This window comes from Fodinicola feengrottensis (genome assembly GCF_039530045.1).
Classification (GTDB): Bacteria; Actinomycetota; Actinomycetes; order Mycobacteriales; family HKI-0501; genus Fodinicola; species Fodinicola feengrottensis.
In genome coordinates this window covers 1-57671 of record NZ_BAAANY010000037.1, presented here as the reverse complement: position 1 = coordinate 57671, position 57671 = coordinate 1, and the positions used below count along the sequence as shown (strand labels likewise).

The following is a 57671-nucleotide window of genomic DNA, read 5'->3' as shown; positions in this document are numbered from 1 at the left end:
GTTGACGATCTTCTTCGGCACGACCTTGTCGGTCTCGGGGTCGTACGACAGGACCTCGACCGGCATCTTCTGGTTGACGATCTTTCCGATCTTTTCCTGTGTGCCGTCCGCGAGGCTGATTCGGGTGCCGTAGGAAAGACAACCGAACATGACGCCGATCTTCTCGCGCAACTGGTTGATGAAAATCGCGGTGGTGCCCGTGTTGCTCAGCGCACCGGTCATCTTGCGCAGCGCCTGGCTCATCAGCCGAGCCTGCAGGCCGACGTGGCTGTCGCCCATCTCGCCCTCGATCTCGGCTCGCGGCACCAGCGCGGCCACCGAGTCGATCACCAGGATGTCCAGCGCGCCGGAGCGGACCAGCATGTCGGCGATCTCCAGGGCCTGCTCACCGGTGTCCGGCTGGGAGACCAGCAGCGCGTCGGTGTCCACCCCGAGCACCTTGGCGTAGTCCGGGTCGAGCGCGTGCTCGGCGTCGATGAAGGCCGCGATGCCGCCAGCTGCCTGCGCGTTCGCCACCGCGTGCAGTGCGACGGTCGTCTTACCGCTGGACTCCGGGCCGTAGATCTCCACCACCCGACCACGCGGCAGGCCGCCGATGCCCAGCGCCACGTCCAGCGCGATCGAGCCGGTCGGGATCACCGAGATCGGCACGTGGCCTTTCTCGCCGAGCCGCATGACCGAGCCTTTGCCGAACTGCTTGTCGATCTGCGCGAGGGCCAAGTCGAGGGACTTGTCGCGATCTGCTGCCATGAGGTGCCCCACCTGTTGGTCGTCGGTGCTGGTTCGTCCCGACCGTACGGCCACGGTCGGACATTTTCGGGTCGACCTCGCCGAACTGTGGACAGAAACTCGACCTGTGGAAAGCGTACCGAACACCTGTTCGACGGTGTACGCCGACACGCCGGTTCAGATTCAGCGCATCTTGGCCGGGATGTCGAAGGCCTGACAAACCGCCCGCCACACCCACTTGGTGTCCTCGCCGTCCGCCAACGCCTGCTGGATCGTCCGCCCGCCGAGCTGCGGGATCACCTGGTCAGCCGCCACCGACGTGGCGTACCCGGCGCCGAACTGCAGCTCCATCCGCTCCCAGAACTCACTCAATCGCACGCGGAGAGCTTAGGCCCTGTCCCCCGACAACCTGGCCAGCGCGTCACTGTACCTACTAGTATGTACGACCATGACAGTCTCCCACTCCCCCGCCCGCTACGGCCGCCATGCCATCAATCGCCTCGCCGCGGCCACCACTCCAGGCATCCCCGGAGCCCGGGCCGCTCTCGAGTCCTTCTACTACGCCCTCAACCAGCGCGACATCGATGCATTAAGGGAGGTCTGGACCACACATCCACTGGCCCAGCTCAACAACCCACTCGGCGGAATCCTGCGCGGCGGCGACGCGATCACCAACCTCTACTCCCACATCTTCACCGGCCCAGTACGACTAACCGTCGAATTCGGCGACATCGTCGAATACGCCGGCACCGACCACGCCGTCTTCGCCGGCCGAGAAACCGGCGAGTACGTCATTGACGGCACAGCCACCCCGCTATCCATTCGTACGACCCGATATTTTCTTTACGAGTCGGGAAAATGGACACAGTTCCACCACCACGGGAGTATTGACGACCCGGTTGCTTTAGAGGCATACCAACACGCCGTAGGCAAATGAGACCAGCCCCGAACGTAACGATACGGCGAAGTTACCATCGGACATACCCTGCTCCGTACCAAGTCACCCACAGTCAAAACCGCACCCCTCCGCAGCCCTTTCCGCACATCCAGGCGCATCCAACTCCCCATCCAGACCGAAGTGGGAAATTGTCGTACTATCCTGAAAATCAGACCCAGGTGACCAGCAGGGCGTGAACTCCGTAGATATTCATGTCAGTCTTGAGTTTCACCTCACTGGCCGAGACGGCGAGCCGCATAGTCGGGAAGCGACGCAGCAGCCCTTCGAAACCGGCGCGCATTTCGATGCGGGCCAGTTGTTGACCGAGGCATTGGTGTACGCCGTGACCAAACGACAGGTGACCGCGGGCCTTGCGGTGGATGTCCAGGGTGTCGGGGTTGTCGAAACGTTTCGGGTCGTGGTTCGCGGCCAGCAGCGAAACGACGACCGTTGATCCCTTGCCGATCGTTTCACCGCCGAGTTCGATGTCTTCGGTGGCGTACCGGTAAAAGATGTCGCCGATCGACAGGTAGCGCAGCAATTCCTCAGTCGCATCGGGCAGCAGCTCCGAATGGGCGCGCAGTTCGGCCAGCTGCTCGGGGTTTTCCAGCAGCGCGAAGGTGCCCAGCGCCAGCATGTTCGCGGTGGTCTCGTGGCCGGCGAGCAGCAGCAGGAAGGCGACGCCGGTCAGCTCCTCAATGGTGAGGTCGTGCTGGCTGGCGAGGTCGGACAGGATGTCGTCGACGGGCTCGGCGCGCTTGGCCATGACCAGGCCGGCGAGAAAGGTGTTCAGTGCGACGAGGGCGCCCATCTTCTCCTCGAGCGTCTGGTCCTTGACCAGGAACTGGGCGGAGTTGGCCTGGAAGGTCTCCCGGTCGTCGTACGGGACGCCGAGCAGTTCGCAGATCACCAGCGACGGCACCGGCAGCGCGAACTCCTTGACCAGGTCGACTGGCGGAGTCAGCTGTGCCAGGTGATCCAGTTGCCGCTCGGCGATCTCGCCGATGTGCTCTTCGAGCTGCTTCATGCGTTTGACGGTGAACGCGCTGATCAGCCGCTTCCGCAGCCGGCCGTGGTCCGGCGGGTCCATCGCGATGAACAGGCCCGGCATCGGCGGGGACGGTTCGGTGGCGACGGGCATGCCAGGGGTCTCGAACGGTACGTGGATGAGGTCGAGGTCCAGCCGGGAGCTGAACCGGGTGTCGGCCATCAGCTGGCGTACGGCGTCATAGCCGGTCACGAGCCAGCCCTGGTGCCCGTCGGGCATCACGATGGGACTGACCGGGCGAGCGTCGCGCAGCCGGGTGATCGCGCGGGGCGGGTTGAAAGGGCCGGCGTCGCGGTCCACCGGAAGGCCGTGCGGGATGGCGACTGTCTGACTCATGTGAGGTTCCTTTCGGGTCGCCACCACCCTCGCCGGCAGCCCAGACACGCGTCTGACACGGCCCTGACACCGCTCCACGGTCAAGAAGCGAGCGTGACCTTGACCAGTTCACTCAAGGTGGCCTGTGCGCCTTCCAAGGTCGCCTCGGCGAACCGGGTGTCACCGAGTCGATCCCGCGCGGCCCGCTCGATGCGGGCCGCGTCCGGCTGGGAACGGTCCGGCAGTCCACGTACTCCGGTGCTCGCCGCCAGCAGCCGCGCGGCCTGTTCGTACTGCTGATCACGCAACGCCAGATCCGCGATCCCGATGACGACCTGGGCGATCAGGGCAGGACTGCGCCCCTCGGTCGCCGACTGGAACGCGGAGGCTCGGTGTTCGCGGGCCTCGGCCAGATCCTCGGCCAGATAGCCGAGAAGGTCATGTGTCATCGCGTGGAAGGATTCCCGTGCGACGGCGTCACCCAGCATTTCGGTCGCGACGCCGAGCTGCCGGTACGCCTGCTCGGCGTCGCCGCGCCAATGAGCCAGCTCCGCTTTCGCGATGGCCAGCTCAGCCAGCGCGTTCGGCCAGGCGACCCGGACGGCATACCGTTGCGCCTCGGCCATCGCGGCCGCGCTGGACTCCTCATCGCCGGACAACCAATACAACTGGGCCTGCCGCGATCGCATCGGCACCACATCCTCGATGGCGCCGACCTCGGTGACGACCGCGATCGCCTGCTCGTAAAGCTCGCACGCGCCGCCGAACTCGCCCCGCATGGCGATGCGATTCGCCAGTTCCGTCAGGGCGAACGCCATTCCCCACCGCTCGCCCAGCGTCCGGAACTCGGTCAGGGCCAACTCCAGATACGGCTCCGCGTTCTGAACGTCCTGACCCAGCAGGATCCGCATCCTGCCCAGTTGCAGCCGAGCCAGGGCGCGCACCCAGGCGTCCTGGTCGTCCAGCAGCGATTCCCACGTGGTCAGGTACGCATCGGGCCCCTGCAGCGTGTATTGCAGCGCCGCGACCAGCCGTACGACCGGGTGATCGACCCGCACCCGATGACTGATCTCGTGCACCTTGCCAATCCACTCCGCCGCCCGCCGTTCGTCCGCCCGACCCGAGGTCAGGACCGCCGCGACCAGTCCGTACGCGATGGCCCGAATCTCGTCGCCGACCTCGCCGGGCGTGCTGGTGGCGGCCAGCAGCAGCTCGTTGCCCTCCGCCTTGTGGCCAGCCAGCCACCAGTACCAGCCAGCGGCGGCGACGAGCCGCATCGCGCCGGCTCCGTCGCCGGCCGCGACCGCGGCCCGTACCGCGGCGGCGATGTTGTCGTGCTCGACCTCCAGGGCGGCGAGCCATTCCAGCTGCTCGGCGCGGCGCAGGTGCGGCTCAGCGGTTTCCGCGAGCTCAGTGCAATACCCGAGGTGAGCGCGCCGCGCCGAGTCCGACTCACCGGCCTCGGTCAACCGCTGGCTCGCGTATTCCTTGATGGTGCCCAGCAAGCGATACCGCGGAGCGCCCTCGCCCGCGGTGACCACCAGCGATTTCTCGGTCAACGCGGTGAGCAGCTCAAGCACCTCCCCCGCTCCAGCGCAGACCCGCTCGGCCGCCTCCAGGCTCGCGCCACCGGAGAACACCGCGAGCCGGCGCAGGACGACCCGCTCCGCGTCGGTGAGCAGCTCCCAACTCCAGTCGACCATCGCGCGCAGGGTCCGATGCCGCGGCAGCGCCGTACGGCTGCCGCCGGTCAGCAGTCGAAACCGGTCGGCGAGGCGGTGCGCGAGCTGGTCGAGGGACATGGTGCGCAACCTGGCCGCGGCCAACTCGATGGCCAGCGGCATCCCGTCCAGCGCCCGGCAAACACGCGCCAAGGTCGACAACGTTTCCTCGTCGGTAGCGAGATCGTTGCGGATGGCACTGGCCCGGTCCAGCAGCAGTCGTACGGCCGGCGCGGCCGCGATCTGCGTGGGGTCGGCGTCCTGCGCTGGTACGACCAAGGGCGCGACCGGCCACAATGCCTCGCCGGTAATGCCGAGGGGTTCTCGGCTCGTCGCGAGGATCCGCAGCCTTGGGCACTCTCCGAGCACTCGATGGGCGAAAGCCGCCGCGGATTCGATCACATGCTCGCAGTTGTCCAGGACCAGCACCAACGCCCGCTCGTGGAGCGCGGCGATGACCCGTTCGATCGGCTCCGCGTCGGACGGATCGCCCAGCAGCGCCTCGCGCAGCTTGAGCGCGTCGAGCGTCGCCTGGGCCACGTCTCCGCCGGCACCGATGGCCGCGAGCTCGACCAGCCAGGCCCCATCGGGTGAGTCGCCCAGCCGGGTACGCGCGGTTTCGGTGGCCAGCCTGGTCTTTCCGGAGCCGCCCGGCCCGATCAAAGTGGTGAGCCGGTGGTCGGCGACGAGGTCGCGGACCGCCCGGATGTCAGCGTCTTTGCCGACGAAACTGGTCAGCTCGGCGCGCAGGTTGGTTTTCCAGGTTTGCGCTGGCCGTGCCAGCTCACCGCGCAGCAACGCGACATGCAGTTCGGAAAGCTCCGGTGACGGGTCGACACCCAGCGTGTCGGCCAGGCTTTCCCTCGTACGCTGGTAAATCTCCAGCGCCTCATTGTCGCGACCAGCGGCGGCGAGGGCCCGCATCAAAGCGCCAACCAGGCGTTCCCGGGCCGGATGCGCGGCCACCAGGTCGATGAGCTCGGCGACCAGCTCGACACCTTGACCAAGGCCGATCTCCGCGTCGAACCGGTCCTCGATGGCGGTCAGGCGGAGCCTGTCGAGCCGGGTGACCGCCGCGTCGAAAGGTGCGCTTTCCAGCAGGCCGATGTCCTGCATAGCCGCCCCGCGCCACAACGCGAGAGCCTCGCGCAGCCGCCGTGGATCCTGGTCCTCGCGCGCCTGGCCGACGAGGCGTTCGAACCGTACGGCATCGACGGCGTCGGGTTCCACGGTCAACCGGTAGCCATTCGACTGTCCCTCTATCACCGCGTCCGGCAGTGCCTTGCGCAGCCGGGAAACCAGGCGTTGCAAGGCATTCGCCGCATCGGCGGGCGGGTGCTCGCCCCAAATCCAGTCGACCAGCCTCGCCTTGGGGACGACGTGACCGGGCTCCAGCGCGAGGGCGACCAACAGCCCGCGCAACCGGGCGCCCGGCACGTCGGCGAAGACGCCGTCGCCAGTACGAACCTCGAACGGCCCCAGCATCCCGATGTGCACCCGTGAAACTTTAGGCCGTGTCCTAGGCCACGCCGAATCCGTACGTCGTCTTCGTCGCGTAAACCTGCCCGGGCCGCAGCACGGTGCTGGGGAACGAGGGCTGGTTGGGCGAGTCCGGGTAGTGCTGCGTTTCCAGCGTGAACGCGTCACCCTGGCGGTAGGTCCGTCCGGTGAGACCGGTGAACGCGCCATTGAGGAAATTGCCGGAGTAGATCTGCACGCCCGGCTGATCGGTGGTGCAGGTCAGCCACCGCCCGGATGCCGGGTCGTACGCGCGAACGACCTGACGGGAGGTTTTTCCGCCGTGGTAGCCGTTGAGCACCCAGTTGTGGTCGTAGCCGGGGCCGATCAGGATCTGCGGGTGGCCGACGCGTACGTCCTTGCCGATCGGCTTGGCCTGCCGGAAGTCGAAAGGCGTGCCGCCGACCGTGGGCAGGTCGCCGGTGGGGATCAGGTTGACGTCGACCGGGGTGAAAGCGTTGGCGTTCACCTCCAGGATCTGGCCTTCGACGGTGCCCGAGCCCTCGCCCGCGAGGTTGAAATACGCGTGGTTGGTGAGGTTGACGATCGTCGGCTTGTCGGTCGTCGCGTGGTACCCGATGGTCAGCTCGTTGGCCGAGTTCAGCGTGTATTCGACCGTGGTGTCCAGGTTTCCGGGGAAACCCATCTCGCCATCGACGCTGACGTAGTGAAAACTCACGCCGACCCGGGAGGTTTCCTTGATGACGGTGGCTTTCCAGACCTTCTTGTCGAACCCGATCGGGCCACCGTGCAACGCGTTTTCGCCATTGTTGATGGGAATCTGGTACGACTTGCCGTCGATGCTGAACTTGCCCTTGGCGATCCGGTTGCCGTAACGACCAATGGTGGCGCCGAAGTACGGGCTTTCGGCGATGTAGTTGGCGAGCGTGGGCAGGCCGAGCAGGATGCTCTGTCGGTGGCCGTGCCGATCCCCGAAAGTGATCGTCTGCAGGGTCGCGCCGTACGTGAGCATCTGCACCTGGACACCATGCGCGGAGCCAAAGGTGTAGCGCTCGACCGCCACCCCGTCGGTAGTGCTGCCAAAAGGCTCGGAGCTGATCGACAGCTTTCCGCCCGTTGGCAGCGCGGACGACGACGGGATGGCGGTCGCCGCGGCGGCCGGTGTCGACCCCATCATGGCTGCCACTCCTCCCACTCCGAGGGCACCGGCTCCCAGCATCACGGCACGACGCGACACGTCAGTCATGGACGTCTTCCCATCTGAAGATTGGTGGCCGGCCCCGCCGGGGTCAGCCCTTGATGCCCGTCTGGGCCACGCCCTCGACGAGATAGCGCTGCAGGAAAAGGAAAACCAGCACGAGCGGCAGAATAGAGACGGCCGCGCCGAGGAACACCTCGTGCAGGTTGATGGTCTGGGCGGTGATGAAGCTGGAAAGCGCCACCTGCACCGTCCACGAAGATGGGTCCTGGCCGATCACCAGCGGCCACAGGAAGGAGTTCCAGGCGGCGATAAACGTGATGACCGCGATCGCCGCGTAGAACTGCAGCGAGTTCGGGAACACGATCCGCCAGAACGTCCCCCAGTAGCTCAGCCCGTCCACTCGGGCCGCGTCCTCCAACTCCACCGGGAAATTCAGGAAAAACTGGCGGAACAGGAAAGCCACGAACCCGGAGAACAGCCCCGGGATGATCAGGCCACGCAGGTCCGACACCCACCCGAGCGACGACACCAGCACGAAACTGGGCACGAACGTGACCGCGCTGGGAATCATCAGGGTGACCAGCACAGAATAGAAGACTTTGTTCGCGTGCTTGTACGGAATCCGGGCCAGGCCGTAACCGGCCATCGAGCCGAGCAGCAACTGCCCAGCGGTCTGTACGACCGCGATCAGCCCGGAGTTGAGCAGCGCGTGCCCCATCGGCACCGACGGGTCGGAGAACAGCTCTCCCAGGTTTTCCCAGTGCAGGCTGGACGGGAAGAACGTCCAGTTGGGCGACGTGATGTCGTGCTCGGAAGACAGCCCGTTGCGCAGGATCAAATAGTACGGCAGCAGGAAAAGCACGGCCGCGATCACCAGCACGGTGTAACGCAGCACCGTGCCCAGCACGCCCCGGACACTGCCGCTCTGGCCGACCGCGCCGACCGGTTTGGGCGCCAGCAGAGAAAAGGCCATTAGTCCGACGCCCTTCCGAATCCAAGGACACGCGCCTGGAAAATGGTGACCACCGCGATCAGGACGGCCAGGATCAGCGCGCCGGCGCTGCCGTGCCCGTAGTCCTGGCTGGCCCCCAGCGCCGTGTAATAGAGATAAACCAGTGGCGGTCGCGCGTACGGCACATTGCCGAGCAGGTTGTAGAACTCGTCAAATGCCTGGTATGCGTTGATAAGGTTCAAGATCAGCACAGCGACGGTGGCCGTACGCAACCCCGGCAATGTCACGTTGACGAAGGTCTGCCAGCCCGGCTTGGCTCCATCGACGTAAGCGGCCTCGTAGAGGTTGCTCGGGATCTGCTGCAGACCGGCCAGCAGCAGGATCATGTAGAAACCGACCTGCAGCCACAGCCGGGCGGTCACGATCACCGGCCAATACCAGGGAAAGCCACCGGTCGCGGACAACCACGGAATCGGGTCGGCGCCGAAGGTGGCGATCAGCGTGTTCGCCAACCCGAACCGAACCCCGTTGAAAATCGACAGCTTCCAGACCAGCGAGCCGACCACGTACGAACAGGCCGCCGGAATGAAGATGACGGACCGGAAGAACGTACGCGCGAACCGGGCCCGGTTGATCAGCACCGCGAGCCCGAGCGCCAGCAAATACGTGGTGGGCACGATGAAAATCGCGAACAGCGTGAAAGTCCCCAGGCTGGACAGGAAAGCGCTGTCCGTGAGCATGTCGACATAGTTCTTGATGCCCACGAAGACATCCGGCACGACGGTGTTCTGGGCCCGGAAGAAGCTCAGGACCAGGCTCCACACGATCGGCACGTAAATGAAGATCGCGAGGCCCACCAGGAACGGTCCGACGAACAGCCAGAACGCGCCCGTACGCCCGCGCACCTGCCGGTTCTTGCGGCGCACCGGCGCCTTCCGAGCGGCAGACCGGGCCGCTGGCGCGACTGTCGAGGTCTGCGTTTCACTCACCCGAAGAGCCTCTTCAGCTCCGACTGGACGATCCCGTCGGCAGTTCCGAGGGCGGCCTTGGGGTCGGCGCCGGACCGCAGGATCTTGTTGCCGGCGTCGGACACCGCGGTGGCCATTTTCGGGGTGAAGGCGATGTCATCGACGATGCCGAACTGGCCGGCCAGCTTCACCGCGTCGGCGGCCTGACCCGTCTGAAGCTTGGTCGCCTTCGTCGCCACACTCTTGCGCGGCGGGATGTGGAAGCCGTAGTCCAGCGACCACTCCTCCTGGTATTGGGTCTGGTCGATCCACAGCCACTTCACGAACTTCTTCGCCGCGTCAACGTTTTTACCCTTGGCGTTGACGAAAGTCGACCAACCGCCGTTGTAGACGACCTGCTTGCCCTGGGCGCCGATGGACGGGATGGCCATCACCCCGAAGTCGTCGCCAAAGGCCTGCTTGATCTGCGGCAGGGCCCACAGGCCGCACCATTGAATGGCGACCAGTTCCTGGATGAACGCGCTCGGGTCGGTCCACTCGGTCGGCGCGCTCTGCAGCACGGAGCCGCTGGTGTAGAGCTCCCGCAGCTTGGTGAAGGCGGCAATGACCTCCGGGGTGAGCAGATTCGACTTGTGGTCCGCCGAAACGACTGAGGTCCCCGCCGCGGCGAGATACGGCGCGATGTGATCGACCACGAAGTTCTGGCTGCCGAAATAGACACCCTTGGTCTTGCTGTTGGTGAGTTTCTTCGCGCCCGCGATCAGCTCGTCGAAGGTGGTCGGCGGCTGCACGCCGGCCTTTTGGAACATGCTCTTGCGGTAGTAAAGGAACTGCGGGTCATCAATCATCTTGATGCCGTAGATCTTGCCTTCGTACGTGTTGAGCTTGACATCCGCGTCAGTGAAATCATCCTTGACCGAGGCGAAAATATCGTCCAGCGGCGCGAGCTGACCAGTCTTGATCAGCTCGATGTTGAGCTGGTCCTCGAAAACATCGGGCGCACTGCTGGAAAGCAGGCCACTGGCGAGCTTGCTCCCATAGTCGCCCGGAACCCACTGCACGGTGACGGCCGCGTCCTTGTACGCCTTGGCGAACTTCAGCGCGGCCTGCTGCGTGCCCTTTTCACCGTACTGGTGATACCACTGCTGGAGGCTGCCGGCGCCACTGCTCGCGCGGCCCGAGTTCGAACCGCAGGCGGCCATCGAGGCGCCGGCCGCGCCGGCGACGGCCATCCCGCCGACGGCCCGCAGGAAGGACCGGCGACTGAAGCCGCCCAGCGGCGTTGAGTCTGACATTTTGCGATGACCTCCGTGGGTGATGCAGGGGCTTGGCGTACGGGAAGCCAGCTGGCAGCGAGCCGGCGTCGGTGAAGTTGGCTGTCGGATGCTATCCGGGGGTGGGCGCGACGGCCCACGGATGTCGGCGTCTTCGCCGGCGCGTGCGAGAGCGGCAGGACTCTTCACTCGCCGATCGCCGCACCCTCACCGCCTCGCCACCGGAACACGTACTGAGATCGGCATCACTCTGACGTATGGCGACAACGTTGTAAAGAGTTTGCTTCTGGTGTCTTGACTACCGTGAGAGTCACCAACCCCGCAAGGACCGACAATTATCGGCGGAAACCGACAAAAATCAACATCACCGCTCGGTGATCTCAGCCAGCTCCGGCTCGTCCACCGATTCCTGCCCCGGCCGGCCCAGCATGAACCACGCCGCCACCGCCGCTACCAGCAACAACACCGCGCCGAACCCGGCCGCCAACTGCAACCCGCTGACGAACGCCGTACGAGCGGAGGCGGCCAACGCCGCGCCCATCGCGGCTGGCAGGTGCGCGGCCTCTGACAACGCTCCGCCGACCGAGTCACCGGCGGTGATCGGGTCAGCACCAGCCGGTACGACGATTTGTGCGCGGTAAACAGCCGTGAGGATCGTTCCCAACAGGGCGATCCCCAGAGCCGTACCCAGCTCGTACGCCATCTCCGAGACCGCCGACGCGGCGCCGGCCTTCTCCTTGCGAACACTGCTCAGGATCAGGTCCGCGGTCACTGTGGTGGACACGCCAGCGCCCAGCCCGAGCACCACCATGATCACAGCGATCTGCAGGTAAGGCGTGTTGGCGGTGAGTACGACGATGCCAGCGAGGCCCAGCCCGACCATCGCCAGCGCGGCCGGCACCACGACCCGTGGGGACAGCGCGGCAGCCAGCCGGCCGGCGCACAGCGCTCCCACCGCGGCGGCCGCCACCGCCGGGATTTCCCGCAGGCCCGCCTGCAGTGGCGAATATCCCTGGACCAGCTGGAAAAACTGGGACACGAAGAACGCCACCGCGGTCAGGCCGACGATGGTCAGCAGGTCGGCGAGCACCGCGCCGGAGAACCGCGCGTTCGCGAAGAGCCGCAGGTCCACCAGCGGCGACTCGAGCTGTTTCTGTCGCCGGCCGAACAAGACCAAGGCGACCGCTCCGGCGACTCCAGCGATCCACGCGAACGGCTGCGCCGGCCCGTACGCGGCGATTTCCTTGATCGCGTAAACGACACCGACCACGCCGACCATGGACAGCCCGACGCTGGGCAGGTCCCACCGGCCCGGATGCGGGTCGCGGGACTCCGGCAGCACCTTCGCGCCGATCACCACCAGCAGCACCATCACCGGGATGTTGATCAGGAACACCGAGCCCCACCAGAAGTGGTCGAGCAGCAGCCCACCCACCAGCGGGCCGACGGCCGCGCCGGCCGAGGCCGCCGAGCCCCAGATGCCAATCGCCAGCGACCGCTGCTTCGGGTCGGTAAAGATGTTGCGTATCAACGAAAGCGTCGACGGCATCAGGGTCGCACCGGCCACCCCGAGCAGCACCCGGGCGGCGATGAGAACGCCGGCGGTCGGTGCGTACGCGGCCGGGATGGATGCGAGGCCGAAGCCGACGGCCCCGATCAGCAGCAGCTTCTTGCGGCCGATCCGGTCGCCGAGGGTGCCCATCGTGACCAGCAGACCGGCGAGCACGAAGGAATACGCGTCGCCAATCCACAGCACCTCGGTGGCGGTAGGGCGCAGGTCCTCGGTGAGGTGCGGCAGCGCGAGCCCCAGCACAGTCGCGTCGATCGAGATCAGCAGGACCGCGAGCGTGAGCACGCCCAACGCGGTCCAGCGGCGAGCCGCCGTCATCGTTCGTTCTCCCCTACTCCAGCTAACAACGTCTGTTCCGTCACCAGTCCCACGTCCCGGCTGGCCAGCCGGCCCTGCTGCGCGGCCTGCGCGGCACCGCCGAGCAGCGAGTAGAACGCCTCGGTCATCCACATCGCGGACAGATCCACCCGAAACACGCCCTCGCGTTGACCGCGTTGGAAAAGCTCGGTGATCACCTGGTCCAACTCGGCACCCTGCGCATACACCTCATCGATCGACTGCTCGCGATAAAGCAGGTTGAACAGGTCCGCGACCGGTACGAGCTCGACGATCACCCGTTTCAGCGCCTCCCGCGCATCGCCCCGCGCCGGCTCGGCGACCTCCAGCGCCGCCTTGCCGCGGCGAAGGCTCAGCTCCGCCAACTCCCGTACCAACGCCCCGCGCCCGTCCACCAACCGATGCAGGCTCGCCCGACTGATGCCAGCGGCCCGCGCCACCTCCGCCATCGACGCCCCGGCATTGCGTACGAGCAACCCCGCCGCCGCCATCAACACCGCGTCCCGATCAATCGTCACGAGACTTAACACTATCACCTGAGACATTTCTGTCTCGCGAGGGCGCTAGTGCCGATTGCTCTGGCTCTCCAGGAAATGGACGAGTGCGCGGATAGTGGTGCCAGTGGCTCCGGTGGGGATGTGTCCGTACGGAGAGCCGGAGTTGTACGAGGGGCCGGCGATGTCGAGATGTGCCCACGGGATGCTCGGCGGGATGAATCGGGACAGGAACTCGGCGCCGCGGAGCATGCCGCCGGAGGTGTCCGGATTCCAGTTCGCGAGGTCCGCGACAGGTGATTCCAGTTGTGCCGCGATCTCCTCTGGTCTTGGCATCGGCCAGATCGGCTCCCCGGCGTGGCGGCCAGCGGCGGCGAGGGCGTCGGTGACGTGGTGGTGTCCCATCGCGCCGGCGGTGCGTCGACCCAGCGCGATGCGTTGGGCACCGGTCAGGCTCGCGACGGTGAGCACCTGGTCAGGCGCGTCTTCGCAGGCGCGTGCGACGGCGTCGGCCAGCACCAGCCGGCCCTCGGCGTCCGTGTTGCGTACTTCGACGTGGAGGCCGTTGCGCATGGCGAGGATGTCGCCTGGCCGGTAGGAGGCACCGCCGACCATGTTTTCGGCGAGTGGCAGGTATGCGGTGATGTCGAGCGGAAGGCGCAGTGCCGCCGCCACCGTGACGGTCGCGAGGACGGTCGCGGCGCCGACCATGTCCTTTTTCTGCTCCAGCAGGCCGTCCCGCGACTTGAGGGTCAGGCCGCCGGAGTCGTACGTGATCCCTTTGCCGATCAGGGCGATCGACCGGACCGGGTCCGCACCGGACCAGCGGAGCCGCACCAGCCGGGGCGGCCGGGTCGACCCGGCGCCGACCGCGACGATGCCGCCGTACCCGCCGTCGGCGAGGTCGGTCTCGTCGAGGACGCTGCCGGTCAGGCCGGCTTCCTCGGCGGTGGCGAGCGCGAGGTCGGCGAAGGAGCCCGGGTCGAGGTCGTTGGGTGGCGTGTTCACCCAGTCCCTGGCCTGATTCACCGCGGCGGCGAGCAGACTCGCTCGGGCAACCGCCGGTTCGTGGTTACCGGGCACGAGCAGGACGACTTCGCGCACCGGCCGCGACCGGGCCGACGGCTGCCGATAGCGGTCGAATTGGTACGCGCCAAGCAACGCGCCTTCGGCGACCGCCTGCACGTCGTACGCGGTGGCTGACGCGGCCAGCAGGCTGAGCCCAACGCGACCGCGGCCGGCCAGTGCTCGTACGGCCGCACCGGCCGCTCGCCGCAGGGTTTCCGGCTCGGTGGGCGGATCGCCCAGGCCAACGGCAACGACCAACGGGACGGGGCTGGCGGCATCGGCGGGAACCAGGGTGACCTCGCCGGGTGCTCCCGTGGCGCCCAGAATCTCAAGCAGGTGACACAGCCGACCACCGCACGGCTGGTCCGCCGGCTCTGATCCGGCCGCCGGTACGGCACCGGCGTACACCCCGACGGCGAGCGCGTCGACGTCCGCTGACGTACCCACCAACAGCTTGGTCACTGCCGCGCTCCCGCCATCGAAGCAGCAGCCACGTCGGTCAGCGCGGAGTCCAGGATCGTCAAAGCCTCGTCGATCTCCTGGGCGGACACCGTGAGCGGCGGCGCGAGTCGCAGGGTGTTGCCTTCCCGGATGCCGGGTCGCAGGCCGCCGACGATCAGGCCCCGCTCCAGGCAGGCCACCGAAACAGCGGCGGCCAGTTCGGGAGTCTCGCCGCCCCCATCCTTGTCGCTGTCCACGATCTCCAGACCGGCGATCAGTCCGATGCCGCGAGCGTCGCCGGCGAGTCGGTGCCGGGCCGTCAGCTCACGCAGCCCATCCATTAACCGCCGCCCCATCCGTTCGGCGTTTCCGGGCAGGTCCTCGGTTTCCATCACGTCGAGGTTGGCGAGTGCGACCGCGCACTGGAAAGGGTCACCCTGGTGGGAGGCGGACTGCACGAACCCTTTTGCCAGAGCGGCCGCGGCGATTTCCCTGCTGGTGATCACCGCCGCCGCTGGCACCCCACCGCCGAGCGCCTTCGAGGTGACGACGATGTCCGGTACGACCTCGGTGTGCTCGAAAGCAAACCAGCGACCGGTCCGGCCCAGGCCGGTCAAGGCCTCATCAGCGATCAGCAGGGCGCCTCGCTCGTCGCAGAACCGGCGAACCTCGCGGGCCCAGTCGGCCGGGACCGGGATGATGCCGCCAGCGCCCTGGATGAATTCCACGATGACGGCGGCGGGTTCGCCGGAGCTGGCTCGGTCGATCATCTCCACCGAGTGTCGCCAGCACCGCTGGTCGCAGGTGCCGCAGGCGAACGGGCACCGGTACGCGTACGGGGTGTCGATGTGGACGATGCCCGGCATTTGAGGTCCGGCGCCCCGCCGCATCCGCCGGGTGGCGGAGGACAGGCCGTAGGCCGAGGCCGTACGACCGTGGTAGCCGCGGGCCAGCGCCACCACCTCGAACCGTCCGGTGACCAGCTTGGCGATCCGCAGCGCGGTCTCGTTCGCCTCCGAACCGGTGCTGCAGAAGAAAGTCACCCCGAGTGGGTCGGGGGCGAGCGCGGCCAGCCGCTCGGCGAGCTGGATCCGGGCCGGAGTGGTGAACCGGTTGCCGATCTGCATGAGGACAGTCGCCTGCCGGCTGATCGCCTCGGTCACCGACGGGTGTGAATGGCCGGTGTTCATGCAGAACTGCCCGGCCTCGAAGTCGAGGAATCGCCGGCCGTCGACGTCCCACAACTCGCAGCCGCGGCCGCGTTCCAAGACCAGCGGAGGTGCGTACGGAGACTGGGCGACGACCTCACGGTCGCGTTTCAACCACTGCGAAGAACTCATGTCCCAAACGCTAAAGATGGCAGACTGATTAGTCCAATGAAACAATCTGATCTTTTGATCGATATGATTCATCGATGGACACTGACCTGCTCACCTCGTTCCTGGAGACCGCCCAACGGCTGCATTTCGGGCACGCGGCCGAGCGTCTTGGGCTGACGCAGCCCGCACTCAGCCACCAGATCCGCCGGCTGGAGCAGCAGGTCGGGGTGACGCTCTTCACGCGCACCAGCCGGCAGGTCCGCCTCACGGCGGCCGGCGAGGTGTTTGTCACCGAGGCGCGCCGAGTGCTGGCCGATCTGGAACGGGCCGTGACGCACTGCCGGTCGGTGGCCGCCGGCGGCGCGGGCCAGCTGCGGATCGGTTCCATCGGCGCGGCGCTGAACAGCGTGACGCCCAAGCTGGTCCGCGGTCTGCTCGACGCGCTGCCCGGACTCGCCGTGCGAGTCACCCAGCTGGACACTCCGGTGCAGCTGGTTGCCTTACGTGCCAACGAAATAGACCTCGCCGTGGTACGGGCGGCCGGTCCGGCCAGCGGCATCGTGTTGGCGGACCTGTTCTGCGAACCGATGGTTCTCGCGCTCCCCGCCCGCCATCGACTGGCTGCCAAAAGCGTGCTGTCCGCCGCGGACCTGCGCGATGAGCGGTTCGTTTTGTGGCCGCGTACGACCAGCCCTCTCTTTCACGACCAGGTCATGGACTACTGCGCCCGGGCCGGCTTCGTCCCCCGCACGGCGATGGAAGGCGCCGACATCGAAACCCAGCTCGGCCTGGTCAGCGCCGGCATCGGCGTCTCCCCGCAACCCGCGTCCTTTGCTGACCTGGGCCGCAAAGGCGTCACCTTTCGCCCACTGCACGAGGCGCCGCACTCCACCGTCCAACTGGCTTGGCTGCAGGCCTCCCCGCCGCCACACCTAGCCGTCGCTCTCTCGGCCGCCCGCGCCGCGGGGGTCAGGGAGCCTTAACGGCCGCCCGTCCACCAACCGATACGTGATGTACACTTTTGATATCTATCAATCTCGGAGGGTTGATGTCCGAAACCTCGGTGGCCAAGGTGTTCATGCACGGCCGGAGCCAAGCAGTCCGGCTTCCCAAACAATTCAGAGTCGACGGCGACCGCGTACGGGTGCGACGGGTCGCGGCGGGAATCCTGCTGGAACCCATCGCCTCCAGTGTCGACGCCTGGTTTGCCGAACTCGATCGGTTCGCCGACGTGCCGTTCATGGAGGATGGACGGCAGCAGCCACCAATGCCTCCCGACACGGACATTTTCGAGTGAGTTACCTCCTGGACACCAACACAGTCGTTGGCGTGATCCGGAACAAACCGGTGTCCATCAGGGAGCGCCTCCGCGATGCCATCGACAGCGGCACCGAGGTTGCTGTTTCCTCCGTAGTGATTTTCGAGCTCTGGTACGGCGTCGCGCGAAGCGCGAGGCAACGAGAGAACGCCGAACAGGTTCGCCTGTTTCTCGCCGGTGACGTTGAAATCGAACCGTTTACCGAAGAGGACGCCGAAATAGCAGGTGCCTTGCGAGCCGAACTCAACGCGACCGGTTCACCCATCGGCCCGTACGACGTGCTCCTCCCAGCCCAGGCCGTTCGGCTCGGCGCGGTGTTCGTCACCGGCAACGTCGGAGAGTTCAGCAGGGTCAAGAAGCTGCGGTGGGAAGACTGGAGCACCTGACCAAGGGGTCAGGGGCTCTTGGTGACCCGGGTAATGCGGGCGCGGACGGCGCGGCGGGCGATGGGGCCCAGGTCGTCGAAAACGTCGATGAGGATGGCCAGTTGGTCGAGGGCGGCGATGGCGCCGCGGGCCGCCGCATCGTCGACGCCGCCGAGCAGTTCCAGGCCGATGAAGGCGGCGCTGACGGCGTTCGCGAGGCCGGCCACGTCGGCGACTTCGGCCAGCGGTGAGCCGGCGATCTGCCGGCGTACGACCGACTCGATCTCGACGGTCCACATTCGCAGCGCGGCGGCGACCGGCTCGACGAGCTTCGGGTCGCTTTGGGCACCGGCCAGCAGTTGCGCCAACACCGACACGTTGCCGAGCTTGCGCTCGTCGGTGAACATCACCCGGCCGATGTCCAGCAGCTCCCGCATCGACCCAGCGGCGGCGAACCGGTCCGAATAGTCGTCAACGCGCGCTCTGGCGGCGGCGACGCTGGCGGCCGCGAGCAGCTCGTCGACGCTTCCGTAGTGGTAGAAGACCAGCGCCTGGTTGACTCCGGCGGCGGCGGCGATCGTACGGGCCGAGACGCCGGCAATGCCGTGCTCGCGCAGCGCGGCCATCGCCCCGTCCAGCAACCGCTGCTTGGTGTCACTCATGCCGATAAGCCTCCCAGACCAGCGGTCAGACGGCGTAGGAGCGGGCTCTGGGGTGGAGAGCGGCGGCGACCGAGGTGGCGAGGCTGGGGAGCTCGGCGAGGTCCAGCGGGCTGAGGGTGATGCGGATGGCCGGTTCACTGGTGACGCGATACATCCGGCCCGGCGCGACCACCCAGCCGGCGTCCAGAAGACGCGCGCAGACCGATGTCTCGTCGGGGACGGGGATCCAGACGTTCAGGCCTGACTTGCCATAAGCGCCGACACCGCGCTCGGCGAGGGCCTCGACGAGGGTCGTACGGCGGAGGTCGTACGAGTGGCGGGCGCGGCGGACCAGCGCGGCCACCTCGGGGTCGGACCACAACGAGACCAACACGGACTGCAGCACGGTGGAGACCCAGCGGGCGGACAGGCCGTGGCGGCCTTCGACCCGGGAGATGGTCTCGTCGTCGCCGGTGAGGATCGCGCAGCGTAGGTCGGGTCCATAAGCCTTGGAAACGGACTGGGCGATCGCCCAGTTCGCGGTGGTGCCGGCGAGCGGGTGGAACTCGGTGCTGGCCAGTTCGCCGATGTGGTCGTCGTCGATCACGATGACCGCGGGGTGCTCGGCGAGGGCGGCTCGCAGCACCTTCGCGCGGGCGGCCGAAATGCTGGCGCCGGTCGGGTTCTGCGCGCGGGTCGTCACTACTAGCGCGCGTGCGCCGCGGCGGATGGCGGCCTCGACGGAGTCGGGCATCGGACCGTCGTCGTCGACGCGTACCGGCTCAGCGGTCAGGCCCATCGACGTCAGCAGGTCCAGCATGTTCGCCCAGCCCGGGTCCTCGATCGCCACCTGGTCGCCGGGGCGCAGGTGGGCGGCCAGTACGCGTTCGATGCCGTCCATCGCGCCGCTGGTCACGGTCAGCGAGGGCGGGTCGATGCCGTACGCGGCGAGGCGGTCACGGGCCATCGCCTCCAGCGGTTCGATGGGCGAGACCTCCCCGCCGTAGAGCACCGGCTCGGGCTCCAACCTGCGCAAATGCGGGCCGAGCCGGGGCAGCAGGCGGGGGTCCGGGCTGCCGCTGGACAGGTCGCGGGCGCCGACCGGCACCGGCAGCCGCAGGTTCAGTCGGGCGGTGACCGTCGGGGCCGCCCGCACCTGGGTGCCGCGCCGGCCACCGGTCTCGACCACGCCCCGCTGCCGGAGCATCCGGTACGCGGCGGCGACGGTGCCAGGGCTGACCGTAAGGTGGACGGCGAGCGTACGCACCGCCGGCAGTTGGTCGCCGGGCGCGAGTTCGCCGGACCGCACGCCGGCCTCGATGGCGCTGGCGATCCCGGTCGACGTGGACCCGCTGAAAGCGAATGGTGTCGGCACAAAGCCAATTATGTACCTGTACGAATTTCGGGCTGGATCCGCAGGTGGCGCGGGGTGCCGACGGCCGGCGCCGGCAGTCTGAGCGGCCCGGCCCCAGGTGTGTACGAGCCGAGAATCCGGGCCTCGCGAGCGCCGGTCACCGACGGCACCGCGCCCGGCAGTCCGTGCCACGACAGGAACCCCAGCACGGCGAAGGCATAGGCCTCCTTCGCGTCCGACGGCACGCCGAGCGCGTCGATGGTGCCGACAGAAGCGCTGGTCAGCTCCCCCAGCCTACGCATCAACACCGGATTGCGGACGCCACCGCCGGACGCCAGCACCTCGGTGACGCCGTGCCGGTCCAGCTCGGCGGCGACCACCCGTGCGGTCAGCTCGGTGAGGGTGGCCAGCACGTCCTCCCCGGAAAGGCCGGCGGGCCGGAAACGTTCGAGATAGCCGGCGTGGAAGAGTTCCTTGCCGGTCGACTTGGGCGGCTCCCGGCGGTAGTACGGCTCGGCGAGCAACACCTGCAAGAACTCGTCGTCGACCTTGCCAGCGGCCGCGTACGCCCCATCGATGTCATACGGAGTCCCGAAAAACCGCCGGGCGGCCAGGTCGGTCAACGCGTTCGCCGGGCCGAGGTCGTAGCCGAGCACGTGCGCGAAGCGGTCGATCACCGTCGCGTTCGCGATACCGCCGAGATTCAGCGCCGCCCGCGGCCGGTCGACGCCCAGCAGCAGCACGTCGAACGCTGGTACGAGCGGGGCACCCTGACCGCCGGCTGCGATGTCCGCCGACCGCAGGTCGGACACCACCGGCAGGCCGGTACGGGCGGCGATCCAAGCCGGCCGCCCCAGCTGCAACGACCCTTGCGCGCGGCCGTCGTCGATCCAGTGAAAGACCGTCTGGCCGTGCGAAACCACCAGGTCACCGCCGTACGCCCGGACCGCCAGCGCCGCCGCCTCCCCGTACGCCCGACCAAGCAGCGTGTCCAACTGGCAGACCCGCTCGATGGTGGTCTGGTTCGGCGGCAACAACGCGCCGATCCGGTCGGTGAGCTCAGCGTCGTAGGGCACCATCTGCGCTCCGAGCGGCGTCATCGCGATGTCGCCGTCAAGGAACTCGAGCTCGGCCACCGCCACGTCGATTCCGTCGTACGACGTACCGGACATCAGACCCACCACCCGCACCGCGCACCCCCATCAAAATCTCTTCGACAGCATGTCAGCAGACCAGGCTCGCGCTCGCCCAGTCCGCGTGGTCATAGTCCATGCCGTCCGCGGTGTTGCCGACGACGAGGTGCACCTGCGAGCGGCCGGTGATGTCCACGTCGATGGTGACCGGGGTGCCAGGAGTGACCGTGGGACTGGTGTAGAGCGTCGTCGAGTCGCCGACCACCGAGAACGTCACCGTGCCATGTGCGCCGACCTCAGCGTCGACGCCGCCGACCGCGACCAGCCGGTGGCACCCGCTCGCGACGAAAGCGATGTCGCTCGGGCCGTGCGCGCCGATGCCCTTCGGGTACGAGACGCCGGCGACCGTGATGACCCCGCCGTCACCGGCCGGTTGCTCGCCGTTGGACTGGTCACGCTCAGCCGGCCCCCAGGCGTTGGTCGACGACGTCCACGCCTTGTCGCTGACGTACGCACCCGTACTCACCGCCGAGCACGTCACCTGCGGTTCCGCCCAGTCCGAGTGGTCGTAGTCGATGCCGTTCCGGGCGTCCGTCACCCGCAGCTCCAACGCCTGGACCCCAGCGATGGGCACGGTCAACGCGGTCGCCGGCTGGCCGCCGGACTTCACGTCCGAATACGCCAGCAGCCGGCCGTCGCCGTAGACCGCGAACCGCACCAACCCCTTGCCGCTGCCCACTTCGTCGTCAATGCCAACATTCGCCGAGAAACGCGTGCAGGAGCCGCCCAGCCACACGTTGACCGCGGAGTCCGCGTGGACGCCGAGCCCATGCGCGTACGCGGTGCCGCCAATCGACAGGCCGCGGCCGTCACCGGCGGCCTGCTCGCCGTTGGACTTGTCGCGCTCCACCGGACCCCAGCCGTTTGACGAGGTCAGCCAGGTCATCGCGGAGACCTGGTACGTGCCGGCGGCGAGCGCTGCGGCGGTCGTACCGGCCCGGCCGACCCGGAACATCGCCACGCCATGGGACGGAACGCTCGCCGAGATCGCGCCTGTGGAGGTCGAGGTGGCGCCCGACCACAGGTCCTTCAGCGCGTACGAAGTGGACCCACCGATGCCGATTTCGGCGGCAGTCGTGGAAATCGTCGCGGTCGCGCCGGAGCGGTTGAAAAGCACGGCGGTCACCGAGCCGTCCGACATCGGTTTCGCCCAGACCTGCGTGTCCCCGAGATCGCGGACCCGGCGGCCCTGCGAGCCACCCCAGTCCTGGTCCACTGCGATCACGTCCGGGTTGGCGATGGTCGCCTTGGTGGCGGCCGACATCGAGGTGAGGTCGTTGCCCAGGATCAGCGGCGCGTTCATCAACGCCCACAACGAAAAGTGTGAGCGCGCCTCGGTGTCGGTCAGGCCGGCGCGGCCCACCTCCAACATGTCCGGGTCGTTCCAGGCGCCGGGATGCGAGAACAGCTCCAGGCCGGCCTGCTGGTCGAGCAGCGAGGTCACGCTGCCCCAGTTGTTGGTGATGTCTCCGGTCGTACGCCACATGTTCCCGCCGGTCGCCGGCCCGAACAGCCACGGATTTTCCTGGCCCCAGTTGCACAGGCTGTAGAAAATCGGCCGACCGGTGGCCTTCAGCGCGTTGCCCATCGCCAGATATCGTTGCAGGGCTGGCTGTCCCTGGTTGTTGCAGTTGTCGTATTTCAGGTAATCCACGCCCCAGGCGGCGAAACTGTTCGCGTCGGCGGTTTCGTGCCCGAGGCTCGCCGGCAGGCCCTGGCAGGTGGCCGTCCCAGCGGAGGAATAAATCCCGAGTTTGAGGCCCTTTCCGTGCACATAGTCGGCCACCGCCTTGATCCCGGACGGAAACTTGACCGGATCGGCGCGCAGGTTGCCGGCCGAGTCGCGGGTGGACGCCATCCAGCAGTCGTCGATGTTGACGTACTGGTAGCCCACCTGATCCAAACCGTTCGCGACAATCTGGTCCGCCGCCGCCTTGATGATGTTTTCGTTGATGTTGCAGCCGAAGTTGTTCCAGCTGTTCCAACCCATCGGTGGCGCCGCGGCTGGCGCCACTGGGGTCGCCGCGGCGGCTGGGGTCACTCCGACCAGCACGGCCGCGAGCAGAATCAGGGCGAAAAGGGCACGTCTCATCGGGGACTCCTCGTCGAGGGGGTACGGCCCAGAGCCTCGGTGTTGTACTCCGATTCGAACGCAAGGCGCAAGGCTTCGTCCGCAACGGGACGAAAATCAGCTCAAGTCCGTGCGTACCAGTCCCAAAGCGCGGCCTCCGCCGCGGCACCGCCAGCACCCACTTCGGCCAAGATGTCGGCCCAGGCCCGCGCCACCCTGGCCTGGGTGCCGATCGGCGTGTGCGTACGATTCGTCAACAGCACCGCCACCCGCTCGATGGCGGGGAAAACCGCGAACCCGGTGCCGGTGAAACCGCCATGCCCAGCCGCGCCTTCGACCGGCCAGAGCCGAAAACCGGCAGCCTGTTCAGGATCCGGGCTGGCCGTCAGGAAATCGTCCACAGTGGACGGTGACCAGAGGCCTTCACCGGCCAGCGAGGCCAGCACTCCGCGACCGAGCGCCACCAGATCGTCGGCGCTGGCGAACAGGCCGGCATGTCCGGCGATCCCGCCGCGGGCGTGCCAGGCGTTGCCGTCGCCCACCTCGCCAACGAGCGTATACGCCCGCCAACCGCGGAACGCGTCCGGCTCGACCTCCACCGGATAGGGCTGACCAGTCGCGACCATGGTCCGCTCGATCCAGTCACCGTGCGTGGTCGCCACGATCGGGCCATCCAGACCACGACCGCCCGGCCGGAAATGGGCACCGGTCATGCCCAGCGGCTGGAACACGCGTTCAGCGGCCAGTTGCTGGAAAGGCGTACCAGTGGCGGCCGTGGCGAGGTCAGCCAGTAGCATGAATCCCAGGTCGGAATAATGGCGCCCAGCGCGTACCGGATAACGCTGAGTGAGGGGGCGTGGATCCGCGTACGTCGGTACCCACTCGGCCAGCCCAGACTGGTGCTGCAGCATGTCGCGCACGGTCGCGGTGCTGTCGTACGCCGGCAGCCACTCCCGCGCCGGCACGTCGAGAGCCACCTCGCCGGCGTCGACCAGGCTCATCAGCACCGCGGTCGTCGCCGCCACTTTGGTCACCGACGCGAGATCGAAGAGTTCTTCACCGGTCACCGCGACCGGGTCCGACACCGGCCACAACTGGCCATCGCGCAGGTCGTACGACTGCCGGACACCGATCGCGCGAGCCGTCAGATCGGCCGTACGACTGGCGATTCGCAACACTCCCGCGGAAGGCGCCACCAGCTGGTCAGCCCGTTCGTTCGTCACGGTAGAAAAGTCTCCAGGTTGGTTCTTGGTCTGACAAGAATTACCGTCGTGCACAGCGCAACGATCAGGAGGCGGCACGTGCGACTTTCCCGGACTTGGCTGGCGGCCCTCGCGGCTACCGTGGTGGCGACCGGTGGGCTGGCCGCCTGCAGCCCCAATCCCAGCGGCGACGCGACCAGCCAGGGCATGCTGACGATCGCCCGGACCGGCGACATCGACCAACTCGACCCCGCCCGGGCCACCGCCTTCCAGACCGTACAGACCCTCGGACTGGTCTACGACACACTGCTGACCAGCGACGACACCGGCAACCTCGCCCCAGGCCTGGCGACCAGTTGGCAGGAGAAAGGTGCCACGGTCACCTTCGCCCTGCGGTCCGGGGTGAAATTTCATGACGGCACGCCGTTCACCGCGAGCGACGTGAAGGCCACGCTGGAACGCGACCTCGACCCCAAGACCAGCTCGGTGGTCCGGTCGTACCTGAAGGTCATCACCTCCGTCGCCGCGCCCAGCTCCACTTCTGTCGTGCTGACGCTTCAGCATCCGGACACCTCGCTGCTGACAGCGCTGACCTATGTCGGTGCGTCCATCCTCGCGGAGAAAGACATCAAGGCCGGTACGGTCGCGCGCAAACCGAACGGCACTGGCCCGTACGCGTGGGGGAAATGGCAGCAGAACCAGCGGTTGGACCTCACCGCGAACTCCGCTTACTGGGGCGGGAAGCCGAAAAACGGCGGCCTGGAATTCCGGGTGATCCCGGACGAGGCGTCCATCGTCTCCGGTATGAAGGCGCACAGTTTCGACTTCGGCCTGGTTTCCGACCCGGCGGTGGCCCGCCAGGTCAGCACCGGCGGGAATGTCACGGTCGTCAACGAACCGACTTTGTCGTACCACGTCCTGCAGCTCAACGGCCGGCGCGGACCACTCGCGAATGTCAAGGCACGGCAGGCGATCGCGTGTGCGGTCGACCGCCCACAGCTGGCCGCGTCCGTCTACTTTGGACACGCCACGGTGACCGGCCCGATCACCAGCCCGGCCTACCCGTACGACGCGACCGCCGGCTTGCCCTGCAAGCCGGGCGATGTGAACGCGGCCAAACAACTGCTGGCCGCATCCGGAAACCCGAACGGCTTCACCCTGCACACCATCGTGGAAACCGGCGAATACTCGACCTCGACGAACATCGCGCAGGTGCTGCAGTCGCAGCTCGGCGCGATCGGGGTCAAGCTCGACATCGACCGGCAGCAGACGAACGTCTACGTACCGAACTGGACCAAGGCGAACTTTGACGCGGCGGTCGCGCTCAATGGCGGCAGCGTCGATCCGTACCTGCAATATGGACGGTATTTCACCACCGACGGCAGCCTGAAAGTGCCGGCCGGGCTGACCGATGCCAAGCTCGACCAGTTGCTCACCCAAGGCAACGCGGCCACCGACCTGGCGGCTCGCAAGCAGATTTTCGGTCAGTTGCAGCAAACCCTGCTGACCGACTCACCATGGGTCTGGCTGCTGCGCAACCAGGTCTATTACCTGACCACCAAGGGCGTCACTGGTTTCAAGCCGCTGCCGACGGAGTCTCTGCTGTATTTGAGGGATACCAAGGCATGAGTTTGCGTTATTTGGGTGGGCGGCTGCTCGGTACGGTCGTCACCCTGCTGGGTGTCGCGGTGGTGGTTTTCGTGGTGCTCCGGGCATTGCCCGGGGACACCATCACGGCGAAGCTGGGCACCGAGTCAGCTAACCTGGACGCTGGCCAGCTGGCCGCGTTGCGGCATTTCTACGGTCTGGACCGGCCGCTGCCGCTGCAGTTCTTCAGCTGGCTCGGCGGTGTCCTGACCGGAAACCTGGGCGTCTCGCTGGACACCGGCACGCCAGTGTCCACCTTGGTCGCTGGCGCGCTGCCGGTCACCGTCGAGCTGGCCGTCCTGGCGATGCTGATCGCCACCCCGATCGGCGTGTTGGCCGGAATGCTGGCCGCCGGCCGGCCCGGCCGGCTTCGCGATCTTTCGGTGCAGGGCGCCGGACTGCTCGGGCTCGCGCTGCCGGAGTTCGTGCTGGCCTCGCTGTGTGTCGCCGCGCTGGCCGCGGTTTTCGCGTACTTCCCGGATCCCGGCACATATGTCCCGTTGACCACCTCCATCGGCGGCAACCTCAGCCAACTGCTCTATCCGGCGCTCGTGCTCGCGGTCGGGCTGGCCGCGAACATCATGCGAACCACCCGGTCGGCCTACCTGGAAGCGGCCGGCGCGGACTTTGTGCGTACGGCAAAGGGAAAAGGGCTCGCCGGCCAGCGGATTCGGTTCCGACACATCCTGCCCAACGCCGGCATCCCGATCGTCACCATGGTCGGCATCCAGTTCGGCTATCTGCTTGGCGGGACCGTGATCGTCGAGCAGATCTTTGCCTTACCAGGCCTGGGAAGGCTGCTGTTGAACGGCATTCTGCAACAGGACTACGCGATCGTACAGGGCACGACTTTGCTGGTAGCGACGGCATTCGTGCTGGTCAACTTCGGCGTCGACCTCGCCTATCGGCTGCTCGATCCACGTACCCGACTGGGCACCTCATGACGGCCGCGCTGGTCACCACCGCGGTCCGCTCGTCCGGCCAGCTGATCGTGCGTCGACTGTGGACGGACCGCAGTGGCCGGATCGGCTGTGTGCTGGTCGGGCTGGTGCTGTTGGTCGGGCTGGCGGCCGCTTTCGGGCTGCTGCCGTACGATCCGATCGCCCAGTCGGCGGCACGCCTGCGGCCGCCGTCCGCGGCCCACTGGTTCGGCACCGACCAGTTCGGCCGGGACATCGCGGCCCGGACCTTCGGCGGCATCTTCGCGTCGTTGCGAGTTTCGGTGCTGGCGGTGGCGATCGCCGCCGTCGTGGGCGGCTTTCTGGGCATCCTGGCCGGTTTCGCCGGTGGCCTGCTGGACGCGATCATCGGCCGGCTGACCGACATTCTCTTCGCTTTCCCGGCGATTCTGCTGGCGCTGGCCCTGGTGGCCGCGCTCGGACACGGCTGGACGAACACCGCGATCGCGATTTCGGTCGTCTACGTCCCGATTTTCGTCCGAGTGGCCCGCGGTCCAGTGCTGGCCGTCCGGGAATCGGACTATGTGCAGGCAGCGCGAGCACTCGGCTTCTCCCCCGCTCGCATCCTGTTCCGGCACATCCTCCCAAACGTCAGCGCGCCTTTGGGCGTACAAACGGCCTTGGCGCTGTCGTGGGGAATCCTCACCGAGTCGGCGCTGTCTTTCCTGGGCCTCGGCGCACAACCTCCGGACCCGTCTCTGGGTCTGATGGTCAACGACGCCCGCAACCTGCTCACCGAGGCGTGGTGGACGCTCGCCTTCCCAGCGGCCGCGATCGTGGTCGCCGTGGTCGGCTTGAACCTGCTCGCCGACGGCCTGCGCGGAGCGAGCCGATGACCGGGCTGCGGGTCGAGGAACTGCGGACCGTGCTGAAGACCGGCACCGCCGTCGTACGAGACGTGTCGTTCACCGTCGAACCCGGCGAAATCGTTGGCCTGGTCGGCGAAAGCGGCTCCGGCAAGACGCTCACCGCACTGTCCGTCGCCGGCCTGCTGCCGGCCGCCGCCGAGGTCACTGGCGGGAAGGTGTTCCTGGGCAACGAAAACCTGCTGGAGCTGTCCGAGCGGCGTCGGCGGGCCGCTCGCGGAGCCGGGATCGCGATGATCTACCAGGATCCGATGACCGCGCTGAACCCGCTGATGACCGTCGGAGCGCAGATTTCCGAAGGCCTGCGCGCGCACGGAGTTTCCCGTACGCAAGCACGTGAACGTACGCTCGAGGCGATCGCCGAAGTGCGGCTGCCGCAGCCCGCCGTGATGGCCCGGCGATATCCGCATCAGCTCTCCGGCGGCCAGCGCCAGCGGATGATGATCGCCGGTGCACTCGCGATGCGACCGGCCGTGCTCATCGCCGACGAACCGACGACCGCGCTGGATGTCACCGTCCAGCAACAGATTCTCGCGTTGGTCGACGATCTGCGCCGAACCCATTCGCTGGGGGTGCTGTGGATCACCCACGATCTCGCGGTGCTGGCCCAACTCGCCGATCGGGTGTTGGTGATGTACGCCGGCCGGATCGTCGAGTCGGCGTCCACTGTGGACCTCTTCGAGTCGCCACGGCACCCGTACACGGCCGCCCTGCTGGCCTCGATCCCGCCTGCTACCGGCATCGAGCGTCCACCCCTGCCACAGATTGGCGGCGTTCCCCCAGATCTGGCCGCACTGCCCGCCGGCTGCCCTTTCCAGCCGCGCTGCGAGCACGCCGAGGACCGTTGTTCGGTCGTCGACCCGCCGCTGGATTCCGTTGCGGCCGCTCACGAAGCGGCCTGCCTGGTTCTCCCGGAGCGGTGGTCATGATCGAAGTCGAAGGTCTGGTCAAGCACTACCGCGGCCGCGGTGCGCCCGTACGCGCGGTGGACGGCATTTCGTTCCAGGTCGGCAAAGGTGAGGCGCTCGGCCTGGTGGGCGAGTCAGGGTGCGGAAAGTCGACCACCGCGCGGTTGCTCGTGCGACTGGAGAACCCGACCGCCGGCACGGTCCGGCTCGGCGGCGAGGACGTCACCACCCTGGGTGGCCGTGCGCTGCGTCAAGTCCGGCGACGGATCCAGCTGGTTTTCCAGGATCCGTACTCGTCTCTCAACCCGCGACTGACCGTCGGCAGCGCGCTGGCCGAGGTTCTTTCCGTGCACGGCATGAAAACTCCGGTCGGCGAGCTGTTGGAGACGGTCGGCCTCGCGGCCGGGCTGGCCGGCCGCTACCCACCCGAGCTATCCGGCGGACAGCGACAACGAGTAGGCATCGCCCGCGCTTTGGCGGTAAATCCCGAAATTCTCGTGCTGGACGAACCGGTCTCGGCGCTGGACGTGTCCGTACGAGCCGAGGTGATGAACCTGCTTTCCCGGCTGCGTACCGATCTCGGTCTCACGTACGTCTTCATTTCGCACGATCTCGGGATGGTCCGGCACCTCTGCGACCGGATCGCGGTGATGTATCTCGGCCAGATCGTGGAAATCGGCGGCTGGCAGCAGGTGTCCGACGCGCCGGCGCACCCGTACGCGCAATGCCTTCGCGCGGCCATCCCGCAGCCGGATCCAACCAGCCGCCGACCCGCGAAGGTGCTGGCCGGTGACGTACCGGATCCGACCGCGGTGCCATCGGGCTGCCGTTTCCATCCGCGCTGCCCGCTCGTCGAAGATCGCTGTCGTACGGACGAACCGGAACTGCTCGCGAAAGCCGCCGATCATCCGGTCGCCTGTCACGTCGTCAACCGCTGATCAGTATTCGTCGTGAAAGCGCACCTCGGCGCTGCCCGCCTTGGCTCCGAGCGCGGTGGCCCGGCCTTCCGGCTTTTCCCACGCTTCCTGGCGCCCGAGCGCGGTCAGGTCGAGATAGTAGTGCGTACCGCCGGGTTGTTCGAGGCCACGAGCGAAAGTAGAGTACGTATGGAAGATTTTCTCTTCGTCACGAAGGAAGACACTCAGGCCCGGGTAGTCTCCTCGCCGCGGCGGCGACCAGGGATAGCCGGCCGCCGCGAGCTCGTCCTCGTCACGAAAGTTCAGCAGCACTGGCCCGACCCGGTCGTCGACAGTGGCCTGGAAGTCGTAGTTGAAGTCGCTGCCTTCCGAGGAATACCAAGGAAACGCCCAGCCCATTCGGTCATGGAACGGGACGATTTTCGCCAGCGGCCCGCGCGAGACCGCGGCCAGCGTGACATCACGGGCATGCAGATGAGTCAGGTTGCCGATGTTGTCGGCCGCGCCCGAACAACTGGGGCAGCCCACGTCCCGCGGAGTCTCGTTGCCGTCCTCATCCACTGCGAAATTCCACATGAAATGGTGCAGAATCAGCTGACCCCGGCCCTCGAACAAGTCGAGCAGGCTGACCGGTCCCTTTCGGCTCTGGAAAACGTACGGCTTGTCGACCCTTACCATCGGCATCCGGCGACGCTCCGCGCTCAGCTCGTCGCGGATGCGGGTGACCTCCTTTTCCTTCGCCAGCAACTCTCGGCGAGCGACCAGCCACTCTTCGCGCGACACGATCTCCGGCAGGCTCATCGTTTCTCTCCTCGGTTCGTGGGAGTAGGTACACAAAGGGATCGGCGCGAGCCGGCGGTTCTCTACATCGCGCTGCCACATCCGGACACCAGGCTGGTCATCGGCCGTTCGCGGGGTTGTCTCCGGGCCGTCATCGAAGGATGATTTCGTCGACTCGACACGTGTCGTAAAGCGTTTACGCGAAAGAAGGCAGTTCGGTGGCAGGTCGGCTGACCGCTCTGGGAGCGGGTTTCGTGGCATGTTCGCTGGTCATCGCGGGTTTGGTTGGTACGCCCGGAGCGTCCGCCAGCCCAGGTCTAGCCAGGTGGCTGCCGCCCACACCGGCGACTTGGCCGCTGGTGGTCGACGAGCAGACCAGCGCTAAGCAGACGCTCACGCGCGGGGTCCAGCAGTGGTCGGACCACCTCGACACGGCCGGCGGCGCCCAGCGCGCACAGGTGATGGATGTGGACCTCACCGACCCGAACCTCCGGCTCGGCGTGGTCGAGTCGCACGACCACCTCACCGACACCGCCGACGAGGTGCCCACCTCGATGGCCGACCGGACCGGCGCGATCGCCGGCGTCAACAGCGACTTTTTCGAGATCTACGGTTCCGGCCGGCCGGAGGGAATGGTCGTCATCGACGGCCAACTGGTGAAAAGCCCGAACGCCAGCCGGCCATGGAACCTGATGGTCCGCGACAACGGCTCGATCGGGATCGGGCCGGCCACCTACGCCGGCACCGTCACCGCCGGCGCGGCCAGTCATCCGATCACTTCTGTCAACACTGTCAACGATCTTTCCACCACCGGTGCGCTCGTACGAGTCACGTCCTATCTTGGTACGCCCTCGCCGATCCCATCGTCCACTGTGGTCAGCGGCAAGCGTGAGGGCGCCGCGCTGGTCATCACCTCGATCACCCCGAAGGTGACCGACCTGGCCCAACTTCCGGCCGGCACCGAGGAACTGGTCGGCACCGGCGACGCAGGCACCTGGCTGACCGCCAACGCGCACCTCGGCGATCGGCTGGCCATCGCTGAGAAAGTCGGGCCGGACAACGATCTCCGGCAGGCCGTCAGCGGCGGCGCGATCCTGGTCAAGGACGGCGAGCGGGCGGTGCCGTTGCAGGGCCCGGGCGAAAACAACATCAACAACCCGGTCACCGCGGTCGGCGTCACGAAGGACGGCAAGAAAGCGATTTTCGCTGCTTTTGACGGACACCAGGCCGAAGGGGTCGCGCAGGGACTCACCGAGCCTCAGCTTGCCGGCTGGCTGATCCAGCATGGCGCGTACAACGCGATTCTCTTCGACTCCGGCGGCTCCACCCAGATGGTGGGCCGGCTGCCCGGACAAACCACAACCTCCGTACTGAACGTACCTTCCGACGGCCACGAACGGCCGGTGGCCAACGGACTTTTCCTTTACAGTACGAGCAAACAGCCCGGCCCTGCGACACACACCGTGGTCAATGGCGGCAAACCGTTGACAGCGCTGACTCATTCGACGTTGGACGTGCCCGCGTACGCCACGGACTCCGCCGACAATCCGGCCCGCGAGCCTGTACAGCTGGCAGTTTTCCCACCCTCGCTGGGATCCGTACGAGGTGACAAGATCGTCACGGCTGGACACACCGGCAGCGGCGTCGTGACCGTGCGCGCCGGCCGCGCCCTTTCCGTCGTACCGTTCGAAGTGGTCGACAAGCTCAGCACGCTGTCCGCCACGCCCACACAGGTCGATCTCGGCAATGGGCAGACCCAGAAACTCACCATTTCCGGCACCGCGCGCGGTAAACCCGCGGCCCTCCCCGATTCCGCTGTCTCGTGGACCGTGTCGCCGCCCGCGCTGGGAACCGTCGCCGCCGACGGCACCTTCACCGCCGCCGCCTCCGGCGGCGGGCTGGCCACCGTCACCGCGCGGGCCGGCACCCAGACCGCGACCGTGAGCGTCGCGGTCGGACAGACCTCGGTCCCGGTCGACCCGCTCACCGATGCCTCGAAATGGTCGGTCAGCGACGCGTACATGAACGTCTATCCCCGGCACGTACCCAGCCCTGGTGGCACGTCCACATCGGATGGTTCGCTTTCGTTTGACCCGACAGCGAAACGGACCCCGTCCGACGCCGGCGCGATGAAAGTGCATTACAACTACCCGAACGTGAGCAAGACCTTCGACCTGGACATGTATCTCAACGATCCAGAAAGCGAGCAGGTCGCACTGCTGAACGGCTCGCAGGCACCGATCGGGTTGGGCGTCTGGGTCAAGGGCAACAGCGATTTGGCCAGCCGCCCCGGAAAAGCGCTGGATCCGGGCATTGTCAGCCTCAACGTCGGCATCTGGCAGGCCAGCAACCAACCGACCAGCTTCTACCCGACAGGCGTCACCTTCGACGGCTGGCAATATGTCGTCGCCACTCTTCCGCAGGGCCTGCAGTTTCCCCTGCGGATCAACTACCTGGCGCTGGTCGTCATCAAACCGGGGCCGAACCTCACCGGTGACGTGTGGTTCTCTGGCCTGCAGGCACTCTACTCACCGCGACCGCCCAAGCCAGTGCAATACACCGCGATCCCGAAGAACCCGAGTTGGCTGCAGTTCACCGACGTCGATTCCTTCCGGCGCGGCGGGACAACCGTCGCCGCGATGGACGACGCCCACGTGACAGCCGCCTCCCCGAACGCGACCGGCCCAACGGTCATGCGGAACATCGGCAGCGCTTTTGGTTCGCTGCCAGCGAATGCCAGACCGCAGCAGGTCCAAGCGCTCGGCGACATGCCCGACAGTGGCACGCCAGAGAACCTGAACTATGCGAACTCCCTGTTGGCTGGCCTCAATACGCCTTACCGTGACGCACCGGGAAACCACGAGATCACCCAGGGCGCGAACCCGGAGAACGGCAACTTCGCCAGCGTTTTCGGCGCCACCCACTACTCGTACCCAGTGGGACCCGCGAACGTCATCGTCACCGATTCCAGCCACATCGGTATTCTCGGTTCTGACCCGTACCAGAACGTCGACACCGACGAGTCGCAATACCAGTGGCTGGTCGATCAGTTGACCGCCAACCGCTCGAAAGTCGCGATCGTCGCGACACACGCGCCCGCGTACGATCCGCATCCCCGCGCCGACAGCCAGTTCAGTGACCGCTGGGAAGCGCGAATGTACGAGGAACTGCTGATCCGCTACCAAAAGACGCATCCGGGAGTTCACACAATCCTGTTCTTCGGGCATTCCCGCGGATTCGCCGAAAACCTCTTCGACGCCGCCGGCAACAACGTCGCCGACGGCCTACCGAACTTCGTGGTCGCCGACGCCGGCTCTCCCCCGTACGCGTCCACGGACCAGGGTGGCTTCTATCACTACGGCCTTTTCCACATTCTCTCCGACGGCACCGTACAGTTCGCCGTCCAGCCTGTGTTGGCAAGTGTTTCGATGATCGCTCCCAAAACATCGCTTACGCGGGGCGAAAGTGAGACACTGTCCGGCACCGGAACAACTGTCACCGGAAACGACGCCGCCGCATTGTCCGTACCGATCGCGGATCCAGTTTCCCGCTCCTGGACCACCTCAGATCCCCGAGTGGCCACCATCGACCGACGTACCGGCCAAGTCACCGCACACCGACCCGGAACCGCCACCATCACCCTTACTACCGGCGGCGTCTCCAGCACCTGCATTCTCATCGTGACCGGTTGATTCACCCGGTGCTGGTGTCGTTCGGCGGGTGTCGCAATTCAGCGGCGCTCGCCCCGGCCGACCCAGCACCGGCCCCCAGGTGCCGCCGGTGGGGCTGTTTTAGTTAGCTACCCCAACGAAATTCGGTCATTCGAACAGGTATATCAGGGCCGCCCCACCCGAAAAACCAACAAGCTGGCCAGCCGAACCACCGTTCTAGACAGCGAGCACGATTTTGCCGGTGGTGCGGCCGGTTTCGCCGTGGCGGTGAGCGGCGGCGGCTTCCGCGAGCGGGAACACCGAGTCAATCTCGACCCGCAACTGGCCGGCGTCCACGAGCCCCGCGAGCGCTTTCATGCCGGCGTAGTCAGCTTCGACGAGGGTGAAACCTGCGCTTATCCCTAGCGAGGCCGCTGCCGCGATCCGGTCCGGCTCGATCAATTCCGTCAGCGAGATCAGGAAACCGCCTGGGCGCAACACTTTCAGGGAGCGGTCGAAATAGTCGCCACCGATGGTGTCCAAGACGACGTCGATTTCCTTGACGGCCTCAGCGAAATCCTGCTGGCGATAGTCGATCAGCTCGTCCGCGCCAAGCCCGCGCAGAAATGCGTGCTTGGCTTCACTGGCCGTGCCGATGACATAGGCGCCGCGGGCTTTGGCGATCTGTACGGCCAGATGACCGACGCCGCCGGCGGCGGCATGGATCAGCACTCGTTGGCCGGGACGTACGTCCGCCGTCTCGGTCAACGCCTGCCACGCGGTCAGGCCAGCGAGCGGCAGCGCGGCGGCGTGTAAATGATCGAGGCTGGCGGGTTTGCGGGTGAAATGACGGGCCGGCGCGGTGACATATTCAGCGTACGTGCTGGCCTGCTGCGGGAACCTTGGCATGCCGAAAATTTCGTCCCCCGGCTGGAAAAGCGTCACGCCCGGCCCGGCGACCTCGACTACTCCGGACACGTCGTAACCGAGGATGGGCGGCTCGCCGGTAATGCCGCCTCCGGCCATCCGGGACTTCCAGTCGGTCGGGTTGACGCTGGTGGCATGCACCCGTACGAGCACCTCGGCCAGGCCCGGCTCGGGCCGTGCGGTTTCGATCAGCTCCAGCACGTCGGGGCCGCCCCACGCCTTGCACCGGACCGCCCGCATCATCGTTGTCGTTTGCATTCACCGATCTTCCCGGCAGACGAGCGACCAGGAACAGTGGCCAGATAGTCAGTATGTGACAAGATCAGGCCATGCATCGCGTCGCCGTCCTGGCCCTTGAGGCCGTGATCCCGTTCGAGCTCGGCATCCCATCGCGCATTTTCGGCGCCGCCACCGGTCCTGGCGGCGAACCGCTTTACGAGGTGGTGACCTGCACTCTGGATGGCCAGCCGGTGACCAGCGACGCTGGCTACACCATCGGCACCGATCTGGACGCAACCGCCCTGACCAGCGCGAACACCGTTATTATCGCGCCCTTTCACACCCCGCCAAGCAGGACCAACCAGCCACGTCTCGCGGCCGCGTTGGCCAGCATCGCGCCGGGAACCCGGATCGTGTCGATCTGTACGGCCGCATATGTGCTGGCCGCCGCGGGCCTGCTGGACGGCCGGGAGGCAACCACGCACTGGGCCGAGGCCGACCACTTCCAGGCGATGTTTCCGCTGGTCAAGGTGGAGCCGGCGGCGCTCTACGTGGACAATGGAGACGTGCTGACCTCGGCTGGCGGCGCCGCCGGGGTGGATCTCTGCCTGCACCTCGTCCGCCAGGACCACGGCGGCGCGGTGGCGAACCGGGCGGCCCGCAACTGTGTGGTGCCACCGTGGCGGGACGGTGGCCAGGCGCAGTACGTCGAGCTGCCGATGCCAGCGCCCTCGACCGCGAGCACCGCGCCGGCAAGGGCCTGGGCGTTGGAAAATCTTCACCGGCCACTGCCGCTGTCCACCTTGGCAAGCCGGGCCCGGATGAGTGTGCGTACGTTCACTCGCCGGTTCCGCGACGAGGTGGGCGTGACGCCGGGGCACTGGCTGACCACCCAGCGGATCGAGCGGGCGCGGCAACTGCTGGAAACCAGCGACCTCGCGGTGGATCAGGTCGCCGACCAGACCGGGTTCGGCGCGGCGTCCTCCTTCCGGCTGCACTTCCGTACGGCGCTGGGCGTCTCACCAATGGCCTACCGGCGGAGGTTCCTCACAACCCGGTCGACAACCGAGACGGCCGGCAGTTATCGTAGTGGCACATAAAGCAAACTGTACTAGTACAATGGAGGTAGGGTGGAGACGACGACGCGGACGGTTCCGCTGCGCTACCGCGAACGGATGACTGACGAGCAACTGGCCGTCTACGCGATCCTCGACGAGGCCCTGGTCTGTCACGTCTCGTACGTGCTGGATGGTGAGCCGCGGATCCTGCCCACGCTGCACGCTCGCGACGGCGACACGCTGCTGCTGCACGGCTCGTCCGGCAGTCGGCTCGGTCTGCTGGGCCGTGAAGCGGGCCAAGAAGGCCTGTCGGTTTGCGTGGCGGTGACGCTGATCGACGGCGTCGTGCTGGCTCGCTCGGCCTTCAACCACTCGGTGAACTTCCGTTCGGTCGTCGTGCACGGCCGGGCTCGCCTGGTCACCGATGTGGAGCGCGAGAAAGCCGCGCTGGACGCCTTCATCAACCAACTCGTCCCGCACCGCGCCGACCATTCCCGCCCCGCCAACCCGCAGGAACTCGCGAAGACAGCGGTGCTGGAGCTGTCGCTGGCCGAGGCAGCGGCGAAGGTACGCGCGGACAAGACCGATTTCGACGATCCCGAGGACATGGGCCTGCCGCACTGGGCCGGCGTGATTCCCCTGAAAACCACCGCTGGCCAGCCCAAACCCGCCCCGGAACTGACCGATGCGCCGGTGCCTGACCACGTCCTGACCTGGAGGCCGACCCGATGACGACCACCGAGCAGCTGACCGCCGCGGACTGGGTCAGCGCGCCAACGCTGACCGGCCAGCACGTACGGCTAGAGGCGTTGTCGCCGGCGCACGCCGACGGTTTGCTGGCCGCGGCGGACCACGACGAGGTGTTCCAATGGCTGTCGGTGCCGCGACCGACCAGCCGGCACGAGATGACCGAGCAGATCACCGACATCCTGGCGCAGTGGGACCGCGGCACCCGGGTGCCGTACGTGCAGGTCGATCTGCGCGATGGCGCCGAAGTCGTCGCCGGCATGACCTCTTTCTACGAGATCAACGCCACCACTCGTACGGTCGCGATTGGCTACACCTGGTTGGGCCGCCGGTTCTGGCGTACGCCGCTGAACACCGAGTCGAAACTGCTGATGCTCACCCGCGCCTTCGACGAGCTCGGGGCGGTACGCGTGGTGTGGCACACCGACGAGTTCAACGCCCGTTCACGAGCGGCGATCGCCCGTCTCGGCGCGCAGCCGGAAGGCCTGCTGCGCAAACACAAACTGCGCAAAGACGGCACCTGGCGGACCACCGCGCAGTTCGCGATGACCGACGACGACTGGCCCGAAGTGCGCCGGCGGCTCACCGATCGCGGCGAAAAATGATCACTAAACCGCATTGACCGTTTAAGCTCGGCGCCATGGGCGAGGTCGCGCAGCTGGACGAATCGCTGCTCACGCCTGTCCTGCGGCAGGCGTGCGAGCTGGCCGGCGTGCCGTCCACTGTGGACTCCCCCGCCGTGCTGTGGCTTTCCGAAAACGCGGTGGTCGCGCTCACGGACGTGCCGGTGGTGGCGAAAATCGGCCGCGAGCCAGCCGTCGCGGCGCGGGCCCAGCTGTCCCTGAAGGTGGCCGGCTGGCTCGCCGAGCAGGGCCTGCCGGCGGTGCGCCCGGCCGCCGGCATCGCGCCGGAGGTGGTGGTCGTGGACGGGCATCCGGTGAGTTTCTGGGAGCCACTGCCCGAACCGGTACGCCCGGCCCGCGCCTTTGATTTGGGCCTGTTGCTACGGATGTTGCACGCCCTGCCGGCGCCGCCTTTCCAGCTGCCGCGCCGCGATCTGCTGGCGAACGTGCCGCGCTGGCTGGCCGCCGGCGGCGCTGGCATCTCCGCCGCCGACGCGGCTTTTCTGCGCAGCCGGGCCGAAGAGCTGACCGCCGCCGTCGCGTGCCTGACCGCACAGCTGGAGCCCGGCGTCATCCACGGCGACGCGCTGCCCCGGAACGTGCGGGTCACCGAGCGCGGCCCGATGCTGCTCGACCTGGAAACCTTCGCCGACGACTTTCGCGAACACGACCTGACCGTGCTCGCACTCGCCCGCCGCCGCTACGGGCTGGACCCGGACGACTACGCCGCCTTCACCCGTTCGTACGGCTGGGACGTAACCGACTGGTCTGGCGCCGAATTGTTGATGGCGGCAAGGGAAACCGCGAGCGCCGCCTGGGTAGCTCAGCGGACGCCCGGAAACCCGACCGCTCAGGCGGAGTTCGCGACCCGCGTTCGCGGTCTCCGAGCCGGCGACACCACCGCCCTCTGGCACGCTTTCTAGTGTCCTGCGTCTGAAGTTCGTTGCTTTATTCGGTGATCCAGACGGTGATCTGAGTGCGCCGGAGGATCGTCCTCATACTGGTGGTATGTGGGCGGTTCTCCGGTGCTCTCAGTCGCCGTCTGGGCGCCGGAGAAAGTAATGAACTTCGGGCGCAGGACACTAGCGTGTGAAACAGATGGTGATCCGGTCTGGACCGGGCACCGCGAGGACCTGCACGCGTACGCCGGCCACCACGGCCTCGGCGCCGACGATCGGGGGCAGCGCCGCCTCGAAACAGGCACCCGCGCAGGGTCGTACGCCGAGCGAATGCACCACCACCGCGGGCACCACGCCGAGGTCGTCGCCGTTGGCTGTCCGGTATTCGACCGTGACCTCGCCACCGGCCACCGGGCACACCGCCACTGTCGACTTTCCGTCGCTGGACTCGCCAAGTGCCACCACCGTGACCTCTTCGTCCACAGTGGACAGAGGGACGGTGGCTCGGTACGCCGGCAGATGCCGATAGAGCGTGGCCGCCGAAACTCGCCGCGCGGTACGGAAAAGGTCCGTCCCGGGCAGCAGCGGCAGGCCAGCGAACGCGGCCGGCCGGGCGATCGGGTAGTCTGCGATCTGGTCGGCGCCCATCACGCAGTACGGGCCGGACCCGGCCGAAAAGCCCAGCATCGCGCCCATCGCGCGCTGGTAGAACTCCAAGGTGGCCGGGTTTTGGTCCAGCACCACGTCCGGACAGGACCCGCCGGTGTCGCACGGCGGCTCGTGGACGAAGGCGACCACGTGGCCGTAGCGGCCCAGTGGCACCCCGTCCATCACGGCCTGTGCGCGACACGCGGCGAGGATCGCCCGCCGGTCGGACCGCAGGTCCTGGTGTGCGGCGCCGGACAGCACCGACCATGGGCCGATGTCGAATTTCAGGTCCAGATGGCCAAAAGTGCAGCGCAGCCAGTAGTCACGCAGGCTCCAACCGTTCGGCTGCTGGAAAATCTCGGCGAACACCCGGTCCGGCCACGGCCGCAGGGCACGGCCGCCGGACCAGCCGGTCTCCCACACGTACCGCAGCACCATCACCGGGATGGTACGGGTGGGTTTCTCAGTCATGACGGGAAAATCTCCCCGGGCCCGTCATCCTGCGGCGCATCTTCGACATGCGCGTAAAGCACCCGCACGGAAGCGAGCGAAGCGCAGGTCAGCGCGCCGACCGGGCCGCCGTGGTCCGCGCCGGCCACTGCCGCCTCCGCCACGAAGAGCAGCCCAGCCGGCAGACTCCCGCCATAGTAAGGAAAACGCCGGGCCGTGGTGATCAGCACACCGCCGACCGTGTACGGGTCGGCCTTGGGATCCTCGACGATCCCGCCGGAGATGAGCGCGTCGTGCAGGACCATCAGCTGCGTCTCGGTCACCAGCCCGACACCGCGCAGCGAGGCCAGCCGTTTCAGCAGGATCTCGGTGCGATCGTCGGTCGCCTCCGGGTCGTACGTGTCGGCATCGGTCAGGTAGTCCTGCACGGACTGGCCAATCCTGGTGGCCTCTTCGATAGTCGTACCCATGGTGCGCGCCTCCCGTGCGGCGGTGATGACACGGCAAGCTTGCGAGCCGGCCGGGGCCGGTTGACGAATGCTGACGAAACTGGACGGGCGTAAAAGGCCCTTTACACCGGGCCGCCGAGCAGGGCAGCCTGGACCCTGCCCGGAGCCTGGAGGTGCTGGTGGGAGCGCTGCCGAAGCCGCGGTTACCGGATGGTCCGGCAAAGACCCTTTTTGACGCACTGCACGACCTGCACCACCAGGCCGGCTGGCCGAGCCTGCGGGACATGGCGCGTGAGGTCGGTTGCAGCCACACGACGGTGTCCGGCGCGTTCGCCGGCCCGCGGGTGCCGCGCTGGGGTCTGCTGGAGCTGATCGTCGAGACGCTGCACGGAGACGTGGAGCGGTTCCACCAGCTGTGGCTGGCTACCAGTGCCAACGCGCCGGCCGTCGTGGCGCAACCACTGGCACAACCATTGGCACAGCCACAAAGCGCGCCCGTACGCCCGCGGCAGCTGCCCGCCGACATCGCCGGCTTCACCGGCCGGCAGGACCAGTTGGCCGACCTCGACCGGCTGGTCGCCGAGCCGGCCGACGCGACCGCTCCTGTAGTCATCTCGGCGGTCTCCGGCACCGCCGGCGTCGGCAAGACCGCGCTCGCCGTGCACTGGGCGCACCGGATCGCCGGGCTGTTCCCGGACGGCCAGCTTTACGTGAATCTGCGCGGATACGACCCGGAACGACCGATGGGCGCGACCGAGGCATTGGAGGGATTCCTGCGCGCACTCCAGCCGGACGACGCGGCCATCCCGCCGGGGCTGGCCGAGCGGGCGGCTCGCTTTCGCACCCTGGTCACCGACCGGCGGATGCTGATCGTGCTGGACAACGCGCAATCCGGCGCCCAGGTCCGCGACCTGCTGCCCGGCACCGGTACGTGCGTGGTGCTGGTGACCAGCCGGGACACGCTGCCTGGCCTGGTGGTGCGGCATGGGGCCGTACGGGTGAACCTCGATCTGCTCTCTCTCGACGAAGCGGTCGGCCTGTTGCGCAAGCTCCTGGGCACTCGGGTCGACGACGAGCCGGAGCCCGCGGTCGCGCTCGCACTCGCGTGTGCCCGGCTGCCGCTGGGGCTGCGGATCGCCGCCGAGCTGGCGCTGACCCGGCCGCGGACCCGGCTGGCCGACCTGGTCGCCGAGCTCGGCGACGAGTCCCGGCGGCTGGACCTGCTGGCCGCCGGCGACGATGAATACACCGCCGTACGCACCGTCTTTTCGTGGTCCTGCAGGAACCTCCAGCCCGCCGAGGACCAGCTGTTCCGGCTGCTCGGCGCCCACCCGTGCCGGACCCTGGACGACCACGCGGTGGCCGCGCTCGCCGGCACCGACCGGGTCGGCGCCCGCCGACTGCTGGATCCGCTCTGCCGCGGCCACCTGGTCGAGGAGGACACCGCTGGCCGGTTCGGGATGCACGACCTGCTCCGGGCGTACGCGGCGGAGAAAGCCACCGAGCTGCCAGACCTGCCCGCCGCGCTGACCCGGCTCGCCGACTACTACACCCAAGCCGCCCAGGTCGCGGTGAACACCGCTTTGGGCGAGCGGGCCCGCGACTGGCTGGACCGGGAGCGCCCGCACCTGCTGGCGATCGCGCCGGGTCGGGCCGGTCAGCTGTCCCAGGTGTTGGCCGGCTACCTCGACACGGCCGGCCACTACGCCGACGGCGTCACACTCCACACACTGGCTCTAAAGGAGGCGGCCGGCGATCCACACGACGAGGCGACAGCGCTCAACCTACTCGGGGTCGTACGCCGCCGCCTCGGCGACTACGGCGCCGCGACCGAGCACCACCAAAGTGCCCTTGAGCTGCACAAAGCCGCCGGAGACCAGGCAGGTCAAGCGGCCGCGCTGCACGGGCTGGGCATCCTGGCGTGGCGGCTCGGGCACTACCTCACGGCACGCGAGCGACTGGAGCAGGCCTACGAGCTTTTCACTGTCGCCGGGGACCGCGTTATGCAAGGCACCGTGCTCTACGGACTCGGGACCGTACATCTACAGCTGGGTCTCTATCGCGAGGCCGTGGACCATCACCTCCGGGCACTGGAACTCCATCGCGAGACCGGCAACCTGCTCGGCGAGAGCCGGACGCTCAACAACCTCGGCAACGCGTACGAACGGCTCGGCCGGCTCCCCGATGCATTGGACCATTTCCGCAGGTCACAGGCACTGAACAGGCAGCTCGGCAACCAGCTCGGGGTGGCCGTGGCGCACACCAACCTGGGCGGCGCCTACACCCGGCTCGGCGAATACGACGCGGCGCTCGCGCACCTTCGCGCAGCGGTGCCCATCTACGCGGCTGCCGGCTACCGGATCGGCGATGTCGACTCGCTCTGCGCGTACGGCCTGTTCTACCTGCGTTTCGGCCAGCATGACCAGGCGCTCGACCACCTCCGGCGGGCGGTGGCGCTGTCCCAGGAGCTCGGCGAGCTGGACGTACAAACGCGCGCGCTGGTCGGCCTTGGCGACACGCTCCGGCAGGTCGGTCGGCGCGCCGAGGCGCAGCAGCAGTACGACGAGGCGCTCGCTCGCGCGGACGAGACGGGCGACCGGTACGAGCGCGCGCGTGCGCAAGTCGGACTGGCCCGGTTGTACGCGGACGAACCCGAGGCACGGCAGCACTGGGAAGCCGCGCTGGCCCTCTACACCGAGCTTGATCTGCCAGCTGCCCTCGAGATCCGGGTCAAGCTAGGGGGCGTCGAACAGGGCGCTGACTGACTCGCCGTTGTGGATCCGGCGCATCGCCTCGGCCAATGCCGGCGCGATCGACAGCACGGTCAGCTTCGGCACCCGCTCGCTCTGCGGAATCGGCACCGTGTTCGTACAGACGATTTCCAGCACATCGGGCTGGTCACTGATGCGTTTCAAAGCTCCGCTGGCGAAAAGCCCGTGCGTACAAGCGACGCGGATCGTTCGTACGTTCAGGTCGCGGAGCCGGTCCAACAGCTCGATCACCGTGCTGCCCTTGGCGATCTCGTCGTCCAGCACGATCACGTCCCGGCCGGTCACGTCCCCGATGACCGAGCTGATGCTGACCCGGTCGTCGGCGAACCGCTGTTTGGCGCCGGCCGCGACCGGGACACCGAGCATCCGGGCGAACGCGGCGGCTTCCTTGGCATTGCCCAGATCCGGCGACACCACGGTGGTGTTTGTCAGGTCATAGCCGGCGAAATGCGCGGCAAGCTCCCGCAATGCGTGCAGGTGGTCGACTGGGACACTGAAAAATCCGTGCACCTGCGGGGAATGCAGCGTCATCGCCAGCACCCGGTCGGCGCCGGCGGACACCAGCAGATCGGCGACCAACCGGGCGCCGATGGAAATGCGCGGCGCGTCCTTCTTGTCGGACCGCGCATAGGCGTAATAGGGCATCACCACGGTCGTACGCCCCGCCGACGCGCCCCGGGCGGCGTCCAGCATCAGCAGCAACTCCACCAAATTCTCCTGAACCGGGCGAACCAGCGGCTGCACCAGGAAAACGTCCCGTTCCCGGCAGTTGGCCTGCAACTGGACTTCCAGGCAGTCGGTGGCGAACCGCTCCACTCGCACTGGATGCAGTGGCTGCTCTAGATGCGAACAAATCTCCGCTGCCAACTGCGGGTGGGCACTGCCACTGAAGATGGCGATGTCTCGCACCAACTGCTCCTGTGTGGGGTCGACCGGGGCAGATACGAGAAGAGCCTACCTAATCGGTTCAGCCGACCGTACGGTCGGTACGCAATCCGGCGATCTCGTCGGCCGTCCGCCCGAGGCCCACCAGCACCGCGTCGGTGTGCTCCCCCAGCGCCGGCACCGCGCCCATCGTCGCCTCGGCGTCCGCGTACGTGAACGGCGGCAGGATCGCGTCGAACGTCCCCACCGGCGTACGTACCGGCCGCCACCGGTCCCGCGCCGCGAGCTGCGGATGCTCGATCAAGCCGTGCACATCGTTGAGCCGCGCATTCCCGATTGCCGCCGCGTCCAGTTTCGCGACCAGGTCTTTCGCGTCCAGTTTCGAGGTTTTCTGGGCAATCGCCGCGTCGACGGCGGCGCGGTTGCGGGTACGAGCGATGTTCGTCGCGTAGTCGGGATCCCGCGCCAGCTCCACCCGCTCCAGCACATCGGTAACGAACCGTACCCACTCCCGGTCATTCTGGATGCTGATCAGCACCTGCTTACCGTCCGCCGTCGGATATCCCGTGTACGGCACCACCGAGGGATGCCCGAGCGCCGACCGCTTCGGCAACCGCCCGGTCCCTTTCGTGTAGTAGAGCGAATGTCCCATCCATTCCGCGATCGCGTCCAACATCGACACCTCGACGCTGGCTCCCCCACCACCACGTTCTCGCCGGAACAGCGCCGAAAGAATCGCCGTGAACGCGTACATCCCGGCGCCGATATCCACCGTCGGGATCCCCGTCTTCACCGGCGTGTCGTCCGTACCGGTCACCGAGGCGAGCCCGCCTTCGCCCTGCAACAGCAGGTCATAGCCCGGTTTTCCACTGTACGGGCCACCCGTCCCGTAGCCGGACATGTCCACCACGATCAGCTCCGGCTTGGCTTTTCTCAGTTTCTCCGCCGAAAACCCCAGCCTGGCCGCTGCCCCGGGAGCCAAGTTCTGGACGAAGACATCCGCATCCAGAATCAGGTCCTCGACGATTTTCTGTCCCTTTTCGGACTTCAGGTCGACGGCAAGCGACTCTTTTCCTCTATTGAGCCAAAAGAAATGCGCCGCCAGCCCGTTCACCGCATCGTCGTACCCACGCGCGAAGTCCCCGCCGTCCACTCGCTCCACCTTGACCACCCGCGCACCAAGGTCCGCGCAGTGCCTGGTCGCCAGCGGCGCGGCCACTGCCTGCTCAATGCCGACAACCGTGATCCCCTCAAGCGGCAGCACAGGCCCTCCTTCACCTCTGGGCTTATCGTCACACCTGCCGCACCCCTTGCTGGCGTGAGATTTCGGACAGTGCCCGTCGCGACTCGTGCACAAGATGTCGTACCCGCGAGGGAGGATGGGCCCATGAACGACGTGGCCGCCGCCTTCTCGGAATCGACCCGAGCGTGGTTCGGTGACGCGTTCACCGCACCTACCCCGGCGCAGCTGGGAACCTGGGAGGCGGTCGGTCGCGGTGACAACGTCCTCACCGTCGCCCCTACCGGGTCGGGCAAGACGCTCGCCGCGTTCCTCGCCTCCGTCGACCGGCTCGCGTCGACGCCACGAGATGAGGACAAGCCGCGCTGCAGAGTCGTCTACATCAGCCCTCTCAAGGCCCTTGCCGTGGACGTGCAGAGGAACCTGCGAACCCCACTGGTGGGGATCTCCAGAGCAGCCGCGAGGCTGGGTCTGCCAGAGCCGGACATCACGATCGCCATGCGCAGCGGCGACACCCCGCCCAACGAACGCCGCGCGTTCACCAAGCACGGCGCGGACATCCTGATCACCACACCCGAGTCGCTGTTTCTGCTGCTCACCAGCCAGGCGCGGGACGCACTGCGGGCGGTGGACACGGTGATCGTGGACGAGGTGCACGCGATGGCCGGGGGCAAGCGAGGGGTTCATCTCGCGCTCTCGCTGGAGCGACTCGACGCCCTGCTGGAGCGGCCGGCGCAGCGGATCGGACTGTCCGCGACCGTACGACCGGTCCAGGATGTCGCGAGGTTCCTGGGCGGCAGCCAGCCGGTCACCGTGGTCCAGCCGCCGTCACACAAGACGGTGTCGCTTCAGGTCGTCGTGCCCGTCGAAGACATGTCAGACATGTCCACCGCGCAGCCTGGCAACGCCGACGAGGAGGTCGGGTCCAAGTCGATCTGGCCGGCGATCGAGGAGCGGGTGTACGAGCTGATTCGGGCGCACCGAAGCACGATCGTCTTCACCAACGGCCGCCGGGCCGCCGAGCGCCTCACGTCCCGCCTCAACGACCTGGCCGAAGAGAACCCATCCCCCCTCACCCATTTCCCGGCGATGGCGGTGGGCCAGTCCGGTACGGGCAAGGGCGCGCCACCGGTGATCGCGAAGGCGCACCACGGCTCGGTTTCCAAGGAACAGCGCCGGATCGTCGAGGAGGACCTGAAGGCCGGCCGGCTGCCGGCGGTGGTCGCCACCAGCAGCCTGGAGCTGGGCATCGACATGGGCGCGGTCGACCTGGTCGTGCAGGTGGAGGCGCCCCCCTCGGTGGCCAGCGGCCTGCAGCGGGTCGGCCGGGCCGGCCATCAGGTCGGCGCGGTGTCGACCGGGGTGATTCTGCCGAAATACCGTGGCGATCTGGTGTCCTGCGCGGTGGTCGCCGAGCGGATGTCCGCTGCCGCGATCGAGGAGCTGCACTGCCCACGCAACCCGCTGGACGTGCTGGCCCAGCAAATCGTCGCGATGGTGGCGATGGACGAACAAACCGTGGACGAGATCGACGCGCTGGTACGCCGAGCCGCCCCCTACGCCGAGCTGCCCAGGTCCGCCCTCGAAGCGACGCTGGACATGCTGGCCGGCCGCTATCCCAGCGACGCGTTCGCCGAGCTGCGGCCGCGGCTGACCTGGGACCGGATCACCGGGGCGCTGACCGCCCGGCCGGGCGCCCAGCGGCTCGCGGTGACCAGCGGCGGGACCATCCCCGACCGCGGGCTGTTCGGCGTCTTCCTGGCCGGCGAGAAGGGATCCCGGGTCGGCGAGCTGGACGAGGAGATGGTGTACGAGTCGCGGGTCGGCGACGTTTTCCTGCTCGGCTCCACCTCCTGGCAGATCCAGGACATCACCCCGGACAAGGTGATCGTCACGCCGGCGCCTGGGCAGCCCGGCCGGATGCCGTTCTGGAAGGGCGACACTCCCGGCCGGCCGTTGGAGCTGGGTCGCGCGGTCGGCGCGTTCGTACGCGAAATGACCACCGCCAAAGAGCCCAAGGCCATCGCCAGGGCCAAAAACGCGGGCCTGGACGACTGGGCCGCGACCAACCTGCTGAGTTATCTGGCCGATCAACGCGAAGCGGCCGGCACCTTGCCCGACGACCACACCATCGTCGTCGAGCGTTTCACCGACGAGTTGGGCGACTGGCGAATGTGTGTCCACTCGCCGTTCGGCGCGCCGGTGAACTCGCCCTGGGCGCTGGCGCTGACGGCCCGGCTGCGCGAGCGATATGGGGTGGATGGGCACGCCGTCGCGTCCGACGACGGCATCGTTCTTCGGCTCCCCGACATGGAAACTCCGCCGCCGGCCGAAGTGGTCGTTTTCAGTCCAGAGGAAATCGAGGAGGTCGTCACCGCGGAGCTCGGCGGCTCGGCGGTCTTCGCCTCCCGGTTCCGCGAATGCGCGGCCCGGTCCCTGCTGCTCCCGCGGCGCCGGCCCGGGCGCCGGGCGCCGTTATGGCAGCAGCGCCAACGATCCGCGCAGCTGCTCGCGGTCGCCGGCGAATACGGCGAATTCCCGGTTGTGCTGGAGGCGATGCGGGAATGCCTCAACGACGTTTTCGACCTTCCTGGCCTGACCGGGTTGATGCGCGAGATGGGCAACCGAGAGACCAGAGTCGTGGAGGCCGCCACCGCGCAGCCGTCGCCTTTCGCGCGGTCACTGCTTTTCGGTTATGTCGGCGCTTTCATGTACGAGGGCGACGCGCCGCTGGCCGAGCAGCGCGCCCAGGCCCTCGCACTGGACACCACCTTGCTCGCCGAGCTACTCGGCCGCGCCGAGCTGCGCGAGCTGCTCGACCCGAACGTGCTGGTGGAAACCCTTCAACAGCTCCAATATCTGACCGACGAGCGCCGAGTGTCCACTGTGGACGGGGTGGCCGACCTGCTGCGGTTGCTCGGCGGGCTCACCGAGGCCGAGATCCAGGAACGTGGCGGCCGCCTGGAATGGTTGGCGGAGCTGGAGAAAACCCGACGGGCGATCCAGGTCCGGATCGGCGGCGAGCACCGGTGGATCGCCATCGAGGACGCCGGCCGGGTTCGGGACGCACTCGGTGCCGCGCTTCCGGTCGGCGTGCCGGACGTTTTCACCGAGCCGGTGGCCGACCCGCTGGGGGACCTGGTGTCCCGTTTCGCCCGTACGCATGGGCCGTTCTCGTCCCACCACGTGGCCGAGCGGTTCGGGATCGGCATCGCGATCGCCGCCTCCGCGCTGCACCGGCTGGCGTCCGCCGGCCGGGTGGTGGCCGGTGAGTTCACCCCAGGCGGATCCGGCGCGGAGTGGTGTGACACCGAAGTCCTGCGTACGCTCCGGCGCCGCTCACTCGCGGTGCTGCGGGCCGAGGTGGAGCCGGTGCCGGCGGCCGCGCTGGGGACGTTTTTGCCAGCCTGGCAGCGCATCGGCCCGCACCGGCCGAGCAGCGGCGGGGTCGACACGCTGGCCGACGCGATCGGCGGCCTGCAGGGCGTGCCGCTGCCGGCGAGTGCGCTGGAGCAGCTGATCTTGCCGGCCCGGGTGCCGCACTACTCCCCCGCGCTGCTGGACGAGCTGTGCGCGTCCGGCGAAGTTCTGTGGGCTGGCAACGGATCCCTGCCCGGCAACGACGGCTGGGTGGCGCTCAGCTTCGCCGATACCGCGCCGCTGCTGCTCCCCGAGCCGCTGGCCCTGGCCGAAGGCCCGGTGCCGGCCGCGGTCATCGAGTGCCTGGCCGGCGGGCAGGCGCTGTTCTTCCGGGACATCTCCGACCGGGTGGGCACCGCGCTTGGTTCGCCGGTCGCCGACGACGACCTGGTGGCGGCGATCTGGGAGCTGGTCTGGGCGGGCCGCCTCAGCAACGACACGCTCGGCCCGCTGCGCACCCTGCTCGGCGCCGGCCGTACGAGCCACCGACCGTCCACCGGCACCGCCCGGGCGGGTTTTCGGCGAGCCCAACGCCGGCCTCGGCTGCCCACCCGGGCCGGCCCGCCGACGGTTGGCGGCCGGTGGAGCCTGCTGCCCGACCGCGAACCCGACCCGACCTTGCGCGCGCATGCGGCCGCGGACGCGCTGTTGGAGCGATATGGCGTGCTCACCAGGGGATCGGTGACCAGCGAGGGGGTGGCCGGCGGCTTCGCTCGGATCTACTCGGTGCTGTCGGCGCTGGAAGACGCTGGCCGGGTGCGCCGGGGCTACTTCGTGGACGGCCTCGGCGGTGCCCAGTTCGCGCTGCCCGGCGCGGTCGACCGGCTCCGATCGCTGGCCACCGACCTGCAGCGCCGCCAGGAGATCCGCCGCGACCTGAGCCCGGACAGCCACCGGCCGGACCTCGCGCCCAGCTCGACCGTCCTCGCCGCCACCGACCCCGCCAACCCGTATGGTGCGTCGCTGAGCTGGCCAGACCGGACGGCGGAGTCCCTCGGCGGCACCACCCACCGACCCGGCCGCAAGGCCGGCGCGCTGGTCGTGCTGGTCGACGGCGCATTGGCGCTCTACGTCGAGCGAGGCGGCCGGACGCTGCTGTCCTTCACCGCCGACTCGGACACTCTGACAAGGGCGACTGCCGCACTGGCCGAAGCGGTGCGGGACGGCTTGCTCGGCTCCCTCACGGTCCAGCGCGCCAACGGCGCCGCGGTCACCGACTCCCCGCTGGCTGATCTTCTCGAACAAGCCGGTTTCCGTCCCACTCCCAGCGGCCTTCGTCTCCGCAACTAATTTAGTTGAGCGATAGAGGCTCAGCTTTACTGCGTGATCATCTAGAGTCAGCGCATGCCTTCTTTGATCACCCGGCGGCTGGGCTTGCTGCGGGACCACGATTTCCGGCAGCTATGGGTGGCTGACCTGGTCAGTCAGCTCGGCAGCCGGACGGCATTGCTGGCCGTCCCGTTCCTGGCCGTCGTCACCTTGCACGCCTCCACGTTCCAGGCGTCGCTGCTGACCGCGGCTGGTACGGCCGGCTCGCTGCTCTTCGGGCTGCACGCCGGCGCCTGGCTGGATCGCGTACGAGCCAGGCCCGTCCTGATCGTCGCCGACCTCGCTCGTACGGCCCTGTTGCTGTCGATCCCGGCGGCGAGCCTGCTCGGCGCCCTGACGTTGACCCAGCTGTACGTGGTCGCCCTCGCCAGCAGCGTGCTCACCGTCTTCTTCAACGTCGGCCAGCCGGCGTACCTGCCACGCCTGGTCAACTACAAGGACCTCGTCGAGGGCAATACCAAACTCGCCACCAACGCCTCGGTCGCGGCGCTGGCCGGCGCGGCACTGGGCGGTTTCGTGATTCAGGTGCTAAGCGCGCCGGTGGCGATCGCGGTGGACGCGGCCAGCTATCTGCTGTCGGCGGCCGGACTGGGGCGTATCAAGGCCGTCGAGCCTGTCCAGCGGCGATCGCCGGGCGCCGCGCTGCATGGGGAGATCGGCGAAGGGCTGCGGTTCGTCGCCGGGCATCCGGTGCTGCGGGCGATGGCGCTGAGCACCGCGCTGCTGGTCCTGTTCCAAGGCGCGAACAGCGGCATCATGATCGTTTTCCTGGTCCGCGAGGTCCATCTCGGCGCCGGCGTCATTGGCGTGCTCAGCACGGTCGGGTTACTCGGCGCGTTGGTGGCCGCCGCCACCACCGGTCGCCTCGCGGCCCGGCTCGGCGAGGCCGGCACGATGCTGGTCGCGGCGGCGGCCGTGGGTGCCGGATTCCTGCTCTATCCGCTGACCGCTCCCGGCTGGGCGCTGGGCTGGTTCGTGGCCGCCAACCTGCTCGCGAGTTTCGCCATCATCACCGCGAACATCGTGCAGACGAGCTGCCGACAGCGGCTCTGCCCGGCCGGCCTGCAAGCCAGGGCCAGCTCGATCATGACGATGGTGAGTTGGGGCATGCTGCCGCTGGGCAGCCTGCTGGGTGGCGCGCTGGCGAGCGTCTTCGGGCTGCGGGCGACGCTCACGGTGGACGGGATCGGCGTCGCGTTGTCGATCCTGCCGCTGCTCCTTTCCCCGTTGCGTACGATGCGCGCGCAAAATTCCGGGACAGACAAGCAAAACCAGGAGACCAGTTTGGGGAGCCACTGAATTCCCTTATTTTGCTCTTTTTGCTCGCAAGGTTTCGGTGTCTTTTCAGGGAACCTGTTGCAGACTGGTGATCTCCCCTGGAGTACGGTCTGTCCGTCATGCCACCGCATTCCGCCCGGCCTGGCCGGCACACCCAACTCTCCCGGTGGGTTGTGAACCCCCGGGAGACAGGCGTGCGCGAATTCCGGACCGGTGGTGGTCAGTGATCCGGGTGCTGGTGGTCGATCTCGATGTTCTTGTCGCTTCCCTGCACGCCGGCTTCGTCGACGCCGTGCCCGGGTTCAGCGTGCTCGGCACCGCGCATTCCGCGACCGAGGCGCGTGGCCGGATCGCCGAGCTGACACCGGATCTGCTGCTGCTGGATCTGCACCTGCCCGACGATTCCGCGCTGCGGCTGCTGGCCGAGATCGAGATCGACACCATGGTGCTGACCGCGGCGGCCGAGTCCACGACCGTCCGGGCGGCATTGCGGGCGGGAGCTCTGAATTACCTTTTGAAACCATTCACCGCCGCCCAGCTCGGCACCCGCCTCACCGCCTACGCGCGTTATCAGGCCCTCCTACAGGGCAGCCAAACCCTGCGGCAAAACGACATTGACCGGGCCGTGCGGGCGCTCCACGACAACGACCGGTCCAGCACCGCGAAAGGCCAGTCGCCGGTCACCGCCCGACTGGTTACCGACGCGTTGCGGCGGGCCGGCCGGCCGCGGTCGGCGATCGAGATCGCCACCGAGCTGGGCATTGCCCGGGCCACCGCACAGCGCTATCTGGGCGCTCTCGCGGAAAGCGGCGAGGCCCGCATCGGCCTGCGGTACGGCGCCACCGGCCGGCCCGAACACGAATACAGCTGGTTGGGCGAGGAGATCCAACTGGCCGACCCGCCCGCCGACAGCACCGCTGTCGAGGATCTGGCAGGCCGGCCAGAAGGTTCACCCGGCGTTAGCTGATCGCGTACGCCCGGATGATCGTCACCTTGCCGGTGTTCCCGGCACTGTCGGTGGCGGTCGCCCGCAACGACACGAATCCGCTGCCCGGGTTGGCAACGGTTGCGGCCCAGGCTTTCGGGCCGTTCGCATTCACCGCCGCCGACTGCCACGTTTTCCCGTCATCGGTGGAAAACTCAACGGTCACACCGGTGACGGAATTCGCCGTCACCTGCTGGTCCACCACGATCGGAATACTGAATCCGGCACCTGCCGGCGCGGTCCCGTGGTCATCGGTTTTCGGGGCGAACCGCGGCGCGAGCAGCGGCAGCGTGTACCCGTTCGAACCAGTGACCTTCTTCGACCGGAAAGTCAATTCGCCGCTGACCGAAGTGGACAGTGCGCCAAGCGACTGGCTCTGCGTCACGACCATCCGGTACGAAGCGTCGGCCGAAGGCGCGTGATAATCGATATATCCAGGCCCGTCGGCGACTTTCACTCCGTCCTTGTAGAGAACGGCGCTTGCGCCACCTGTGAAGAGAATCCCGCGATAACGTTGGTCGCCCCCGGAGAACATCGGCGGTTGGGAAACCAGGTCGTCCGCGAGCTGCCCACTGCGCAGCGGCGCATCCGGCCCGTCCGCGAAGAAACCCGGTCCGAGAGCTGGCGCGTTGGCCACGTCGGTGAAGTCACCGGCCACGACCGGACCCGGTTCGCGCAGGAACGACGCGACCGGCTGCCCGTCGGGTGTGTTGAGCTGGGCCAGCAGAGTCCAGCGCTGCGCCCCTGGACTCAGGTATTCGGTCTGCACGCCCGGTTTCGTGGACGCGGCCCCGGTCGGGAACTGGAACGGAACGACCCCATCCGGCAGCGAGAAGACCGCGGCCCGCAGCGCCTGGCCGGAGAACATCGTCGGCAGCACCTTCTGTCGCACTCGGGAAAGCCCGGCTTTCTTGGCATGCAACAGAACCCCGGTCGGCATCCGGCCCGCGGTCAGTTGCGCCAAGTGGTACGCGTACGCCGAGTCGACGAAATCGCCGGCCGGGCCGGGATCCGCCCAGTCACTGGTCACCACCTGGCTGTAAAGCGCGGCCGGGGCAGCTGCCCCGATCGTGCCGGTCAGCAGGTGAGCAGGATCCTCGGCACCGAGTCCGGTGCCGGCCACCGACCCACTGGACGTATAGAACGTGCCATTGGTCCCGATGCTCATGCTCTGCGCACCGGCTTGGTCCACCGTGACGTCGGCTGGCTTGGCCTTGCGCGTGTCCATCACCACCGTCAGGTCGTGGTTGACGGTGAGGTAAGGCGCTATCAGGTCAACAGAGCTGCTATCGGACTCGAACGTCAAGACCTCGGCCGCATACTGGCCCTTGGGCAACCGGACACTCGCGGTGCCATCCTGATCGCCGTCGGAGGGGAAACGGGTGACATCCTCGCCGTACGCCACGAATCCGAGTAAGTAGTCCGCCGGCGGTGGCCCGCCGTCCCGGCCAATCGTCTTGATCGTCAGGTTGTAGCTCTCGACCTCGCGGTTGACGGCGATCGGCGTACGGACAGACTGCCCGTCAGTCGTGTTGGCGATGATTCCGCCGGTGTATTCGCCGTCCTTCCCAGCCACCGCGGTGTTCGTGGTGAAGGTCGCGGCGGCGTCAGCTCCGGCCGGCACGGTCAGCGTTTTCGGGGTCACCGCGAACATCGCGGCTGGCGCTGACTTGCCATCCGGCCCGCGTACGTCCGTGGACAACGCCAGCGTCAGCGGTGTTTTTCCGTAGTTGTGGTAAGAAACGGACTGTGCGGCCGGCTTGTCGTCGTTATGCGGCCACACCTGCGTCGGCACCGAAACGCTCGGCGGGTTGGCCACCAACTGCTGACCGACCGCGCGGCCGATGTCCAGGCGTCCCGCGCCCTGCGCGAAAACACTCACCTTCGGCAGGGTTTTCGCGGACGCCATCAAGGCCGCCTTCAGCTGCTGGCCGGTCCAGTCCGGATGCTCGCCGGCCAGCACCGCGGCGGCACCGGCCACGTGCGGGGTAGCCATCGACGTGCCGTCCAGCGCCACATATGCGGGATTGTCACTCGGATTGCCAATCACGCCGTTTTTCGCTTTGGCGGCAACGATACCGACGCCCGGCGCGACGATGTCCGGCTTCAGCGCCTCGTCGAGCTGGCGCGGGCCCTGGCTGGAGAAGGGCGCCAGCTGGTCCTTCCCGTCCACGGCACCCACGGTCAGCGCCTGGTCAGCCGACCCAGGTGAGTTGACCGAGCCGGCGAACCCGTCGTTTCCAGCCGCCACCACGAAAAGCGTGCCGTTCTGCGAGCTCAGCTGGTTCAGCGTACTGACCAGCGGATCGCCCCGTCCCGAGGCCGGTCCGCCGAGGCTCAGGTTGACGACCTTGGCCTTGACCGTACGAGCCGCCCACACCATGCCGGCCAGAATCGCAGACGTGTCGCAGGAGTCGCCGTCACACACCTTCCCGACGGCGATTTTCGCGCCAGGGGCCACCCCGGAATATTTGCCGCCAGACGCGGCCCCCGAACCAGCCGCGATCGAGGCCACGTGGGTGCCGTGGCCGAAGGTGTCGTCGGCGCTCGCCGCGTCGGTGAAGTTCTGTTGCGCGGTGATTTTCCCGGCGAAGTCAGGATGAGTGGCGTCGATGCCGCCATCCAGCACCGCGACTGTCACGCCGGTCCCGCTATATCCGGCTTTCCAGGCCGTGGGGGCACCGATCTGGTTGAGGTTGTCGCTGACGTCGTTCAGTTTCAGCTTGCTGTCCAACCAGATCTTTCCAGCCGACTTCGCGCTGTTCCAGAATGCGGTGGCAGCGGACTTCTGTTCGCGTACCGCCGTCACACCAATCTCCGGCACATTCCGCCGCAGCTGGGCACCGACCAATTTCGGCTGGACTTTCTGGTCGTGCTGCACAATTACCGGCAGCGTCGCGCTGTGGGCGTCGTCATATCTGTACGACACCAACGCGTCGACGTCAAACAGTTCCCGGTCGAGTTTTCCAGCCGTCACCAACCCAGCCGCGTCAGCCGGAATGACGTAATGGTGTTTGCGTTCCACCTGACGGAACATCGGGATCTTCTCCCGGCCTTTGGCCGGACGTACGCCGGTCACCGTGCTGCCGCTCAGCTGCACCTTGTCGCCGGTGATCAACGTGATTGTCTGGGCCGGCTGGGAAGTTCGTGCAGGAGCGGCGGTCGCCGCCGCTCCCCCGCTGGTCGCCAATAACGCTAAAACGGTGGCCGCGGTGACCGCGTATCTCTTCCGTGCTCGCATCCACACTCCCTAAAACAGGCAACGTCATTTACACCGATGCCTGGGAGCGGGTGTACGGCCTCACCTCAACCCAGTAGTGGCCCGATCCGGCCGTCGCTCGGGCGTACGAGCGCGCCGGGCGCGAATCAATCGCCAGGCCAGGACGGCGACGAGGATCAGGATGATCAACGGCAGGCCGAGCAGCCCCAACAGCCGCTGCGCGCTCTCGTACGCGGCACCGGCCACATAGCCAATCGTGGTCACGCCGGTCCCCCATACCACCGCACCCGTCACGTCGTACCCGGCGAACCGCCGGTACGGGACGCCGGCGCGGCCGGCAAGTCGGGGCACCAACGTACGTACGACGGCGACGCAGTGCGCGGTGCCCACGGCCCACCGGGCCCGCTCGCGAAGGCCGGCCAGCAGCCGCTGTTCGCGCTCGGCACCGACCTTGCGATCGATGATCCTGGTCAGCCGCCCGGGTCCGGCAGTGGTCGCCCGCCAGCCGCGCCAATACCCGTACTGGCTACCGACCGCAGTCGCGACCACCGCGGTGACGATCGCGATCGGAAGCGGAAAAGCGCCGCCCCGGGCGAAAAGCCCGAGCGCCATCGCCACGCTCGCGCCGGGCAGCACGACGCCGATGAGCAGGCCGGACTCGGCTGTCAGCCAACCGGCGGCGAGCAGCAACACGACCGGTGCGGGCAGCACCTCGAGCAGACCGGAGAGCAGGCCGGCGATGGTCAAGACTTCGGACCCCGCGCGAGGTAGACGACCGCGGGCGGCACATTGCGCCAGACCGTACGGGACACCTCGACCTCGTCGAAGGCGGCCCGCAGGCCCGCCAGCAACCGGCGAGCCGGCGGCGCCCACCGGCTCCACGTGTACGCGAACTGGGTGAACGTGCCGTTCGGAGCCAACGAGCCGGCGATCGTACGGATCAGCGGACCGCTGTAGGCGGCCCAGGGCAGTCCGCTGACCACCGCGTCCGCCGCCGGCAGGTCCCGGTCGGCCAGCACTTGGCACAGGTCGTTGGCATCCGTACGGACGACGTCGACCTCCGGATAGCGCGCAGTCAGCACGTCGGCCATCACGTCGCTGAGCTCGATCGCGAGATGCCGTCCGCGACCGGCCAACTGCCGCCGGATCGCGCCGGTGAAAGCGCCGGTTCCCGGCCCAAGCTCGACCACCACAGGCACTACGGACTCGGCCATTGCCGCGATCGGCGCGGTCATCGCCGCCGCGAGGGCCGGCGAACTGGGCAGCACCGCGGCGGTGGTGAGCGGCGAACGGACGAACTCGCGCAGGAACAGCCGGGCATCCGAGGATGGTGCGGTCATGGGGAAAACCTAACCGGCTGCCGCCGCGCGCACATCAGCCGGAATGATTACGGCAAAATCCCGCTACAAGGGTTCGCGCGGTAGCTACCGTACGTCCATGCTGATTCCACCCTTTTCGCATCCCTACCGGCAAGCGTCTGCGGCATGATTCGTCGTCTCGCCCTGCTGGGAGCCACTGTCCTGACCGCTTGCGCGGTGCCGGCCGCCGCGGCCAGCTCGCCGGTCCTTGAGGCCACCGCCACGTACCAGAATCCGCCCACGCTGCCCGGCGGTGGCGTGCTCGGTGGCTTCAGCGACATCTATCCGGCGGGCACCAGCGGAAAGACGTTCTGGGCGATCACCGATCGGGGACCGAACAACTCCGACGGCGACAACCCGATCTTCGTCGACCCGACCTTCACCCCGGAGATCCTGCTGGTTTCCCGAGACGGGTCGAAACTGACGATCCAGCAGCAGATCCCGCTGCGTACGCCCGACGGCTACACCGACCCGGTGACCAAGACCCGGCTGATCACCGGCCTGCCGAACCTGCCGACCGACGACGCGCCGGTCGACGTGCACGGCAAGGCGCTGCCGCTGGACCCGTACGGCGTCGACACCGAGGGGTTGGTACGAGCACCGAACGGCACTTTCTGGATTTCCGAGGAAAACCGGTCGAGCGTGCTGCACGTCGACGCCGACGGCACGGTGCTGTCCCGCCTCGTACCGTCGAACCAGACGACTTACCAGGCGCCGGGCGTGACCGTGCTACCGATCCTGCCGGCGATCGTCAGCACCCAGAAGCCGAACCGGGGTTTGGAGGGCCTGGCGATTTCCGCCGACGGCAACACTCTCTATGTGGCACAGCAAAGTCCGCTGAACAACCCGACCACCAGTGTCAGCAAGAAATCCCGGAATCTGCGGATCTATCGGCTGGACACCAAAAAGCCGAGCGTCACCGGAGAATTCGTGAACGTACGGGACAAGGACAACTCCGACGACGGCGACTGGAAGACCTCGGCGATGGTGTGGCTGTCGCCGGACCGGCTGTTGATCGAGGAGCGCGACGCCGAACAACCGACTGTCCACACGTTGCTCTATGCGGTGGATTTCGGCCACGCGACGAACATTCTCGGCACCCACTGGGACACCAGCGACACTCCGACGCTGGAACAGCTCGGCCCGTCCGACCTCGCCGACAACGGCGTGGTGTCGGGCAAGAAGACGCTGGTTTTCGACGCCAAGAAAGCCAAACTCGGCAACGGCAAGATCGAGGACCTGGCTCTTACCCCGGACGGCGGCAAATCACTGCTGACGTTGATCAATGACAACGACTTCGGCGTCGACAGCATCACATCGAACGGCACCGTCAAGCTCAACAAAATCCCGACCAGGCTCGACTCGTACCAGATCGACACGCCCTAGCCTGAGTTTCCCTGCTAGCTGATCGTTCGGCGTGTTTTGTGTTGTGGTGTTTGGGT

Annotated in this window: 45 protein-coding genes (1 of these 45 running past the window's edge); 19 read left to right on the top strand and 26 right to left on the bottom strand. The window is 67.5% G+C overall.

The genetic code is table 11. The annotated features are described in order from the left end of the window. Positions 1-750: the beginning of an intein-containing recombinase RecA gene (gene recA, locus ABD301_RS35310; protein ID WP_344314519.1), read on the bottom strand. It extends 1380 nt beyond the left edge of the window; 750 of the gene's 2130 nt are visible here — the first part of the coding sequence; it begins with the start codon at positions 748-750; its stop codon lies off the left edge, out of view. 162 nt (positions 751-912) lie between these two features. Beyond that, a complete protein-coding gene (locus ABD301_RS35305; RefSeq protein ID WP_344314517.1) occupies positions 913-1107 on the bottom strand; it encodes a DUF3046 domain-containing protein in 195 nt (64 codons plus the stop codon). A 70-nt stretch (positions 1108-1177) separates the two neighbouring features. Between ABD301_RS35305 and ABD301_RS35300 the strand changes: the two genes are divergently transcribed. Continuing rightward, positions 1178-1666, top strand: a complete 489-nt coding sequence (locus ABD301_RS35300; protein WP_344314516.1) for a YybH family protein — start codon at positions 1178-1180, stop codon at positions 1664-1666. A 169-nt stretch (positions 1667-1835) separates the two neighbouring features. Here ABD301_RS35300 and ABD301_RS35295 read toward each other — a convergent pair whose 3' ends face one another. The 10 genes from ABD301_RS35295 to ABD301_RS35250 form a co-directional block, all read right to left on the bottom strand. Further along, the gene (locus tag ABD301_RS35295) at positions 1836-3050 is read right to left on the bottom strand and encodes a cytochrome P450 (protein ID WP_344314514.1); all 1215 of its coding nucleotides are present in this window, start codon (positions 3048-3050) and stop codon (positions 1836-1838) included. An 80-nt stretch (positions 3051-3130) separates the two neighbouring features. Beyond that, complete coding sequence (locus tag ABD301_RS35290) at positions 3131-6247, bottom strand: AfsR/SARP family transcriptional regulator (protein ID WP_344314513.1); 3117 nt, start codon at positions 6245-6247, stop codon at positions 3131-3133. Between the two features lie 22 nt (positions 6248-6269). Next, the gene (locus ABD301_RS35285; RefSeq protein WP_344314512.1) at positions 6270-7475 is read right to left on the bottom strand and encodes an aldose epimerase family protein; all 1206 of its coding nucleotides are present in this window, start codon (positions 7473-7475) and stop codon (positions 6270-6272) included. Between the two features lie 43 nt (positions 7476-7518). Next, positions 7519-8403 carry a carbohydrate ABC transporter permease gene (locus ABD301_RS35280; RefSeq protein ID WP_344314511.1) on the bottom strand — a complete coding sequence of 295 codons (885 nt, stop codon included), beginning with the start codon at positions 8401-8403 and terminating at the stop codon, positions 7519-7521. After that, complete coding sequence (locus ABD301_RS35275) at positions 8403-9371, bottom strand: carbohydrate ABC transporter permease (protein WP_279583075.1); 969 nt, start codon at positions 9369-9371, stop codon at positions 8403-8405. The genes ABD301_RS35280 and ABD301_RS35275 overlap by 1 nt, the downstream gene beginning before the upstream one ends. Continuing rightward, a complete protein-coding gene (locus tag ABD301_RS35270; protein ID WP_344314510.1) occupies positions 9368-10645 on the bottom strand; it encodes an ABC transporter substrate-binding protein in 1278 nt (425 codons plus the stop codon). The genes ABD301_RS35275 and ABD301_RS35270 overlap by 4 nt, the downstream gene beginning before the upstream one ends. Positions 10646-10988: 343 nt before the next feature. Next, positions 10989-12512 (bottom strand): MFS transporter, encoded by a 1524-nt coding sequence (locus tag ABD301_RS35265; RefSeq protein ID WP_344314509.1) that lies wholly within the window; start codon positions 12510-12512, stop codon positions 10989-10991. Next, positions 12509-13048, bottom strand: a complete 540-nt coding sequence (locus ABD301_RS35260) for a TetR/AcrR family transcriptional regulator (protein WP_344314508.1) — start codon at positions 13046-13048, stop codon at positions 12509-12511. Before ABD301_RS35260 ends, ABD301_RS35265 begins: the two co-directional genes overlap by 4 nt. Positions 13049-13093: 45 nt before the next feature. Then, positions 13094-14554 (bottom strand): leucyl aminopeptidase, encoded by a 1461-nt coding sequence (locus ABD301_RS35255; RefSeq protein WP_344314507.1) that lies wholly within the window; start codon positions 14552-14554, stop codon positions 13094-13096. Next, positions 14551-15873 carry an aspartate aminotransferase family protein gene (locus ABD301_RS35250; RefSeq protein ID WP_344314506.1) on the bottom strand — a complete coding sequence of 441 codons (1323 nt, stop codon included), beginning with the start codon at positions 15871-15873 and terminating at the stop codon, positions 14551-14553. The genes ABD301_RS35255 and ABD301_RS35250 overlap by 4 nt, the downstream gene beginning before the upstream one ends. A 74-nt stretch (positions 15874-15947) precedes the next feature. Between ABD301_RS35250 and ABD301_RS35245 the strand changes: the two genes are divergently transcribed. The 3 genes from ABD301_RS35245 (at position 15948) to ABD301_RS35235 (ending at position 17556) form a co-directional block, all read left to right on the top strand. Further along, positions 15948-16835, top strand: a complete 888-nt coding sequence (locus tag ABD301_RS35245) for a LysR substrate-binding domain-containing protein (RefSeq protein ID WP_344314505.1) — start codon at positions 15948-15950, stop codon at positions 16833-16835. Positions 16836-16900: 65 nt separating this feature from the next. Further along, a complete protein-coding gene (locus tag ABD301_RS35240; RefSeq protein WP_344314504.1) occupies positions 16901-17149 on the top strand; it encodes an antitoxin in 249 nt (82 codons plus the stop codon). Further along, positions 17146-17556, top strand: a complete 411-nt coding sequence (locus tag ABD301_RS35235) for a type II toxin-antitoxin system VapC family toxin (protein WP_344314503.1) — start codon at positions 17146-17148, stop codon at positions 17554-17556. Before ABD301_RS35240 ends, ABD301_RS35235 begins: the two co-directional genes overlap by 4 nt. An 8-nt stretch (positions 17557-17564) precedes the next feature. On the opposite strand, the gene ABD301_RS35230 is transcribed toward ABD301_RS35235, so the two are convergent. The 5 genes from ABD301_RS35230 to ABD301_RS35210 form a co-directional block, all read right to left on the bottom strand. Further along, on the bottom strand, positions 17565-18197 hold the full coding sequence (locus ABD301_RS35230; protein WP_163573346.1) for a TetR/AcrR family transcriptional regulator: 633 nt from the start codon (positions 18195-18197) through the stop codon (positions 17565-17567). A 25-nt stretch (positions 18198-18222) separates the two neighbouring features. Continuing rightward, entirely contained in the window at positions 18223-19551 is a 1329-nt protein-coding gene (locus ABD301_RS35225) for an aminotransferase class I/II-fold pyridoxal phosphate-dependent enzyme (protein WP_344314502.1), read from the bottom strand. Positions 19552-19559: 8 nt separating this feature from the next. Next, entirely contained in the window at positions 19560-20720 is a 1161-nt protein-coding gene (locus tag ABD301_RS35220) for an anhydro-N-acetylmuramic acid kinase (protein ID WP_344314501.1), read from the bottom strand. Positions 20721-20754: 34 nt separating this feature from the next. Beyond that, positions 20755-22815 carry an NPCBM/NEW2 domain-containing protein gene (locus tag ABD301_RS35215; protein ID WP_344314500.1) on the bottom strand — a complete coding sequence of 687 codons (2061 nt, stop codon included), beginning with the start codon at positions 22813-22815 and terminating at the stop codon, positions 20755-20757. 101 nt (positions 22816-22916) lie between these two features. Continuing rightward, positions 22917-24017 (bottom strand): serine hydrolase domain-containing protein, encoded by a 1101-nt coding sequence (locus tag ABD301_RS35210; RefSeq protein ID WP_344314499.1) that lies wholly within the window; start codon positions 24015-24017, stop codon positions 22917-22919. A gap of 78 nt (positions 24018-24095) precedes the next feature. Here ABD301_RS35210 and ABD301_RS35205 point away from each other — a divergent pair, with 78 nt between their 5' ends. Genes ABD301_RS35205 through ABD301_RS35185 form a run of 5 tightly spaced genes read left to right on the top strand, consistent with a single transcriptional unit; the run spans position 24096 to position 29314 of the window. Next, positions 24096-25625: an ABC transporter substrate-binding protein gene (locus tag ABD301_RS35205; RefSeq protein ID WP_163573348.1), complete on the top strand. Its 1530-nt coding sequence runs from the start codon at positions 24096-24098 to the stop codon at positions 25623-25625. Next, complete coding sequence (locus tag ABD301_RS35200; protein WP_344314498.1) at positions 25622-26587, top strand: ABC transporter permease; 966 nt, start codon at positions 25622-25624, stop codon at positions 26585-26587. The genes ABD301_RS35205 and ABD301_RS35200 overlap by 4 nt, the downstream gene beginning before the upstream one ends. Beyond that, positions 26584-27438, top strand: a complete 855-nt coding sequence (locus ABD301_RS35195; RefSeq protein ID WP_163573349.1) for an ABC transporter permease — start codon at positions 26584-26586, stop codon at positions 27436-27438. Before ABD301_RS35200 ends, ABD301_RS35195 begins: the two co-directional genes overlap by 4 nt. After that, on the top strand, positions 27435-28397 hold the full coding sequence (locus tag ABD301_RS35190) for an ABC transporter ATP-binding protein (protein ID WP_163573350.1): 963 nt from the start codon (positions 27435-27437) through the stop codon (positions 28395-28397). The genes ABD301_RS35195 and ABD301_RS35190 overlap by 4 nt, the downstream gene beginning before the upstream one ends. Continuing rightward, positions 28394-29314, top strand: coding sequence for an ABC transporter ATP-binding protein (locus ABD301_RS35185; protein WP_344314497.1), 921 nt, complete (start codon positions 28394-28396; stop codon positions 29312-29314). Before ABD301_RS35190 ends, ABD301_RS35185 begins: the two co-directional genes overlap by 4 nt. On the opposite strand, the gene ABD301_RS35180 is transcribed toward ABD301_RS35185, so the two are convergent. After that, positions 29315-30094: a DUF899 domain-containing protein gene (locus ABD301_RS35180; protein WP_344314496.1), complete on the bottom strand. Its 780-nt coding sequence runs from the start codon at positions 30092-30094 to the stop codon at positions 29315-29317. A gap of 197 nt (positions 30095-30291) precedes the next feature. Here ABD301_RS35180 and ABD301_RS35175 point away from each other — a divergent pair, with 197 nt between their 5' ends. After that, complete coding sequence (locus tag ABD301_RS35175; RefSeq protein ID WP_344314494.1) at positions 30292-33765, top strand: phosphodiester glycosidase family protein; 3474 nt, start codon at positions 30292-30294, stop codon at positions 33763-33765. Between the two features lie 195 nt (positions 33766-33960). Here the strand turns inward: ABD301_RS35175 and ABD301_RS35170 are convergent, their stop codons facing one another. Continuing rightward, positions 33961-34908 carry an NADP-dependent oxidoreductase gene (locus ABD301_RS35170; protein ID WP_344314493.1) on the bottom strand — a complete coding sequence of 316 codons (948 nt, stop codon included), beginning with the start codon at positions 34906-34908 and terminating at the stop codon, positions 33961-33963. Positions 34909-34979: 71 nt separating this feature from the next. Here ABD301_RS35170 and ABD301_RS35165 point away from each other — a divergent pair, with 71 nt between their 5' ends. The 4 genes from ABD301_RS35165 to ABD301_RS35150 all read left to right on the top strand — a co-directional run bounded on the left by ABD301_RS35165 (position 34980) and on the right by ABD301_RS35150 (position 38220). Next, positions 34980-35969, top strand: a complete 990-nt coding sequence (locus tag ABD301_RS35165) for a GlxA family transcriptional regulator (protein ID WP_344314492.1) — start codon at positions 34980-34982, stop codon at positions 35967-35969. 75 nt (positions 35970-36044) lie between these two features. Next, positions 36045-36659, top strand: a complete 615-nt coding sequence (locus ABD301_RS35160) for a pyridoxamine 5'-phosphate oxidase family protein (protein WP_344314561.1) — start codon at positions 36045-36047, stop codon at positions 36657-36659. Continuing rightward, positions 36656-37279: a GNAT family N-acetyltransferase gene (locus ABD301_RS35155; protein WP_163573351.1), complete on the top strand. Its 624-nt coding sequence runs from the start codon at positions 36656-36658 to the stop codon at positions 37277-37279. The genes ABD301_RS35160 and ABD301_RS35155 overlap by 4 nt, the downstream gene beginning before the upstream one ends. Positions 37280-37314: 35 nt before the next feature. Beyond that, a complete protein-coding gene (locus tag ABD301_RS35150; RefSeq protein ID WP_344314491.1) occupies positions 37315-38220 on the top strand; it encodes a phosphotransferase enzyme family protein in 906 nt (301 codons plus the stop codon). A 159-nt stretch (positions 38221-38379) separates the two neighbouring features. Here the strand turns inward: ABD301_RS35150 and ABD301_RS35145 are convergent, their stop codons facing one another. Together ABD301_RS35145 and ABD301_RS35140 are read right to left on the bottom strand one after the other, a co-directional pair. Next, positions 38380-39315 carry a hypothetical protein gene (locus tag ABD301_RS35145; RefSeq protein WP_344314490.1) on the bottom strand — a complete coding sequence of 312 codons (936 nt, stop codon included), beginning with the start codon at positions 39313-39315 and terminating at the stop codon, positions 38380-38382. Next, positions 39312-39764 carry a hypothetical protein gene (locus ABD301_RS35140; protein ID WP_344314489.1) on the bottom strand — a complete coding sequence of 151 codons (453 nt, stop codon included), beginning with the start codon at positions 39762-39764 and terminating at the stop codon, positions 39312-39314. The genes ABD301_RS35145 and ABD301_RS35140 overlap by 4 nt, the downstream gene beginning before the upstream one ends. A gap of 158 nt (positions 39765-39922) precedes the next feature. On the opposite strand from ABD301_RS35140, the gene ABD301_RS35135 reads away from it, so the two are divergent. After that, positions 39923-42508, top strand: coding sequence for an ATP-binding protein (locus ABD301_RS35135; protein WP_344314488.1), 2586 nt, complete (start codon positions 39923-39925; stop codon positions 42506-42508). On the opposite strand, the gene ABD301_RS35130 is transcribed toward ABD301_RS35135, so the two are convergent. Continuing rightward, a complete protein-coding gene (locus tag ABD301_RS35130) occupies positions 42479-43423 on the bottom strand; it encodes a ribose-phosphate diphosphokinase (protein WP_163573356.1) in 945 nt (314 codons plus the stop codon). The genes ABD301_RS35135 and ABD301_RS35130 overlap by 30 nt on opposite strands. Positions 43424-43481: 58 nt before the next feature. Beyond that, positions 43482-44663, bottom strand: a complete 1182-nt coding sequence (locus ABD301_RS35125) for a CaiB/BaiF CoA transferase family protein (protein WP_344314487.1) — start codon at positions 44661-44663, stop codon at positions 43482-43484. A 123-nt stretch (positions 44664-44786) separates the two neighbouring features. Between ABD301_RS35125 and ABD301_RS35120 the strand changes: the two genes are divergently transcribed. The 3 genes from ABD301_RS35120 (at position 44787) to ABD301_RS35110 (ending at position 51633) form a co-directional block, all read left to right on the top strand. Then, positions 44787-49349, top strand: a complete 4563-nt coding sequence (locus ABD301_RS35120) for an ATP-dependent helicase (RefSeq protein WP_344314486.1) — start codon at positions 44787-44789, stop codon at positions 49347-49349. 54 nt (positions 49350-49403) lie between these two features. Continuing rightward, complete coding sequence (locus tag ABD301_RS35115; protein ID WP_344314485.1) at positions 49404-50687, top strand: MFS transporter; 1284 nt, start codon at positions 49404-49406, stop codon at positions 50685-50687. Between the two features lie 202 nt (positions 50688-50889). Next, positions 50890-51633: a response regulator gene (locus ABD301_RS35110; RefSeq protein ID WP_344314484.1), complete on the top strand. Its 744-nt coding sequence runs from the start codon at positions 50890-50892 to the stop codon at positions 51631-51633. Here ABD301_RS35110 and ABD301_RS35105 read toward each other — a convergent pair. The 3 genes from ABD301_RS35105 to ABD301_RS35095 are packed head-to-tail and all read right to left on the bottom strand — an operon-like array spanning position 51626 to position 56211. Further along, positions 51626-54892, bottom strand: coding sequence for a S8 family serine peptidase (locus ABD301_RS35105; protein ID WP_344314483.1), 3267 nt, complete (start codon positions 54890-54892; stop codon positions 51626-51628). The genes ABD301_RS35110 and ABD301_RS35105 overlap by 8 nt on opposite strands. 60 nt (positions 54893-54952) lie before the next feature. Beyond that, positions 54953-55618 carry a DedA family protein gene (locus ABD301_RS35100; protein WP_344314482.1) on the bottom strand — a complete coding sequence of 222 codons (666 nt, stop codon included), beginning with the start codon at positions 55616-55618 and terminating at the stop codon, positions 54953-54955. Continuing rightward, on the bottom strand, positions 55615-56211 hold the full coding sequence (locus ABD301_RS35095) for a class I SAM-dependent methyltransferase (protein WP_344314480.1): 597 nt from the start codon (positions 56209-56211) through the stop codon (positions 55615-55617). Before ABD301_RS35095 ends, ABD301_RS35100 begins: the two co-directional genes overlap by 4 nt. Positions 56212-56355: 144 nt before the next feature. On the opposite strand from ABD301_RS35095, the gene ABD301_RS35090 reads away from it, so the two are divergent. After that, positions 56356-57615 carry an esterase-like activity of phytase family protein gene (locus ABD301_RS35090; RefSeq protein ID WP_344314479.1) on the top strand — a complete coding sequence of 420 codons (1260 nt, stop codon included), beginning with the start codon at positions 56356-56358 and terminating at the stop codon, positions 57613-57615. The last annotated feature ends 56 nt before the right edge of the window (positions 57616-57671 follow it).

Excerpts from the sequence above, each read along its gene's own strand:
- ABD301_RS35300 (WP_344314516.1), top strand. The coding sequence starts at position 1,178 with ATGACAGTCTCCCACTCCCCCGCCCGCTACGGCCGCCATGCCATCAAT.
- ABD301_RS35295 (WP_344314514.1), bottom strand. The coding sequence starts at position 3,050 with ATGAGTCAGACAGTCGCCATCCCGCACGGCCTTCCGGTGGACCGCGAC.
- ABD301_RS35285 (WP_344314512.1), bottom strand. The coding sequence starts at position 7,475 with ATGACTGACGTGTCGCGTCGTGCCGTGATGCTGGGAGCCGGTGCCCTC.
- ABD301_RS35280 (WP_344314511.1), bottom strand. The coding sequence starts at position 8,403 with ATGGCCTTTTCTCTGCTGGCGCCCAAACCGGTCGGCGCGGTCGGCCAG.
- ABD301_RS35270 (WP_344314510.1), bottom strand. The coding sequence starts at position 10,645 with ATGTCAGACTCAACGCCGCTGGGCGGCTTCAGTCGCCGGTCCTTCCTG.
- ABD301_RS35265 (WP_344314509.1), bottom strand. The coding sequence starts at position 12,512 with ATGACGGCGGCTCGCCGCTGGACCGCGTTGGGCGTGCTCACGCTCGCG.
- ABD301_RS35250 (WP_344314506.1), bottom strand. The coding sequence starts at position 15,873 with ATGAGTTCTTCGCAGTGGTTGAAACGCGACCGTGAGGTCGTCGCCCAG.
- ABD301_RS35245 (WP_344314505.1), top strand. The coding sequence starts at position 15,948 with ATGGACACTGACCTGCTCACCTCGTTCCTGGAGACCGCCCAACGGCTG.
- ABD301_RS35240 (WP_344314504.1), top strand. The coding sequence starts at position 16,901 with ATGTCCGAAACCTCGGTGGCCAAGGTGTTCATGCACGGCCGGAGCCAA.
- ABD301_RS35230 (WP_163573346.1), bottom strand. The coding sequence starts at position 18,197 with ATGAGTGACACCAAGCAGCGGTTGCTGGACGGGGCGATGGCCGCGCTG.
- ABD301_RS35215 (WP_344314500.1), bottom strand. The coding sequence starts at position 22,815 with ATGAGACGTGCCCTTTTCGCCCTGATTCTGCTCGCGGCCGTGCTGGTC.
- ABD301_RS35200 (WP_344314498.1), top strand. The coding sequence starts at position 25,622 with ATGAGTTTGCGTTATTTGGGTGGGCGGCTGCTCGGTACGGTCGTCACC.
- ABD301_RS35195 (WP_163573349.1), top strand. The coding sequence starts at position 26,584 with ATGACGGCCGCGCTGGTCACCACCGCGGTCCGCTCGTCCGGCCAGCTG.
- ABD301_RS35190 (WP_163573350.1), top strand. The coding sequence starts at position 27,435 with ATGACCGGGCTGCGGGTCGAGGAACTGCGGACCGTGCTGAAGACCGGC.
- ABD301_RS35185 (WP_344314497.1), top strand. The coding sequence starts at position 28,394 with ATGATCGAAGTCGAAGGTCTGGTCAAGCACTACCGCGGCCGCGGTGCG.
- ABD301_RS35180 (WP_344314496.1), bottom strand. The coding sequence starts at position 30,094 with ATGAGCCTGCCGGAGATCGTGTCGCGCGAAGAGTGGCTGGTCGCTCGC.
- ABD301_RS35170 (WP_344314493.1), bottom strand. The coding sequence starts at position 34,908 with ATGCAAACGACAACGATGATGCGGGCGGTCCGGTGCAAGGCGTGGGGC.
- ABD301_RS35165 (WP_344314492.1), top strand. The coding sequence starts at position 34,980 with ATGCATCGCGTCGCCGTCCTGGCCCTTGAGGCCGTGATCCCGTTCGAG.
- ABD301_RS35160 (WP_344314561.1), top strand. The coding sequence starts at position 36,045 with ATGACTGACGAGCAACTGGCCGTCTACGCGATCCTCGACGAGGCCCTG.
- ABD301_RS35155 (WP_163573351.1), top strand. The coding sequence starts at position 36,656 with ATGACGACCACCGAGCAGCTGACCGCCGCGGACTGGGTCAGCGCGCCA.
- ABD301_RS35150 (WP_344314491.1), top strand. The coding sequence starts at position 37,315 with ATGGGCGAGGTCGCGCAGCTGGACGAATCGCTGCTCACGCCTGTCCTG.
- ABD301_RS35145 (WP_344314490.1), bottom strand. The coding sequence starts at position 39,315 with ATGACTGAGAAACCCACCCGTACCATCCCGGTGATGGTGCTGCGGTAC.
- ABD301_RS35140 (WP_344314489.1), bottom strand. The coding sequence starts at position 39,764 with ATGGGTACGACTATCGAAGAGGCCACCAGGATTGGCCAGTCCGTGCAG.
- ABD301_RS35120 (WP_344314486.1), top strand. The coding sequence starts at position 44,787 with ATGAACGACGTGGCCGCCGCCTTCTCGGAATCGACCCGAGCGTGGTTC.
- ABD301_RS35115 (WP_344314485.1), top strand. The coding sequence starts at position 49,404 with ATGCCTTCTTTGATCACCCGGCGGCTGGGCTTGCTGCGGGACCACGAT.
- ABD301_RS35105 (WP_344314483.1), bottom strand. The coding sequence starts at position 54,892 with ATGCGAGCACGGAAGAGATACGCGGTCACCGCGGCCACCGTTTTAGCG.
- ABD301_RS35095 (WP_344314480.1), bottom strand. The coding sequence starts at position 56,211 with ATGACCGCACCATCCTCGGATGCCCGGCTGTTCCTGCGCGAGTTCGTC.
- ABD301_RS35090 (WP_344314479.1), top strand. The coding sequence starts at position 56,356 with ATGATTCGTCGTCTCGCCCTGCTGGGAGCCACTGTCCTGACCGCTTGC.